Annotated in this window: 50 protein-coding genes, 3 pseudogenes and 1 riboswitch (1 of these 54 running past the window's edge); of the genes and pseudogenes, 41 read left to right on the top strand and 12 right to left on the bottom strand. The window is 50.3% G+C overall.

Annotated elements, in window-relative coordinates; genetic code table 11:
- Positions 1 to 165 precede the first annotated feature (165 nt).
- The 10 genes from hsdR to DI44_RS15160 all read left to right on the top strand — a co-directional run bounded on the left by hsdR (position 166) and on the right by DI44_RS15160 (position 12,498).
- Complete coding sequence (gene hsdR / locus DI44_RS15205; RefSeq protein ID WP_033024536.1) at positions 166 to 3,411, top strand: type I restriction-modification system endonuclease; 3,246 nt, start codon at positions 166 to 168, stop codon at positions 3,409 to 3,411.
- Positions 3,412 to 4,893, top strand: a complete 1,482-nt coding sequence (locus DI44_RS15200) for an N-6 DNA methylase (protein WP_033024503.1) — start codon at positions 3,412 to 3,414, stop codon at positions 4,891 to 4,893. It abuts the gene before it with no gap.
- Positions 4,890 to 6,356: a restriction endonuclease subunit S gene (locus DI44_RS15195; protein ID WP_033024504.1), complete on the top strand. Its 1,467-nt coding sequence runs from the start codon at positions 4,890 to 4,892 to the stop codon at positions 6,354 to 6,356. Before DI44_RS15200 ends, DI44_RS15195 begins: the two co-directional genes overlap by 4 nt.
- Positions 6,357 to 7,238: 882 nt before the next feature.
- On the top strand, positions 7,239 to 7,760 hold the full coding sequence (locus DI44_RS15190) for a hypothetical protein (protein ID WP_033024506.1): 522 nt from the start codon (positions 7,239 to 7,241) through the stop codon (positions 7,758 to 7,760).
- Positions 7,761 to 7,841: 81 nt separating this feature from the next.
- The gene (locus DI44_RS15185) at positions 7,842 to 8,723 is read left to right on the top strand and encodes an ABC transporter permease subunit (RefSeq protein ID WP_033024507.1); all 882 of its coding nucleotides are present in this window, start codon (positions 7,842 to 7,844) and stop codon (positions 8,721 to 8,723) included.
- Positions 8,723 to 9,736, top strand: a complete 1,014-nt coding sequence (locus tag DI44_RS15180) for an ABC transporter permease subunit (RefSeq protein ID WP_033024508.1) — start codon at positions 8,723 to 8,725, stop codon at positions 9,734 to 9,736. Before DI44_RS15185 ends, DI44_RS15180 begins: the two co-directional genes overlap by 1 nt.
- Positions 9,737 to 9,762: 26 nt before the next feature.
- Positions 9,763 to 10,368 carry a kinase gene (locus DI44_RS15175; RefSeq protein ID WP_081823154.1) on the top strand — a complete coding sequence of 202 codons (606 nt, stop codon included), beginning with the start codon at positions 9,763 to 9,765 and terminating at the stop codon, positions 10,366 to 10,368.
- Between the two features lie 520 nt (positions 10,369 to 10,888).
- Positions 10,889 to 11,368 carry a DUF2975 domain-containing protein gene (locus tag DI44_RS15170; protein WP_011229691.1) on the top strand — a complete coding sequence of 160 codons (480 nt, stop codon included), beginning with the start codon at positions 10,889 to 10,891 and terminating at the stop codon, positions 11,366 to 11,368.
- 10 nt (positions 11,369 to 11,378) lie between these two features.
- Positions 11,379 to 11,603: a helix-turn-helix transcriptional regulator gene (locus DI44_RS15165; RefSeq protein ID WP_013144000.1), complete on the top strand. Its 225-nt coding sequence runs from the start codon at positions 11,379 to 11,381 to the stop codon at positions 11,601 to 11,603.
- A 112-nt stretch (positions 11,604 to 11,715) separates the two neighbouring features.
- Complete coding sequence (locus DI44_RS15160) at positions 11,716 to 12,498, top strand: DUF817 domain-containing protein (RefSeq protein ID WP_033024539.1); 783 nt, start codon at positions 11,716 to 11,718, stop codon at positions 12,496 to 12,498.
- A gap of 129 nt (positions 12,499 to 12,627) precedes the next feature.
- Here DI44_RS15160 and DI44_RS15155 read toward each other — a convergent pair whose 3' ends face one another.
- The 3 genes from DI44_RS15155 to DI44_RS15145 are packed head-to-tail and all read right to left on the bottom strand — an operon-like array spanning position 12,628 to position 15,350.
- Positions 12,628 to 13,116 carry a DinB family protein gene (locus tag DI44_RS15155; protein ID WP_081823155.1) on the bottom strand — a complete coding sequence of 163 codons (489 nt, stop codon included), beginning with the start codon at positions 13,114 to 13,116 and terminating at the stop codon, positions 12,628 to 12,630.
- Between the two features lie 49 nt (positions 13,117 to 13,165).
- Positions 13,166 to 13,918: a TatD family hydrolase gene (locus DI44_RS15150; protein WP_033024510.1), complete on the bottom strand. Its 753-nt coding sequence runs from the start codon at positions 13,916 to 13,918 to the stop codon at positions 13,166 to 13,168.
- 58 nt (positions 13,919 to 13,976) lie between these two features.
- Positions 13,977 to 15,350 (bottom strand): sigma-54-dependent Fis family transcriptional regulator, encoded by a 1,374-nt coding sequence (locus DI44_RS15145; protein WP_033024511.1) that lies wholly within the window; start codon positions 15,348 to 15,350, stop codon positions 13,977 to 13,979.
- A gap of 235 nt (positions 15,351 to 15,585) precedes the next feature.
- Here DI44_RS15145 and DI44_RS15140 point away from each other — a divergent pair, with 235 nt between their 5' ends.
- From DI44_RS15140 to DI44_RS15120, 5 genes are all read left to right on the top strand, one after another.
- The gene (locus DI44_RS15140) at positions 15,586 to 16,998 is read left to right on the top strand and encodes an amino acid permease (protein WP_033024512.1); all 1,413 of its coding nucleotides are present in this window, start codon (positions 15,586 to 15,588) and stop codon (positions 16,996 to 16,998) included.
- A gap of 95 nt (positions 16,999 to 17,093) precedes the next feature.
- Positions 17,094 to 18,641 (top strand): L-glutamate gamma-semialdehyde dehydrogenase, encoded by a 1,548-nt coding sequence (gene pruA, locus DI44_RS15135; RefSeq protein WP_033024513.1) that lies wholly within the window; start codon positions 17,094 to 17,096, stop codon positions 18,639 to 18,641.
- A gap of 116 nt (positions 18,642 to 18,757) precedes the next feature.
- The gene (locus DI44_RS15130; RefSeq protein WP_033024514.1) at positions 18,758 to 19,957 is read left to right on the top strand and encodes an ornithine--oxo-acid transaminase; all 1,200 of its coding nucleotides are present in this window, start codon (positions 18,758 to 18,760) and stop codon (positions 19,955 to 19,957) included.
- A 26-nt stretch (positions 19,958 to 19,983) separates the two neighbouring features.
- The gene (locus DI44_RS15125) at positions 19,984 to 21,222 is read left to right on the top strand and encodes a Glu/Leu/Phe/Val dehydrogenase (protein ID WP_033024515.1); all 1,239 of its coding nucleotides are present in this window, start codon (positions 19,984 to 19,986) and stop codon (positions 21,220 to 21,222) included.
- 238 nt (positions 21,223 to 21,460) lie between these two features.
- On the top strand, positions 21,461 to 22,069 hold the full coding sequence (locus DI44_RS15120) for a DedA family protein (RefSeq protein ID WP_011229700.1): 609 nt from the start codon (positions 21,461 to 21,463) through the stop codon (positions 22,067 to 22,069).
- A gap of 198 nt (positions 22,070 to 22,267) precedes the next feature.
- On the opposite strand, the gene DI44_RS15115 is transcribed toward DI44_RS15120, so the two are convergent.
- The 4 genes from DI44_RS15115 to DI44_RS15100 form a co-directional block, all read right to left on the bottom strand.
- Complete coding sequence (locus DI44_RS15115; protein ID WP_011229701.1) at positions 22,268 to 23,257, bottom strand: iron ABC transporter permease; 990 nt, start codon at positions 23,255 to 23,257, stop codon at positions 22,268 to 22,270.
- A complete protein-coding gene (locus DI44_RS15110) occupies positions 23,254 to 24,261 on the bottom strand; it encodes an iron ABC transporter permease (protein ID WP_011229702.1) in 1,008 nt (335 codons plus the stop codon). The genes DI44_RS15115 and DI44_RS15110 overlap by 4 nt, the downstream gene beginning before the upstream one ends.
- Before the next feature lie 67 nt (positions 24,262 to 24,328).
- On the bottom strand, positions 24,329 to 25,255 hold the full coding sequence (locus DI44_RS15105) for an iron-hydroxamate ABC transporter substrate-binding protein (protein WP_021322045.1): 927 nt from the start codon (positions 25,253 to 25,255) through the stop codon (positions 24,329 to 24,331).
- A 6-nt stretch (positions 25,256 to 25,261) separates the two neighbouring features.
- Positions 25,262 to 26,053, bottom strand: a complete 792-nt coding sequence (locus DI44_RS15100; RefSeq protein ID WP_033024516.1) for an ABC transporter ATP-binding protein — start codon at positions 26,051 to 26,053, stop codon at positions 25,262 to 25,264.
- Positions 26,054 to 26,750: 697 nt separating this feature from the next.
- Between DI44_RS15100 and DI44_RS15095 the strand changes: the two genes are divergently transcribed.
- From DI44_RS15095 to DI44_RS15075, 5 genes are all read left to right on the top strand, one after another.
- Entirely contained in the window at positions 26,751 to 28,823 is a 2,073-nt protein-coding gene (locus tag DI44_RS15095) for a sigma-54-dependent Fis family transcriptional regulator (RefSeq protein WP_033024518.1), read from the top strand.
- On the top strand, positions 28,795 to 29,955 hold the full coding sequence (locus DI44_RS15090; RefSeq protein ID WP_011229707.1) for an acyl-CoA dehydrogenase family protein: 1,161 nt from the start codon (positions 28,795 to 28,797) through the stop codon (positions 29,953 to 29,955). Before DI44_RS15095 ends, DI44_RS15090 begins: the two co-directional genes overlap by 29 nt.
- Positions 29,956 to 30,342: 387 nt before the next feature.
- On the top strand, positions 30,343 to 30,597 hold the full coding sequence (locus DI44_RS15085) for a hypothetical protein (protein ID WP_011229708.1): 255 nt from the start codon (positions 30,343 to 30,345) through the stop codon (positions 30,595 to 30,597).
- Positions 30,598 to 30,634: 37 nt separating this feature from the next.
- Positions 30,635 to 32,176: an aldehyde dehydrogenase family protein gene (locus DI44_RS15080; protein WP_011229709.1), complete on the top strand. Its 1,542-nt coding sequence runs from the start codon at positions 30,635 to 30,637 to the stop codon at positions 32,174 to 32,176.
- A gap of 16 nt (positions 32,177 to 32,192) precedes the next feature.
- On the top strand, positions 32,193 to 33,404 hold the full coding sequence (locus DI44_RS15075; RefSeq protein WP_011229710.1) for an iron-containing alcohol dehydrogenase: 1,212 nt from the start codon (positions 32,193 to 32,195) through the stop codon (positions 33,402 to 33,404).
- Positions 33,405 to 33,508: 104 nt separating this feature from the next.
- On the opposite strand, the gene DI44_RS15070 is transcribed toward DI44_RS15075, so the two are convergent.
- Positions 33,509 to 33,910: a DoxX family protein gene (locus DI44_RS15070; RefSeq protein ID WP_011229711.1), complete on the bottom strand. Its 402-nt coding sequence runs from the start codon at positions 33,908 to 33,910 to the stop codon at positions 33,509 to 33,511.
- A gap of 141 nt (positions 33,911 to 34,051) precedes the next feature.
- Here DI44_RS15070 and DI44_RS15065 point away from each other — a divergent pair, with 141 nt between their 5' ends.
- The gene (locus tag DI44_RS15065) at positions 34,052 to 34,759 is read left to right on the top strand and encodes a DsbA family oxidoreductase (RefSeq protein WP_011229712.1); all 708 of its coding nucleotides are present in this window, start codon (positions 34,052 to 34,054) and stop codon (positions 34,757 to 34,759) included.
- Positions 34,760 to 34,869: 110 nt separating this feature from the next.
- On the opposite strand, the gene DI44_RS15060 is transcribed toward DI44_RS15065, so the two are convergent.
- Both DI44_RS15060 and DI44_RS15055 read right to left on the bottom strand, forming a co-directional pair.
- Positions 34,870 to 35,334 carry a DinB family protein gene (locus DI44_RS15060; protein ID WP_020278921.1) on the bottom strand — a complete coding sequence of 155 codons (465 nt, stop codon included), beginning with the start codon at positions 35,332 to 35,334 and terminating at the stop codon, positions 34,870 to 34,872.
- 64 nt (positions 35,335 to 35,398) lie between these two features.
- Positions 35,399 to 35,611 (bottom strand): annotated as a pseudogene (locus tag DI44_RS15055) (ATP-binding protein); the annotation flags it as partial.
- 131 nt (positions 35,612 to 35,742) lie between these two features.
- Here DI44_RS15055 and DI44_RS15050 point away from each other — a divergent pair.
- The 7 genes and pseudogenes from DI44_RS15050 to DI44_RS15025 all read left to right on the top strand — a co-directional run bounded on the left by DI44_RS15050 (position 35,743) and on the right by DI44_RS15025 (position 41,206).
- Positions 35,743 to 36,408, top strand: a complete 666-nt coding sequence (locus DI44_RS15050; protein ID WP_021322039.1) for a response regulator transcription factor — start codon at positions 35,743 to 35,745, stop codon at positions 36,406 to 36,408.
- Between the two features lie 450 nt (positions 36,409 to 36,858).
- On the top strand, positions 36,859 to 37,116 hold the full coding sequence (locus DI44_RS19340) for a histidine kinase (protein WP_223812679.1): 258 nt from the start codon (positions 36,859 to 36,861) through the stop codon (positions 37,114 to 37,116).
- A pseudogene (locus DI44_RS15040) lies at positions 37,110 to 37,520 on the top strand (export ABC transporter ATP-binding protein); the annotation flags it as partial. The gene DI44_RS19340 and the pseudogene DI44_RS15040, both read left to right, overlap by 7 nt.
- Positions 37,521 to 37,557: 37 nt before the next feature.
- Positions 37,558 to 37,689: pseudogene (locus DI44_RS18560) on the top strand (ABC transporter permease); the annotation flags it as partial.
- A 20-nt stretch (positions 37,690 to 37,709) separates the two neighbouring features.
- Positions 37,710 to 38,798 carry an ABC transporter permease gene (locus DI44_RS15035; RefSeq protein ID WP_278248260.1) on the top strand — a complete coding sequence of 363 codons (1,089 nt, stop codon included), beginning with the start codon at positions 37,710 to 37,712 and terminating at the stop codon, positions 38,796 to 38,798.
- Between the two features lie 210 nt (positions 38,799 to 39,008).
- Entirely contained in the window at positions 39,009 to 39,752 is a 744-nt protein-coding gene (locus DI44_RS15030) for an N-acetylmuramoyl-L-alanine amidase (protein ID WP_033024524.1), read from the top strand.
- Between the two features lie 125 nt (positions 39,753 to 39,877).
- The gene (locus DI44_RS15025) at positions 39,878 to 41,206 is read left to right on the top strand and encodes a S8 family serine peptidase (RefSeq protein ID WP_033024526.1); all 1,329 of its coding nucleotides are present in this window, start codon (positions 39,878 to 39,880) and stop codon (positions 41,204 to 41,206) included.
- A gap of 18 nt (positions 41,207 to 41,224) precedes the next feature.
- Here DI44_RS15025 and DI44_RS15020 read toward each other — a convergent pair whose 3' ends face one another.
- The gene (locus DI44_RS15020) at positions 41,225 to 43,180 is read right to left on the bottom strand and encodes an LTA synthase family protein (RefSeq protein ID WP_021322035.1); all 1,956 of its coding nucleotides are present in this window, start codon (positions 43,178 to 43,180) and stop codon (positions 41,225 to 41,227) included.
- Positions 43,181 to 43,630: 450 nt separating this feature from the next.
- On the opposite strand from DI44_RS15020, the gene DI44_RS15015 reads away from it, so the two are divergent.
- The 8 genes from DI44_RS15015 to DI44_RS14985 all read left to right on the top strand — a co-directional run bounded on the left by DI44_RS15015 (position 43,631) and on the right by DI44_RS14985 (position 51,714).
- On the top strand, positions 43,631 to 44,968 hold the full coding sequence (locus DI44_RS15015) for a TrkH family potassium uptake protein (RefSeq protein WP_033024527.1): 1,338 nt from the start codon (positions 43,631 to 43,633) through the stop codon (positions 44,966 to 44,968).
- Positions 44,969 to 45,118: 150 nt separating this feature from the next.
- Positions 45,119 to 45,258, top strand: a riboswitch (cyclic di-AMP (ydaO/yuaA leader).
- A 94-nt stretch (positions 45,259 to 45,352) separates the two neighbouring features.
- Complete coding sequence (locus tag DI44_RS15010) at positions 45,353 to 47,188, top strand: APC family permease (RefSeq protein ID WP_033024528.1); 1,836 nt, start codon at positions 45,353 to 45,355, stop codon at positions 47,186 to 47,188.
- 105 nt (positions 47,189 to 47,293) lie between these two features.
- Entirely contained in the window at positions 47,294 to 47,932 is a 639-nt protein-coding gene (gene ytaF, locus DI44_RS15005) for a sporulation membrane protein YtaF (protein WP_011229724.1), read from the top strand.
- Between the two features lie 67 nt (positions 47,933 to 47,999).
- Positions 48,000 to 48,983, top strand: coding sequence for a sporulation protein (locus tag DI44_RS15000; protein WP_023633373.1), 984 nt, complete (start codon positions 48,000 to 48,002; stop codon positions 48,981 to 48,983).
- A complete protein-coding gene (locus tag DI44_RS18960) occupies positions 48,946 to 49,122 on the top strand; it encodes a hypothetical protein (protein ID WP_156100176.1) in 177 nt (58 codons plus the stop codon). Before DI44_RS15000 ends, DI44_RS18960 begins: the two co-directional genes overlap by 38 nt.
- Positions 49,115 to 49,618 (top strand): spore coat protein, encoded by a 504-nt coding sequence (locus DI44_RS14995; protein WP_033024529.1) that lies wholly within the window; start codon positions 49,115 to 49,117, stop codon positions 49,616 to 49,618. The genes DI44_RS18960 and DI44_RS14995 overlap by 8 nt, the downstream gene beginning before the upstream one ends.
- A gap of 152 nt (positions 49,619 to 49,770) precedes the next feature.
- Positions 49,771 to 50,709, top strand: coding sequence for an ROK family protein (locus DI44_RS14990; RefSeq protein ID WP_011229727.1), 939 nt, complete (start codon positions 49,771 to 49,773; stop codon positions 50,707 to 50,709).
- A gap of 183 nt (positions 50,710 to 50,892) precedes the next feature.
- A complete protein-coding gene (locus DI44_RS14985) occupies positions 50,893 to 51,714 on the top strand; it encodes an undecaprenyl-diphosphate phosphatase (RefSeq protein ID WP_013144033.1) in 822 nt (273 codons plus the stop codon).
- Positions 51,715 to 52,014: 300 nt separating this feature from the next.
- Here the strand turns inward: DI44_RS14985 and DI44_RS14980 are convergent, their stop codons facing one another.
- Positions 52,015 to 53,088, bottom strand: coding sequence for an undecaprenyldiphospho-muramoylpentapeptide beta-N-acetylglucosaminyltransferase (locus tag DI44_RS14980; RefSeq protein ID WP_023633371.1), 1,074 nt, complete (start codon positions 53,086 to 53,088; stop codon positions 52,015 to 52,017).
- A 273-nt stretch (positions 53,089 to 53,361) separates the two neighbouring features.
- Between DI44_RS14980 and DI44_RS14975 the strand changes: the two genes are divergently transcribed.
- The 5 genes from DI44_RS14975 to murF all read left to right on the top strand — a co-directional run.
- Complete coding sequence (locus DI44_RS14975) at positions 53,362 to 54,090, top strand: polysaccharide deacetylase family protein (protein ID WP_014194676.1); 729 nt, start codon at positions 53,362 to 53,364, stop codon at positions 54,088 to 54,090.
- Between the two features lie 10 nt (positions 54,091 to 54,100).
- The gene (locus DI44_RS14970) at positions 54,101 to 54,697 is read left to right on the top strand and encodes a DedA family protein (RefSeq protein ID WP_013522795.1); all 597 of its coding nucleotides are present in this window, start codon (positions 54,101 to 54,103) and stop codon (positions 54,695 to 54,697) included.
- A 12-nt stretch (positions 54,698 to 54,709) separates the two neighbouring features.
- On the top strand, positions 54,710 to 55,852 hold the full coding sequence (locus DI44_RS14965; protein WP_014194677.1) for a galactosyldiacylglycerol synthase: 1,143 nt from the start codon (positions 54,710 to 54,712) through the stop codon (positions 55,850 to 55,852).
- A 253-nt stretch (positions 55,853 to 56,105) separates the two neighbouring features.
- On the top strand, positions 56,106 to 57,209 hold the full coding sequence (locus DI44_RS14960; RefSeq protein WP_033024531.1) for a D-alanine--D-alanine ligase: 1,104 nt from the start codon (positions 56,106 to 56,108) through the stop codon (positions 57,207 to 57,209).
- 6 nt (positions 57,210 to 57,215) lie between these two features.
- Positions 57,216 to 57,671, top strand: the beginning of a protein-coding gene (gene murF / locus DI44_RS14955) for a UDP-N-acetylmuramoyl-tripeptide--D-alanyl-D-alanine ligase (protein ID WP_021322023.1). It continues 921 nt past the right edge of the window; only the first 456 of its 1,377 coding nucleotides appear in the window; the start codon lies at positions 57,216 to 57,218; the stop codon falls past the right edge of the window.

The following is a 57,671-nucleotide window of genomic DNA, read 5'->3' on the forward strand; positions in this document are numbered from 1 at the left end:
TTTATGGAAGGCGTATGTATAATTTTGGATAATCAACACTCGTGATTTAATAACATTTAATTAGACTATTATTCATGTAATAAGGAATGATGTTTCTTAATAATGGGCTGGTAATTAGAGCGGTTATTTATTGGAGGAATTGAATCATAGTGGGGGATAAACATGATATCAAGCAACTTCGAATTCTTAAAAGATAAGTGGGAAGTTCTCGCCCGTGTTGGGGAAACGGCGGAACGAAATGTATATCAAAATCCAAACGTGACGATTAGTGAGTTAAGAAAATTTGCAGAAACGATTACAAAATATATTTTAGCTTTAGAAGAAATTAGGGAAGAACGTGGAACTGATCAGCAAGAACGTCTAAGAGTTCTGTTTTACGAGCAAATTATCCCGAAAGAAATATATGACTTATTTACGGTCATTCGGTTGAAAGGGAATGAAGCGGTACATAATCCGAGTTATGGAGAAGTAAACGAAGCAAAAGCTTTATTGCATATGGCGTTCCGAATTGCAGTTTGGTTTATGGAAGTGTATGGCGATTGGTCATTCCAAGCTCCAGAGTATATCGAACCGACACCACAAACATCTATATCAGCAGATGAGTTGGATCATGTAGTTAAGTCATACGAAGAAAAGCTTGCTCAATTGGAAATAGAGCTTGAAAAGATACGGAAAGAACAGCTATATATTAGCAGTGAAGAAAAGCAAAAACGACGTGAATTTTCTCAACGTGCCATCGCTAACTTTGAATTGACGGAGGCAGAAACCCGTATTCTTATTGACCAACAATTACGAGATGCTGGATGGGAGGCTGACTCTGAAAAGTTACGGTTCTCCAAAGGAGTTCGTCCGGAAAAGGGGCGAAACATGGCAATTGCGGAATGGCCTTTAAAACGCGGTTACGCTGATTACGCGCTATTTATTGGCCTTGAACTAGTGGGAATCATTGAGGCGAAACGCGCCAGCAAAGATATTCCATCCGACATTGAACAAGCAAAAGAATATGCAAAATTAGTCGTTCGACATGGTAATGAAGTGATCCATGAGCCGTGGGGAGATTACTTTGTTCCATTTCTCTTTGCGACAAATGGGAGACCATATCTAAAACAGTTAGAGCAAAAATCAGGCATTTGGTTTTTAGATGCCCGAAAATCGACGAACCATCCACGCCCGCTGCAAGGCTGGTACACTCCTCGCGGGTTAAAAAAATTGTTAGAGCAAGATGTCGAACGTTCGGAACAATTTTTGCGTGATGAAAAATTTGATTATCTGAAATTAAGACCTTACCAAGTGAAAGCCATTCAAGCTGTTGAAAAAGCACTGGAAGAGAAAAAACGCAGTATTTTAATCGCAATGGCAACCGGAACAGGGAAAACGAGAATGGCAATTGGTCTCATTTACCGATTGCTCAAAGCAAAGCGTTTTCATCGAATTTTATTCCTTGTCGACCGAAAAGCGCTAGCGGAACAAGCAGAAAGTGCTTTTAAAGAAAGCAAGATGGAAAGTTTTCATACGTTCACCGAAATTTATAGCTTACAATCGTTATACGATCAAAAACCAGATGACGAAACGAAAGTGCATATCGCTACCGTACAAGGAATGTTAAAACGAATTTTTTATAACGACCGCTCGGAAGACATCCCGCCTGTGGATCAGTATGACTGCATTATTGTGGACGAAGCCCATCGCGGTTATACGTTAGATAAAGAAATGGATGAGGTGGAACTGCAATTTAGAGATCATCAAGACTATGTCAGCAAATACCGCAAAGTGCTCGATTATTTTGATGCCGTCCGCATCGGATTGACGGCGACGCCGGCACTTCATACGACGGAGATCTTTGGTCCGCCTGTCTTCACGTATTCTTATCGGGAAGCGGTAGTGGATGGCTATTTAGTCGACCATGAACCCCCGTATCAATTTGAAACGGTGTTGAAAAAAGAAGGGATTACGTGGGCGAAAGGGGAAACGGTCGATGTGTATGACACGGTGACAGGAACGATTTCTCAAGAGTATTTAGAAGACGAAGTCAATATTGATGTGTCTCAGTTTAACACAAAAGTCATTACGGAAAGCTTTAATCGTGTCATCATTCGTGAATTGACGAAATATATTTCTCCGGATGATGAAGGAAAAACGTTAATTTTTGCTGCCACTGATGATCATGCTGACTTAGTCGTTCGCCTTTTAAAAGAAGAGTTCGAAAAACTATACGGTGAAGTCGAAGACAACGCGGTGATGAAAATTACCGGTTCGATTAAAGATCCTTCTGGTGCGATCCGCCGTTTTAAAAACGAAAAATATCCAACAATTGTCGTTACGGTTGATTTGCTGACGACGGGTGTGGACGTGCCGGCGATTACGAATCTTGTCTTCTTACGGCGTGTTCGCTCGCGCATTCTGTATGAACAAATGTTAGGACGCGCAACGAGAAGATGCGAAGAAATCCAAAAAGACCATTTTAAAATTTTTGATGCGGTTGGGATTTATGAATCTTTAAAACCATATACAAGCATGAAGCCGGTTGTAACGCGTCCGAATATTTCGCTGACTCAATTAGTCGAAGAATTAGAGGGACTAGAAAAAACGGAACATCTTCAATATCAAAAAGAACAAATTATTGCCAAAATCCAGCGGAAAAAGCGGAAATGGTCCGATAGGCAGCACCAAGACTTTAAAGTGCTGTCCGGGGGCAAAACGGTCGATGAGTTTATCGATTGGGTAAAAGCCTTGCAGCCGGATGAATTACCTGTACAATTAAAAGAGTACAAGTCGATGTTCCGCTATATGGATGAAAATCGCTACCGGGAAAATAAGCAATATATTTCTAAACATGAAGATAAGTTGATTGCGGTAAAACGCGGATACGGAAATGCGGAAAAGCCAGATGACTATTTGCAATCGTTCGGTGAATTTATTCGCAACAATATGAACAAAATCCCAGCTTTAATGATTGTTTGTCAACGTCCAACCGAATTAACGAGAGAAGAACTGAAAAAACTGCTGCTCGAATTGGACCAAAAAGGCTTTTCCGAGAAAAAACTGCAAGCGGCATGGCGGGAGGCGAAAAACGAAGACATCGCGGCGGACATCATCGCCTTCATTCGCCAGCAAGCATTAGGCGATCCGCTCATTAGCCATGAAGAACGAATTAAAAACGCCATGAAAAAAATTTACCAAATGAAAGCATGGCCGCCGGTGCAAAAGAAATGGCTCGAACGCATTGAAAAGCAATTACTGCAAGAATATGTTCTTCATCCAGATCCGGAAAAAGCGTTTGAATATGAGCCATTTAAAAGCCACGGAGGCTTTAAACAATTAAATAAAATTTTCGACGGACAATTAGCTCACATCGTTCGGGAAATTAATTACAACTTATACAACTATCATTCTAAGAAGGAGCAAGCGTAGATGAACAACAGAGAAATCGTCCAAAAGCTATGGAATTTATGTAACGTGCTTCGTGATGACGGCATTACCTATCACCAATATGTGACAGAGTTAACGTATTTGCTGTTCTTAAAAATGATGAAAGAAACTGGTCAAGAATATATCATTCCAGAAAAATATCGCTGGGATTCGTTAGTAGAAAAAGACGGGATTGAACTAAAAGAGCATTATCAACAGTTGTTACTTGATTTAGGAAAAGAGGAAAATGAATTATTAAAGCAAATTTATACGGACGCGACATCGAATATTAGAGAACCAAAGAACCTAGAAAAAATTATTCAATCCATCAATAACTTAGATTGGTATAACGCGAAACAAGAAGGTTTAGGTGATTTGTACGAAGGACTGTTAGAAAAGAACGCGAGTGAAGTCAAATCGGGAGCGGGGCAATATTTTACGCCTCGCGTCCTCATTGATGTCATTGTAAAACTGGTCAATCCGAAGCCGGGCGAGCGCTGCCATGACCCTGCTGCGGGGACATTCGGCTTTATGATCGCGGCGGACCGTCATGTTCGTGAGCAAACGGATGATTATTTTGATTTGTCACAAGAAGAAATAGAGTTCCAAAAATATAAAGCTTTCTCGGGAGTGGAGCTTGTAAGAGATACGCATCGCTTAGCGATCATGAATGCGTTGCTTCATGATATTCATGGAGAAATCCTGTTAGGTGATACCCTCTCATCACTTGGTGAAAGTTTGAAAAATTATGATGTGATTTTGACGAATCCGCCTTTTGGAACAAAAAAAGGCGGCGAGCAGGCAACACGAACTGACTTTACCTTTAAGACATCGAACAAACAGCTAAATTTCCTGCAGCATATTTATCGAGCGCTGAAACCAAACGGGAAAGCCCGTGCTGCGGTTATTTTGCCTGATAACGTATTGTTTGAAGGTGGAGTTGGTGCTGACATTCGTCGTGACTTAATGGACAAATGTAATTTGCATACCATTTTACGCTTGCCGACAGGGATTTTTTATGCCCAAGGAGTGAAAACGAACGTCTTATTCTTTACTCGCGGGAAAACAGATGTCGGCAATACGAAAGAAGTATGGGTGTACGATTTACGTACAAACATGCCTTCCTTCGGTAAGCGGAATCCGCTAACTAAAGAACATTTTGAAGGATTTATTAAAGCTTACACAGCAGAAGACCGCCGTAAAGTCAAAGATGAGCGCTGGAATGTCTTTACTCGTGAAGAAATTGCGAAAAATGGCGATAGCTTAGATATTGGTCTAATTGCTGATGAATCCCTGTCCGTCTACGAAAACTTGCCAGACCCAATTGACTCCGCAGAAGAAGCGGTGGAAAAATTAGAAATAGCTATCTCTTTATTAAACGAAGTCATTGCCGAATTAAAAGCTGTCGAACAACCTAATAGCTACCAAATGACTTCTAAAGAAATACTAAAAGTGGCAGAAACATCTGAGGTGCTTGAAAAATGAGCAAAAAGAAACAAAAGTCTATCGAAGAACTACTCGAAGAAGCGTTAGTACCTGAAGAAGAACAGCCGTATCCAGTGCCGGAGAATTGGGTATGGGTGAGACTAGGTAGTATTACTAGGTTTATTGACTATCGAGGTAAGACACCTAAAAAAACTGAATCAGGTATAAGACTAATCACCGCTAAAAACGTCAGGATGGGTTATATTCAAGACGAACCTAAAGAATTTATTAGTGAAAAAGATTATGATTCATGGATGACTAGAGGGATTCCAAATGTGGGTGATATATTATTTACAACCGAAGCACCTCTAGGGAATGTGGCTCAATTAGATATTAATGAGAAAATTGCGCTCGCTCAAAGGATTATCACAATCTCCCCTTATCAGCCACTTGAAAAGACTTTCTTTAAATATTGTTTAATGAGTCCACAAATGCAAGCTCTAATTAAAAGTAACGCTACTGGAACTACTGTTTCTGGGATAAAAGCGAGTAGGCTAAAGGAAATAGAGGTGCCTTTAGCTCCCTTAAACGAACAAAAACGCATTGCTGAGAAGGTCGAGCGGCTTTTTGCTAAGCTTGATGAAGCAAAGCGGTTGATTGAAGAAGTAAAAGGGTCGTTTGAACTTCGCTGGGAAAGCATTTTAGACAAGGCATTTCGAGGAGAGCTAACTAAAAAATGGCGATCTAAGAACTCAATGACTGAAAAAGCTGATGATATTTTTAAAGAAATTCAAAAGGTCTATAAAAAAAGCAACAAAAAAGATGAACACGAAATTAATCCACCTTATCAAATCCCTCAAAATTGGAGATGGGTTAGATTAGGTGATATTGTCGATATTAACCCACCTAAGAAGAAGTTAGCGGATATAGAAGATGATCAAATTTGCACATTTATTCCTATGACTTCTATAAGTGATAAAACTGGTGAAATAGAAAATCCAGAAATTAGGGAATATGCTAAAGTAAAGAAAGGTTATACATTTTTCCTTGAGAATGACATTCTTTTTGCCAAAATAACTCCATGTATGGAAAATGGAAAAACAGCTATTGCGCAAAATTTAATAAATGGGTTTGGATTTGGATCAACAGAGTTTCATGTAATTAGAACAAACTCTTATATTAACATCAAGTTAATATATTATTTACTTCGATCTAAAAAATTTAGGATGGAAGCTAAAAAAGAAATGACAGGCGCAGTAGGTCAACAACGTGTACCAAAATCATTTTTAGAAAATTATTTATTTCCATTACCCCCAAAAAGAGAACAAGACAAAATTGTTGAGTTATTGGATAAGTTGTATGTTAAAGAAGTCGAAATTAGTAAAATAGAGACATTAGAAGGGGAAATAGATTCACTACGCCAATCTATCCTTAACAAAGCCTTCCATGGAGAACTTGGAACAAATGATCCAACTGAAGAAAGTGCAATAGAGCTTTTGAAGGAAGTTTTAAAATCCAGATAAAGGAAATTGAGTATACAACAATTTTGTCACTTTTTAATCGGCTGATTCAAAAAATTGTAAAATGAGTATACAACTTTTTTGTTACACCGTTCATGTCTCTGAACGGTGTTTTGCTTTTTCAATGGACTTTTCAGTATACAACTTTTTTGTCACTTAACAAGACTGTTGTTGAATGACAAAAAAAGCCTTATACTCGCGATCGTATCGAAGCGAAACAAATTCAATTCAGTTTGATTGGCAACGAGGATGGGATTCCAATTAGGGAGAAGGAAATAGGATTGAAGGGAATCGAGAAAGGTACCTAAAGGTGCTTTTCTCGATTTTTTATTTGGAACTAAAAGAGGAGACCTTCATGTCGCCAAACTAGTCATAGAAGAAGGAATCTGCTAAAGCCGGATAAAATCCAAATATAGCGGGAATAAAATTCCCCCTTCAAGATAAGCCCTACTGCAGCTAATTGAGTTTCTAAACTTATTTAGTCATATAAAAACTGCGCCTCCATTGGTTAGTGGTGTCTAACAATTGGAGTGCAGTTCATGATAGGTCATCATTTACCAGAAAAAAGTAGGAACCCTATACAGTTGATAAAGCAAGGCTTCGCAAAGGGATAAATTGGAATAGTAACAAAAATTTCATAATATAAGGAGTTTATCAAGATAAAAATATGGTATGATTTATAGAAAATGGATCTCCACCACAAAATGTACTTGACAAAAAAGTTTTTCATGATGAAGATGTAAAAAAAGATAGGTTTCCATTTTTGGTTATTTTTGTTAAGTTGGAAGGGACACTACCATGCTTCTTCCTAAAAGTCAAGTACATCTTTCGGTGATGAACCTCTTTATTGAAAGATGCTTATACATACATATAAGGAGGGTTTTTATGAAGGATATCCGAATGACGGTGGTCCTTACGTTGTTGTTGCTATTGGTGCTAGTTGGCTGTGCCAAACCGAAAGTGGAGCAAACGGTAAAATTAGGTGGTGCGGTCAAAACAATCGGTGACCTAGTGGTGCTAAGCGGAAACAGCAATCTGTCAAAAGGCGCCGTCGTTCAAATTGTTATGAAAGAAATCGAGGGGGGCAAACAGGTACTCGAGGAAAAAGTAAAAGTTGGGGAAGACGGAAGTTATTCATGGAGCGCGAAAAGACCGGAGCGAGCTAAGGAATATGAGCTGGACGTGATGTTTTTGCCAGAATTGCAGCCGAAGCAAGTAAAAGAAAAGTATGGTGAAAAGGGAGAGCTTATCAAAAAAGACTCGTCGGGCAGAGTAGAATATCAAACAGACGGACAAACATATGTAGGAATTAAAATGTATGACCGCATCTTGAAAATAGGCGATGGAATGGGAGGACAGCAATCCATGTTAGCAGAAACATTGCCTCCTCCGGCACCATCTTATTAAACGGTAAGCACTGGCAGCTTACAGCTGAAAGGAACATCAAGCAATCGGTTGCCCATGCTCCGAAGGAGGGGGATCAGCCTTATGAAGAAATGGAAACTCGCCTTGACGGTGCTGGCGGATTTGTTCCTTACCATTTTCACGATTATGGCGATTATCGCGTTTGCGCAAAGCTATTCCTTGTTTCCGAGCCCGCAAATGGTCACGGTATTTTGGCAGCAATTTCAGCAGCTGTTTTGGAGCTTTTTTTCTATTCGTGATATAACGGTTTCGCTCTCGCAATGGCACAATGCTCCCCTGCTCTCAACGATGATGGAGCCGTATGCCTATTCCCTTATTATTTTATGGGGGGCGCTGGCTGTTTCCTTCCTTATAGCCGTTACGGGAGCCTACATCTGCTTTTTGCTTCCGCGTCCGCTGCAAAAAATGGTTAAAGGAATCGCGTTTTTTCTTGAGTCGATCCCCGATGTTATTTTTATTTTTTCTACGCAACTGTTTGTCATCTGGGTGTTTAAAAAGACAGATTTGCTTATTGTCAATCCTGTTGCCGGTTTTGACAATGTATACGTGCTGCCGATTGTCATGATTTCCATTTTGCCTTCCATTCTGCTGTTCCAAATGACATTTCTTGCGTTTACGGAGGAAAAAGACAAGCCATACGTCGAATATGCGCTAGCGAAAGGATTGTCAAAAACGGCAGTGCTATGGCGCCATATGTTCCGCAACGCGCTGATCACCGTGTTTTCTAACGTGCAATATTTATTTTGGTTTATGCTGTCGAACTTGTTAGTGGCGGAATATTTGTTTAATATGCACGGATTTTTCCGGTTTTTGTATGAGCAGCTCCATACGCCGGAAGTAGTGGCTATCGGTCTTGCCATGCTGTTTTTGCCGTTTTACATCATTGATGTGGCCGGGAAACGAGTGATTGCTTATTTGACGGGAATCGAGAGGGGGGTAGCGTGATGCGCGCATTCCGCAACGTTTATTTTACGACAGGGTTTATCATCGCGGCCGGTCTATTGCTGGCCAGTTTTTTATATTCTTATTGGCTGAAAGACATCATTCCACAGCCGCCGGAGCGGATCTACAATGAGGCTGGGCGGCTCGTTGACGTTCCTCCGTACCCGCCGAGCTGGGTCCATCCATTTGGCGTCGATCGCCAAGGCGAAGATGTGTTTTGGAAGGTCATCGATGGGGCGAAATATACGATTTTCACCGCATTGGCGGTCAGTTTGCTGCGGCTGGCGTTCGGGACGGTCGGCGGAATCATGTATGCTTTTTATTTACAGAAATTTCGGTTTATTGCCGAGTCCATCGTCCGCGCCTTTCGGTTTGTGCCGGCGATCTTTTTAACGATGCTCTTTTTTGCTTTCATTCCATTGGAGGAGCAAGGAGCTGGAATGGGAGTGTTGATAAAACAACTATTGGTGCTTGCGGCTGTTGCGCTTCCGCCGTTAATGCTGGTCATCGGCAATGATATCGCTGTCTTTTTGCAAAATGAATTTGTCGTTTCTTCCCGGCTGATGGGAGCTGATAACGTTTGGCTCATCCGCAAGCACGTTCTCCCGTATATGCGGCCGCGTCTGTTTTTGCTGTTTACCCAGCAGACTGTGCAGTCGCTCTTGCTGCTTGTGCATCTCGGGGCGTTTCAAATATTGCTAGGAGGCGTAAAAGTTATATACGATTCCGATGGGTTGGGCCCTCCCGAGAAGGTGGCGTTCTCCCTTTCGAACGAATGGTCCGGCTTGATCGGTCTTTCCTATCGGGAAATGATGCTTGACCAATGGATTGTTGTCGGGCCGTGTGTTGCCTTTATCGTTGCAATTTTTGCCTTCAAATTAATGGGAAAAGGGTTAGAGCAAGTGATCGCTGGAAAAGGAAAACGGAAGCAGCGGAAAAAACAGCGGAGTTCATCGGGAAAAACCGCTTGTTTTCCGCCGCAGCAGAGCGATTTTGAATTTGTACTTTATAAATAGGCTATCCTAAAAATACATGAGGGGGGATGGGGTTGCGTGATCGCATCGACTTCTTATGCAAGACCATTTTGGCGATAAAAACAGCGGGCCGATTGGTCCTCGGGATTGATGGGCTAAGCCGATCGGGCAAAACGACATTAGCCAATCAGCTGAGTCAAACGTTGCGGGAGCAAGGCATCTCCGTGTGCGTTTTTCACATGGATGATCATATTGTCGAGCGCGCCAAACGTTATCATACGGGAAACGAGGAATGGTTTGAATATTATTATTTACAGTGGGATGTGGAGTGGCTAACGCATCAGTTGTTCCGTCAACTCAAAGCATCCCACCAGCTGACCCTCCCGTTTTATGATCATGAGACCGATACGCACTCCAAGCGAACAGTTTACCTCTCTGATTCGGACATGATCATGATTGAAGATGTTTTTCTGCAAAGGAAAGAATGGAGGCCGTTTTTTGACTTCGTCGTCTATTTGGATTGTCCGCGAGAGATTCGCTTTGCCCGTGAAAACGATCAAGTGAAACAAAACATCCAAAAGTTCATCAACCGGTATTGGAAAGCAGAAGACTATTATTTGGAAACCGAAGAGCCGATTAAACGGGCGGATGTTGTTTTCGATATGACCTCATGATCGGGAATCTTTGGTAGGGTTTGTTCCTTTGCGAGGATGACGATGTTGGAAAAGAAAACATCGAATCGATCATCGATAATTTCATACAATTTGTTGAATAATCAACGAATTGTCTTGATCTAACCATTGAAAGTGCCCTCTTTCTTTTATAATGATAGACAGGTGTTGATTAAATTTATGGATTGAAGGAGGGTATCCTATTATGATTTCCGCGAAAGCACGCGCTGTCGATGAAAAACGAGTAATTGGGGGGAGTGCGGTTAAATAGCAGAATCGGGTCTGACGGGCCGAACGGCGGCTTTTTCCGGGATGGAAAGCGAATCGATTGGTAATGGGCGGCGTGGAAGTGAATACGGTGTGCCTGTCGTCTCAATAGGTATGGTCGGGCGTTCCCGTGTGGGGACGTCTTTTCTTTTTGTTGTTTTGCAGAAAAAATTTAATTTAAATCAATAATTATTTATTGATAAACGATAAGACATTCATTACAATAAAGTCGAAAACGAGTCAGTGAGGTGTTTCGATGAAACGGGAAACGTTGTTTTTGAAGGCGTCTTTAGTGTTGATCGGCCTTCCGGTTTTGGCATTGTGCCTATTTTTGGTGCCTGCGCTTGCGAAGGTGGCTGTCAAGCTGGTGCCAACGTTCCCTTGGATCAAGTATTTTGTTTATCTTGTGTTTGAGGCGTCCGCGCTGCCGTTCTACTTCGCTTTGTATCAGGCGTTCCGGTTGTTAGTGTATATTGACCGAAACGACGCGTTTTCCGAGGCGTCGGTGAAAGCGTTAAAGACGATCAAACATTGCGCCGTCGCCATCAGCGGGCTGCATTTGCTTGTCTTGCCGCTGTTTTACTTGTTCGCCGAGAAAGACGACGCTCCGGGTGTCATTTTCGTCGGTCTGATTGTGCCGTTTGCGTCGCTTGTCATCGCTGTGTTCGCCGCGGTTTTGCAAAAGCTGCTGCAGCAGGCGATTGAAATCAAACAAGAAAATGAGTTGACCATTTGAGGTGGATGACATGCCGATTATCGTGAATCTTGATGTCATGTTGGCGAAGCGGAAGATGAGCGTCACCGAGCTGTCTGAGAGAGTCGGGATCACGATGGCGAATTTGTCGATCTTGAAAAACGGGAAGGCGAAGGCGATCCGTTTCTCGACGCTCGAAGCCATTTGCAAGGCGCTCGACTGCCAGCCCGGGGACATTTTGGAGTATCGAAGTGATGAAGGGGAGTCAAATCCGTGAGTAGGGAGGAGACGGCTTGAAAGGGGAGAAACACGAGGTAGCGGTGAACGAATACCCACCGCTTTGCCTCATGATAGTCCGGGTGCGCCAGTTTTGCAGAAAGTCGCGGCTGATCAAAGCGTTTGTGCAGCTTGTTCGCTTCGGTTGGGCGCAGGCGTTGTCTTGCGTGTTTCCGGTTGTCATTTTTGCCTCATTGGCGCTGACGAAGATCGCGCCGCTTCCGCTATTGCCGCGGTATGATTGGCTGCTTGTTATTTGCCTTCTCATGCAATGGTGGATGGTGCGGTCACGGCTGGAAACGCGGGATGAACTCAAAGTGATCACCTTGTTCCACGTCATTGGACTTGCGCTCGAGCTGTTTAAAGTGCGCATGGGTTCGTGGTCGTATCCGGAAGAGGGGTATACGAAAATCTTTGGCGTGCCCTTGTACAGCGGGTTTATGTATGCGAGCGTCGCCAGCTATCTTTGCCAGGCGTGGCGAAGGCTGAAGGTGGAGTTGGTGCAATGGCCGCCGTTTTGGATGGTCGTTCCTCTCGCTTCGGCGATTTACTTGAATTTTTTCACCCACCATTATTGGGTGGACGTTCGTTGGTGGCTCTCGAGCCTCGTCATGCTTGTCTTTTGGCGGTCATGGGTGACGTATGAGGTTGGGGGAATCCGCTACCGGATGCCGCTTGTTTTGTCCTTTTTGCTGATCGGGTTTTTCATCTGGATCGCTGAAAACATCGCCACCTTTTTTGGCGCTTGGCAATATCCAAACCAGGCGAAGGCGTGGAGCCTCGTTCACGTAGGAAAAGTGAGCTCCTGGTGTTTGTTGGTCATTGTCAGTTTTCTCATCGTGGCGACGTTAAAGCAAGTGAAGGGGAGATACCTCCATAACGAACAATCCCTGTGACAGGAGCGATGGAGCGTTTACTTGAAGATGGAAAATCATTGTAAGCCGAGCAGGGCGGGGATTTGGCTGGTCGTTGCTCGGCTTTTGGCATTCATGAGGATCGTGGATGAAGCAGATGAAGGCTGCTCCTTATGGAAGCTGTGCTTTGATTTCTTCCATTTGCGCGAGGTGGCGCTGTTCATGATAGCCGACAAATTCCACCCATTGCTTCAAATTCAACGGCCCAAAAACCGGATGCGGAAACGATTTGGCTTCCAAATCGGCCGGATTGGCTTGCTCCGTGATTTGGCGCAACCGCTGCCGCGATTGGCGTAATTTTTCTTCCAGTTCGTGTCGAGTGAAAAAGCGGTTGTCCGGGCGGGCGAAATCAGGCGCCTCCACTTTTTTCGAACGATCAACGGTCAAGTGGATCGGTTTCTCCTCGACCGGTTGGCTCTCGCCATGCGTCAATGTATAGGCGATCATGGCTGCGATCGATGTTTCGATTAAGTACAGGTGTTCGAGCACTTGGGCGATCGTCCAACTTCCGTCCGCCACTCGAGTGTTCAGCTGTTCGTCCGACAGCCCGGAAACGCTTTTGATCAGCTGTTGGCGCACTCGCTCATTATGATCCATCATGTTTCCCTCATTTCGATGTAGATTTGGTTTCATCGTACGATAAGGAAGATCAACCGTAAAGCCGTTTTGTGTTCGCCGTGATCATGGTTTTGACTTGTTCGATATCTCGGCCATAGTGTGCCGCCACGGCTCGCGCGGAGTCCAATAGCCATAACGGCGTCGTCAGTTTTCCGGCAAACGGGCCTGCAAACGGCCATGGGCCATCGGTTTCAAGGAGCAGCTGCTCGATGGGAACGAGGGATAACAGCTGCTTGTCGCGCTCGCGGTAGCACACTTCCGGCGTGACGGAGATGTAGTAGCCGCATTGGACGATTTGTTTGACCACGGCAGGCTCGGCCTTCAGCCAGTGGAAATGGGCTTGTCGGACGCCAGCTTGCTGCAAGATGGCCAAGGTGGTTTCGGCGCGGTCGTAGACGGCGTGAAGGGCGAGCGGCAAGGAGGCATCCGCGGCGATGGCCGCAATTTCAGTTAATCGTTCTTGATACGCGGGCAGCTTGGCGCATGCTTCCGCTGAATAGTATGGCAGCCCGACTTCGCCGATGGCGGCGAGCAGCGGCCGCTCTTGCTTGACAAGTTCTGTCCATTCGTTCCAATCGGCTTCGCTTGGCAGCGGTTGCTCGGGATGAAAGCCGATGGCGGCGTAGACGAAGGAAGGGAACCGCTGTTTCAACTCAAGCGTTCGGCAGCTGGAGCGCAAATCGGTGGATACGGCGACGACGCCGGTGATGCCCGCTTCTTGCCAACGGTTGATTTGTTCATCGATGTCCGTGTACTGGTCGAGATGAATATGAGCGTCGATCATCCACAGCGACCTCCCCCTGTTCCTTTTGCCGTCCCGCTGGCTGAGGCTTTCCGCCTTTTCATCCCCACTCCTTATCAATCTGGTACTTGCGGATGCGGTATTGCAAGTTTTGTCGGCTCAAACCAAGCGCTTTAGCCGTTTTGGTGATGTTGAAGCCGTGATGCTGCAGCGCCTTGCGGATGTAGTAAATTTCGACTTCTTCCATGTATTTGTCAAGCGGCAAAATGTCTTCCGTATCAAATAAAAAGTCCGTTTTCGTTTCGTCGGGCGCCAGCTTGGCTCGAAAAGGGGCAGGCAGATGGGCGAGGGTGATGGTTTGTTCTTGTTCCATCGTCGCCATCGTTTCCAAAATGACGGCCTCAAGCTCGCGCACGTTGCCGGGCCAGCTGTAAGCGAGAAACGCCTCTTGCACGTCATCGCCGAGTCCTTCGACATGTAGGCCATAGCGCTCGTTGCCTTGACGGATGAAATGGATAGCGAGCGGCAAAATGTCCTCTTTCCGTTCGCGCAACGGCGGCAGGACGATGCAGTGGACGGCAATTTGGTAGTAAAGCGATTTGAGCAATTCTCCGTTTTGGACCGCGTCAATCGGGTCGCCGCTTGTCGAGGCGATGAGGCGAACGTCCGCACGAACCGGTTCTTGGCCATGGGCGCGGACAAACTGTTTTTCTTGCAGGAAACGGGCAAGTTTTTGTTGAAGCGGCAGGCTTAACGAGTCAATATCGTCAAGCAGGACGGTGCCGCCGTCCGCTTGTTCAAACAAGCCGGGCTGGATCTCGCCGTCTTCTTCGTTGCCAAACAGCATCGTTTCCATCCAATCGTCCGGAAGCGACAAACACGTTTGCGCAAAAAACGGCTTGGCTCGCCGTTCGCTTTCGTGGTGAATGCAGGAAGCGAGCAAGTCTTTTCCTGTCCCTTTCTCCCCAATGAGCAGCACAGACGCCTCGGAGCGGGCGGCATGACGAGCAAGGCGGATGGCCTTTTGCATGGCTTCGCTTTGGCCGATGATGTCCGCAAACGTGCGACCGGCTTCACCGCGTTGGTGGTGCTCTTGGATCAGCTTGCGGAATTTGGTGATGTCTTTGGCGATTTCCACTGCACCGATGATGCGCCCGTCTTTTTGCAGCGGGTGTGTTTGATTGACCGTTGTCACGGCTTGTCCTTTGTTATTGAAATAAGTTTGCTGCTTGTTCAGAATGCTTTCACCGGTGCGCAGCGCTTCAAGCAATGTGCTCGGCTGCTCCGGGTTGAAGCGGAAGACGTCCAAAATATTTTTATCGAGCACGTCCTCGATGTTCATACCCTCGATGTCCCGCATTTTCCGGTTGTAAATGACGGTTTTCCCATGTTGATCGACCGCATGGACGCCAAGGTCGATCATTTCGAGAATTTGCTCATACATTGATAAAAGCGTTTCCATATCCCGGTTCACGATCAGCACCTCTCTTTTTTGTATTATAGCATAAGGTGGACGGGAGACAGGAAGGGAAAGAAAGATGTGAAAAAATTTTTTGCTAAATATATTGAAAATAGAAAAAAATCATTTCATAATAAAGTTGTAATACATTAGAAATTGAAAAATAATTTTGCATAAAAGGAGGTTGCTGTTCGTTTGATAAAAATGTAAGCGGTTGCGGAATCTATCATAGAGAGGGGAGAGTTTTCGGATGCAACCAGTGCAAGAACTGAAACGAGAGCTAAAAAGCAGGCATTTATTTATGATCGCGCTAGGCGGAGTGATCGGCACCGGTTTGTTTTTAGGATCGGGTTATACGATTCATGAGGCGGGGCCAGGAGGGGCCGTCGTTGCTTATCTTTTTGGCGGATTGGTCATGTATTTGACAATGCTTTCGTTAGGAGAATTGGCCGTGAGAATTCCTGATGCCGGGTCGTATCAGACGTATGCGACGAAGTTCATCTCGCCGGCAGTGGGGTATTGCATCGGTTGGCTGTCATGGCTGAACTGGTCGGTGACGGTCGGCATCGAGCTTCTCACTGTCAGCATCCTCATGAAACGATGGTTTCCCGATGTGCCGACATGGGTGTTTTGCGCCGTCTTTGCTTTATTGTTGTTTTTGATCAATGCGTTGTCTGTCAAAGGATTTGGCGAGGTGGAGTTTTGGTTTTCGAGCATCAAGGTGCTGACGGTCATCGCCTTTATTGTTCTTGGTCTGGCGGCGATGTTCGGAGTCATCCATATGAAAAATGGACAACCCGCTCCGTTTTTCTCGAATTTTACTGATCATGGCGGATTGTTTCCAAACGGGTTTTGGGCCATCTTTACGACCATGATCCTTGTGAACTTTTCGTTCCAAGGGACGGAATTGGTCGGCGTGGCCGCGGGGGAAAGCCGCGAGCCGGAAAAAACGGTGCCGGTTGCGTTGCGCAACACCGTATGGCGCATTTTGATCTTCTTTATTTTGGCCATTTTTGTGCTGGCTGGTTTGTTTCCGTGGGAGAAAGCCGGCGTCGTTGAGAGTCCGTTTGTGGTGGTGTTTGACAATATCGGCATTCCGTATGCGGCCGATATTATGAACTTTGTGATTATTACCGCGGTGTTGTCGGTGGCCAACTCGGGCTTATATGCGACATCGCGCGTCCTCTGGTCGATGTCGCGCCAAGGCATGGTCACTCCGTTTTTCAGCAAGCTATCGAAACGCGGCGTGCCCATCAATGCGCTTATTGCCAGCATTGCCATCGGCTGCTTGTCTCTGTTGTGCAGCGTGTATGCGGAAGATACGGTGTACGTCTGGCTGACGGCGATCGCCGGGTTTGGCGCCGTCACGGTGTGGGCTTCCATCGCGCTGTCAAGCTATTTCGGCCGGAAAGCGTTTTTGCGCGAAGGCGGCGATGTGCGCGATCTGAAATACCGGACGCCGTTGTATCCGTTCGTGCCGCTGGCCGCGTTTGCGTTGAATATGGCGACGATCATCGGACTGGCCTTTATCCCAGATCAACGGATCGCTCTTTACTGCGGCATTCCGTTTTTGCTCGCTTGCTACGGGTACTACCACCTTGTGGCGAAAAAACGGCTTCAGCCTCTAAATGCGGAAAAGGGGGAGCTCAAGGCCGCCAAGTAAAAACAATTGAAAAAAGCCATAATCATTTGCATAATATAACTATGAAATCGTTTTATAACGAAAAATTTTTTTGCCTTTAAAAGGAGGATGACGAAATGGTGCAGCCGTACAGACACGAACCGCTCACCGACTTTACCGTGGAAGCGAACCGTGAAGCGTTTTTAGCGGCGCTCAAAAAAGTGGAATCGGAGCTTGGGCGCGATTATCCGCTTGTGATCGGCGGCGAGCGGGTGATGACGGAAGACAAAATCACTTCGATCAATCCGGCGAACAAAACGGAAGTGGTCGGCCGGGTGGCGAAAGCGAACAAAGAGCTGGCGGAGCGGGCGATGAAAACCGCTGATGAGGCGTTCCGCACATGGAGCCGGATGAGCCCGGAAGCGCGGGCCGATATTTTGTTCCGGGCGGCGGCGATCGTACGCCGGCGCAAGCACGAGTTTTCCGCTTGGCTGGTGAAAGAAGCAGGCAAACCGTGGCGCGAAGCGGATGCCGATACCGCGGAAGCGATTGACTTTATGGAATATTACGGCCGGCAAATGTTGAAGTTGAAAGACGGCATTCCGGTCGAAAGCCGTCCGGGGGAAACGAACCGGTTTTTCTATATCCCGCTTGGCGTCGGGGTTGTCATTTCGCCGTGGAACTTCCCGTTTGCCATTATGGCGGGAACAACGGTCGCTTCGCTTGTCACGGGCAATACGGTGCTGTTGAAACCGGCGAGCGCAACGCCGGTGGTGGCGTATAAATTTGTGGAAGTGTTGGAAGAAGCGGGGCTTCCGGCTGGTGTATTGAACTATATCCCGGGCAGCGGCGCGGAAGTCGGCGACTATTTGGTTGACCATCCGCGCACAAGATTTATCAGCTTCACCGGATCGCGGGATGTCGGCATCCGCATTTATGAGCGGGCAGCGAAAGTGCACCCAGGGCAAATTTGGCTGAAACGCGTCATCGCGGAAATGGGTGGCAAAGACGCCATCGTCGTCGATAAAGAAGCCGATCTCGAACTGGCGGCGCAATCGATCGTCGCGTCAGCGTTTGGCTTCTCGGGACAAAAATGCTCGGCGTGCTCGCGCGCGATTGTTGTTCAAGATGTCTACGACCAAGTGTTGAACCGCGTCGTCGAGCTGACGAAACAGCTCAACGTCGGCGACCCGGCAGAGCAAGCGACGTTTATGGGCCCGGTCATCGACCAAGGGGCGTACAACAAAATTATGGAGTATATCGAAATCGGCAAACAAGAAGGCCGTCTCATGACGGGCGGAGAAGGAGACGACTCGAAAGGATTCTTCATCCAGCCGACCGTGTTTGCTGATGTCGACCCGAACGCGCGCATCATGCAGGAGGAAATTTTCGGACCGGTCGTGGCGTTTGCGAAAGCGCGCGACTTTGACCATGCGCTTGAGATCGCGAACAATACGGAATACGGATTGACAGGCGCCGTCATTTCGCGCAATCGGGCGAATCTCGAAAAAGCGCGGCACGAGTTCCATGTCGGCAACTTGTACTTCAACCGCGGCTGCACGGGGGCCATTGTCGGCTATCAGCCGTTTGGCGGCTTTAACATGTCAGGCACCGACTCGAAAGCTGGCGGCCCGGACTATTTGATTCTCCATATGCAAGCGAAAACCGTATCGGAAATGTTTTAATGGCGGGGCGGCCGCAGCCGCCCTTTTCCTGTAATGGAACGTTGGTCCGTCAATCGTCGGATGAAGGCAAACGTTGTCCGTGAAGGTGGAGAGTGAGGAAAAAAAGGGGGATTTTGATGACGACAAAATCGCAACAGCTCATCGAACAAACGGAACGATATGGAGCACGAAATTATCATCCATTGCCGATTGTCATTTCGGAAGCGGAAGGGGTATGGGTGAAAGACCCAGAGGGCAACCGCTATATGGACATGTTAAGCGCTTATTCCGCTGTCAACCAAGGCCATCGCCATCCGAAGATTATTGAAGCGTTGAAAAAGCAAGCCGATCGGGTGACGCTCACATCGCGCGCGTTCCATAACGACCAGCTCGGCCCGTGGTACGAAAAAGTGTGCCGGTTGACGAAAAAAGAGATGGTGCTGCCGATGAACACGGGCGCCGAGGCGGTGGAAACGGCGCTCAAGGCGGCGCGCCGCTGGGCGTATGACGTCAAAGGCGTCCCGGACAACCAAGCCGAAATCATCGTTTGTGAAGGAAACTTCCACGGCCGGACGCTCGCCGCGGTGTCCTTGTCGTCCGAACCGGCCTATAAACGCGGTTTTGGGCCGCTTTTGCCCGGAGTGAAAATCATCCCGTACGGCGACATCGAAGCGTTGAAAGCGGCGATTACATCGAATACGGCGGCGTTTCTTGTCGAACCGATCCAAGGGGAAGCCGGCATCCGCATTCCACCGCAAGGCTTTTTAAAAGCCGCGTATGACGTGTGCAAGGAAAACAACGTGTTGTTCATCGCTGATGAAATTCAAACGGGGTTGGGGCGAACAGGAAAGTTATTTGCCTGCGACTGGGAAGATGTCGTGCCTGATATGTATATTTTAGGGAAAGCGTTGGGCGGCGGGGTGTTCCCGATTTCCTGCGTCGTCGCCAACCGCGACATTTTGTCGGTGTTTGAACCCGGCTCGCACGGATCGACGTTTGGCGGCAATCCGCTTGCATGTGCGGTGTCGATCGCGGCGCTCGAAGTGATTGAAGAAGAGCGTCTAGCGGAGCGTTCGCTTGAGCTTGGCGAATACTTCCTTTCGAAACTAAAACAAATCCGAAACGACGATATTAAAGAGATCCGCGGCCGCGGCTTATTTATCGGCGTTGAGCTGCATGTGCCGGCGCGTCCGTACTGTGAGGCGCTGAAAGAGCAAGGATTGCTTTGCAAGGAAACGCATGAGACGGTCATTCGCTTCGCACCGCCGCTCATCATTACGAAAGAGGAATTGGATTGGGCGTTCGAACGGATTGCGAATGTCTTGTCCCGTCCATAAATCGAGTCAAAGAGGCGAATGAGACGATGGAAGAAAATATGTTTCTCTCCACCCAGCGCGTGATCAAAGAGGCGCTGGCCAAACTCGGCTACGGCGAGGAGATGTATGAGCTGCTCAAAGAACCATTGCGCGTCCTTACCGTACGCATTCCCGTCCGTATGGATGACGGAACGGTGAAAGTGTTTACCGGCTACCGCGCCCAGCATAGCGATGCCGTAGGGCCGACCAAGGGAGGCATTCGTTTTCATCCAGATGTCACCGAGGAAGAAGTCAAGGCGCTGTCGATGTGGATGACGATCAAAGCCGGAATTGTCGGTTTGCCGTATGGCGGCGGCAAAGGTGGCATCGTCTGCGACCCGCGGAACATGTCGATGGGTGAGCTGGAGCGGCTCAGCCGCGGCTATGTGCGGGCGATCAGTCAGATCGTGGGGCCATCCAAAGATATCCCTGCGCCGGACGTGTTTACCAACTCGCAAATTATGGCGTGGATGATGGATGAATATAGCCGCATCCGCGAATTTGATTCCCCTGGCTTTATCACCGGCAAGCCGCTTGTGCTCGGCGGCTCCCAAGGTCGGGAAAAAGCGACGGCGCTCGGTGTCACGATTTGCATCGAAGAAGCAGCGAAAAAAGCGGGAATCGAGTTGCAGGGGGCGCGGGTCATTATTCAAGGATTCGGCAATGCAGGCAGCTTTTTGGCCAAGTTTTTGCATGAAGCTGGAGCTCGCGTCATTGGCATTTCCGATGCGTATGGCGCGTTGTATGACCCGAACGGACTGGATATTCCGTATTTGTTGGATCGCCGCGACAGTTTTGGCACGGTGACAACGCTGTTTGAGAATGTCATCACCAATCAAGAGCTGCTGGAAAAAGAGTGTGATATTTTAGTTCCGGCCGCGGTAGCGAATCAAATTACGCGTGACAATGCCGCGAATATTCGCGCTAAAATTGTGGTCGAGGCGGCCAACGGCCCGACGACGCTGGAAGCGACCAAAATCTTGACGGAGCGGGGTGTGCTATTGGTGCCTGATGTGCTGGCGAGCGCTGGCGGGGTGACTGTTTCCTATTTTGAATGGGTGCAAAACAACCAAGGCTATTATTGGACGGAAGAGGAAATTGTCGAGAAGTTGAAAGAGAAATTGACGAGCGCGTTTCATCGCGTCTATGAATTGGCGGAATCGCGCCGTGTGGATATGCGCATGGCGGCGTACATGATCGGGCTGCGTCAAACAGCAGAAGCAGCTCGCTACCGCGGTTGGGTATAATCACGGAAAAAGTTGTTGCTAGGGGGGGCGTGCCGTCCATCCTCATCTGCTTGGGGGTGGGCGGCCTTTCGTTTGCGAGACGCCGATGAAGCCGGTGATATCGAAGGGAGAGCGAAAGCAAGCTGCTTTTCTTTTTTGCAAAGGATCTTTTTTTGTACTACCATATCATATACATACATTATGAGGAAAGAGACATGCGTACATACAATGAGCCGTGCGGAAGGGAGAGAATGGCGCCATGCAGGCGTGGATCACTGATTTTATGGAGCAATTTGGCTATATCGGCATTTTTTTTATGATCGCGCTGGAAAATATCTTTCCGCCGATTCCGTCGGAAGTCATTTTGCCGTTTGGCGGGTTTATGACGACGTACACGTCTTTGACGGTGCCTGGCGTTATTGCGGCGGCGACCGCCGGTTCGGTTGCCGGGGCATTGGTGCTGTACGGCATCGGCCGGCTGTTGTCGGTTGAGCGGCTCGAGCGGATCGTTGACCGTTGGGGCGGATGGCTGCGGGTGAAGCCGGAAGACATCGCCAAGGCGAACCTGACGTTTCACCGCTATGGGGTGTGGGCCGTTTTTTTCGGGCGCATGGTTCCGCTTGTACGCAGCTTGATTTCCATCCCGGCGGGCATGGCGAAGATGAATATAGGGCTGTTTGTCTGGCTGTCGGTGCTGGGCACGCTCATTTGGAATACGATTTTAATCTCGATCGGGGCGGCGCTCGGTGAGTCGTGGGGGAAAGTATCCGAAGTGATTGGGATGTACGCCGAAGTGGTGTATGTCATTATTGCTGCGATCATTTTGATTGGAGCTGTCCGCTTTTGGAAGCGGCGCCGGGCTTCTTAATTCCGGCATTTTAAGGAATGGTTTTGCCAAAAAGGGCTGCGCGCCCAAGGCTGTTTTTCGGTCTTGGAGCCAGCCCTTTTCGCATCGCAAACGGAAAAATTCCCGTTTCAAAGTGAAACGGGAGTAGAGAGATGAAGATGAAGGCAGTTGAACGAGCTTATCCGCCATCCTTGATCCGTCTCATGGCCATCAAAAGGTTCAACGCTTCAATAACAAATAAATGAAGTATGGTGCACCGATGAATGACACAACAACTCCGGCCGGAAGCGGTTCGGCGAGAACGTTTCGCCCGATCGTGTCAGCGGCAAGCAGCAGCCAGCCGCCGATGAGCATCGCTGCCGGAATGGCCCGCTCATGGCGCGGGCCGATGATCATTTTGGCGATGTGCGGCGCCATTAAGCCGATAAAAGAGATGCCCCCGGTTACAGCGACGGCCGCTGCAGCGACGGCGACCGCTGTCGCCATCAGTACGAGCCGCTCGCGGCGAACATGAACGCCGACGCCGATGGCGACCGGATCGCCTAAATGCAAAAGGTTTAGCCGTTTCGCCCGATATAGACCGATCAATGCACCGATGACAAGCCACGGCAGCATCGCCCAAACAAACGGCCAATCATCGCCCCAAATGTTTCCGGAAAGCCATCTGGCGATAAAGTCGACTTTCGTTCGGTCCGCGGCGGAAATGAGGATGATCATGAGCCCGGAGAGCGCCATCGAAAACCCGATCCCGGTCAGGACGAACGATACCGGCTGCAGCCCGGTTGTTTGATGGTAGGAAACGGCGTACATGGCCGCCGCCGTCAACAGTGCTCCCACTAAGGCGACGAGCGGCAGAGCATAAAGGAACGTCCCGGCTTCAATCGGGAAAAATAAAAAGAATATAGCGACGCCTGCGCCGGCACCGGCGTTGATGCCCAATATGCCCGGATCGGCGAGCTCATTTCGGGTGGTGCCTTGCAGCATCGCTCCCGACAAGGCGAGCGCCATCCCGGCGAGCAACGTAATCACGATGCGCGGCAGGCGGAGAGAAAACAAAATAAACGCTTCTTGCATCGAACCGTAGCCGAACAGTGTCGGCGCGATGCGTCCGTACGAGAGCGGCGCTTCGCCGGTGCCCAACGCGATGGCGGCTGTTGCGGCAATAAGCAACAAAAGCATGCCTAACACTGCTGTGATGCGCATTCTCATTCAAAGCCCCTCCCTTTTTTCCGCACGACAAACAGGAAAAACGGCAAGCCGATCACCGCAACGATGGCTGCCACTGGCGTTTCAAATGGGGCATTGACCGTGCGGGCCGCCGTATCAGCGACGATCATGCCGGTCGCGCCGACCGTGGCCGACAGCGGGATGATAAATCGGTAATCGGCGCCGGCGATTGCGCGCACAAGATGAGGGATCATCAAGCCGATGAAGGTGATGTTGCCGGCGATGGCGACCGATGCTCCTGTTAATAAAAACACAGCGGAAAACAGCCACGTTTTGACGGCTGTTGTTTTTTGTCCGACGCCAACGGCGACGTCTTCGCTCAAGCTAAGAATCGTCAGCTGCCGCGAATACCATACGGCAATGGCGAGCCCGATCACGATGAGCGGAATGATGACTGACAGCTGTTTCCACGACGTTCCGGCTACCCCGCCCGATGTCCACATCGAAACGTCTTTGGAAATATGAAAATAAAGGCCAACTCCTTCAGCGACGGCAAACAAAAGCGCTGAGACCGCCGAGCCGGCTAGGACGATGCGCAATGGAGAAAAGCCGCCTTTGCGGGCGGCGCCGATGCCAAAGACCGTCCCTGCTCCCACAGCCGCCCCAAGCAAACAGGCGATGGTGATTGCGAGATAATGGGCGGAAGGAAAAAAGGCCATCGTTATGGCCAACGCTGCGTTCGCTCCAGCGGTTAAGCCGAGCAGTCCTGGGTCAGCAAGCGGGTTGCGTGTCATTCCTTGCATGATCGCCCCAGCGACGGCGAGTCCGGCGCCGACAAAGGCCGCCGCGGTTTCCCGAGGCAAACGGAGCTCGCGAATCAAGTCCAGTTGTTTACCTTGTTCATCGGAAAAGAGCGCGCGCCATACGTCACTCCATGTCGTATCAGCGACGCCGATGGCCATGGATCCGAACCAGATGGCCATCAGCAGGATAAGAGAGAAGAGAAACGTATAACGAAACGGCCATAGCCGGCGGTTTGCTTCCATCGGCGGTTTCCTCCTTTTCACAAGAAAGGACGGGACATTCACTGTCCGTGAACGCCCCGTCTCGTCATTATTGGCCTAAAAAATGCTTTTTAAAGAAATCGAGCTGGTAGTCTAACGTAATCGGGTCATTGAAATAAAACGCCTTGGCATCAGCGACGAACATACGGCCGTTTTTGACAGCAGGGATGTTTTTAAACGTGTTCGTTTCCATAAACGATGTATCGCCGTCGCCGTTTTTGCTTAAGATGAGGTAATCGCCGACAAACTGCGGCAGCGCTTCAAGGGAAACGGCATAGTAGCCCGGTTTGAGCGCCTGCTCTTCGACCGCTTTTGGCATTTTCAGCTTCATTTCTTGATACAAAATTTCTGTGCCGCGCGCCCAATTGTTGCCGAACACATACAGCTGCTTATCAAAGTTTTCGGCTACGGTGACCGTTGCGTTTTCGCCAATTTTCGCCCGGATTTCTTCCCCGGCTTGTTGCGCCCGTTGTTTGAAGTCGTCAATCCATGCTTTCGCTTCTTTTTCTTTATTTAACAGTTTACCAATCTCTAGAAACTGTGTTAAATAATCGACCTTTCCGTATGTAAACGTGACGGTCGGGGCGATTTTGCTTAATTTATCGACGTTTTTCGTATTGGATAATCCGATAATTAAGTCCGGTTTTAACGCCATAATTTTTTCAATGTCTTCATCGGTCACGACTTCGGCATCTTTCAGTTTTTCTTGAAAAAGCGGGCTCATTTTCGACCACGAATCCACGCCAACAATGGGGACGTCCAAGGCCAGCACATGCCCAGCAAACGTCGATAAGACGACGACGCGTTTTGGATCAGCCGGTACTTCCACCGGTCCGTTTTCCGATTGGTATGTAATCGTTTCCGGCTTTTTTTCTTTTGGTGAAGCGCTGCTGTTCTTGTTGTCGTCCGCCGCGTTGCCGCAGGCGCTTAGCACAAGCGCCAAAAGAAGCAACAAGGAAAGCCATGTTTTCCTCATGACGAATCAAGCCTCCCTAAGCAGTTGATAAGTGAAGCAAATCGGTTTGTTCGTCCGCGGGTCGCGGCCGATGTCAGCGTCAATGCCAAACACGTCGCGAAGCACATCGCGGCAAATGACGTCTTCGCTCGGCCCGGCTTTGACGATCGTGCCCGCCTTCATGGCGATCACATAGTCGGAAAACCGCGCCGCTTGGTTAATGTCATGGAGCACCATCACAATTGTCCGCCCTTCTTCTTTGTTCAGCCGTTCAAGCAGCTCGAGCACCTCGAGCTGGTGGGCGATGTCCAAATACGTCGTCGGTTCGTCCAAAAAGATGATGTCCGTCTCTTGAGCGAGCGACATGGCGATCCAGACGCGCTGCCGCTGTCCGCCGGAGAGGGCGTCAACCGGCCGGTGTTTCAAATCGGCTGTTTTCGTTACGGCAAGCGCCCAGTCGATTGCTTCGTAATCTTGTTTCGTTAGGCGGCCCCATCCTCTTTGATAAGGGAAGCGGCCGTACGAGACGAGCTCAGCGACGGTCAATCCGCTTGTCGCTTCCGGCGTCTGCGGCAAAATAGCTATTTTTTTCGCCAGTTCTTTCGTTGGCTGTTGCGAAATGGCCCGGCCGTCCAAAATGACGGCGCCGGACTGCGGGGAAATGATGCGCGTCAACGTCTTGAGCAGCGTCGATTTTCCGCATCCGTTTGGTCCAATAATGGCTGTGATTTGTCGGTCGGGAATGCGGACGGACAAGCGTTCGAAAATCGTCCGGTCATCGTAGCGGACGGTCAACTCCTCGGCGTATAGGCGGACCATGAGGCCACCTCCTTCCGGATCAAAAAATGATAATCAATATCAATATTATTATAGCGCATCCAATGAAAAAAACAATGATTTTTTGAAAATGGGAATCAATTTTATATAGATGCAATTTAAAGCTTTAACATTTTTCGTCTTTGCCGGTCATTGCATCCGACTGTCGAGTGACCGAACAACGCCGCTTCCAGACCCATGAATGGGTCTGTGAAGCGAGTCGTTGTTCGGTCTTCCGTCACGCTAAGGCGTGACGGAGGCAAGCCACACGCTTGCCTTCGACAGTCGAAAATGGGCAAACCACTTTTCTGTCAAGGATATGTTAAACTTCTTTGTTGCATCTATATAGTTGCAAAGAAGTGACTAATGAGTGTTGCGAAATAACAACATTTTTTAGCTGAATAACGGCAGAACTGTTGTTGCGAGATTGCAACAATATGTTGTTGTTTGGCAACAAGCGATCAAGTAAGATGAATTTTAGAAGGTTGGTGATTTAAGGGGAAATGCTGCTCTCCAACAGTGTTTCTCAAATTGAAAAACCTTGCAACACCATAACCTCCTTCCTTACGATTTCTCACAAACCGAGCGAATTCGTTGTTTTTCACCAGCCTTCTAGGGGTTTGTTTTTTCTGAATAGCGGGAACTTTTTTGGCACAAAAATTGCTTGAGTAGAAAATAAGGCGGAACGGTGGGAGAGGAAATGGCAATGATGGTCGGAGACATCATGGTGAAGGCAAAGGCAGTAATTTTTGAAAGCGATTCCCTTGATGAAGCGGCTCGGACATTCGTTGAATATGGACTTGATGGGATGGTCGTATGCCGTTGCAGTGAGGAAATCGTCGGCGTGGTGGCGGTCAAAGACGTGTTGTTCGGTCTTGTCCAAGGGAAAACAACTGTGCGTGAGGTGATGCGCCCGTCGCTGCCGCCGCTTTCCATTCACGACCGTGTGGAAGTGATCGAGTTTGGCGGCGGTCCGCTCCGGCCCGTTGTCGATGAGAGCGGACGCCTTGTCGGTGTGTTGACGAAAGAGCAGCATTTGACGGCATATGCGAAGGTGGCACAACTCCGCTTAAAACATTTGGATGCCATTTTCAACGCCGCCCATAACGGCATTTTATCGATCGATGCAAAAGGACGGATTACATCGATCAATCCACCGGCTGAGAAAATGGCGCGGACGACGAAAGAAGAAGCCATCGGCAAGTTTTTGACCGATGTCGTGATCCCGTCTGGCTTGCTCGAGGTCGTGCGCACCGGCAAAGGGCATACGGAAAAATACCGCGTCGGCAAGCGCGTCTATATTACAAACCGCTCGCCAATTATCGACGAGGGGAAGGTCGTTGGGGCGGTCGGGGTGTTTCAAGACATTTCCGAGATTGAATTTATCTCCAACGAACTTGAGACCGTCAAGCGCATCGTCAATGAATTGCAAACGGTGATGGAGGCATCCAGCGACGGCATCGCTATCACGGACCGCAGTGGAATGATCACGCGGCGAAACAAAAAATGGGATGCGCTGTTTCTAGGAACGGAGCAAGAGCGGGTGACCGCTCCGCTTGACCGGGTCGTTCGACAGGCGCTTGATGGACGTCAGCCCTGTTCGATGCTTCATCAGGGGACGGAAACAGGAAATATTTGGATCGTTTCCGCGGTGCCGATCATCGAGGAAGATGGGCGGGCAGAGCGGGTTGTTCTCTACGTCAAAGATATGACTGAGATGGAACAGCTGCGCTCGGAACTGGAGGAGACGAAACGGCTCCTTCATATGTTGGGCCGTCAGGAAGAAGATCATCTCATTTATCGCGCTCCAGCGATGGCGCATGTTGTCAATATCGCCCGCCAAGCGGCGGCTGTCGATGTGACGTTGTTGTTGACCGGAGAGTCGGGCACCGGGAAAGAGGAATTGGCGAACTACATTTGGAAACAAAGCGCCCGCCGCGCCCGACCGTTTGTGAAAGTGAATTGCGGGGCGATCCCCGAGACGTTGATGGAGTCTGAACTGTTCGGCTACGAGCCGGGGGCGTTCACCGGAGCGGCGAAGAAAGGGAAAAAAGGCTATTTCGAGCAGGCGGATGGCGGGACGATTTTTCTCGATGAAATCAGTGAAATTCCGCTTCACCTGCAAGTGAAGCTCCTTCGCGTGTTGCAGTCGATGGAAATCATGAGGTTGGGGGCGGAGGCGCCGAAGCGGATCGATGTGCGTGTCATCGCCGCGACGAACAAGCCGCTTGAGGAGCTTGTTGCCGCTGGGCGGTTTCGCGCTGATTTGTTTTACCGGCTGAACGTGATGCCGATTGCCATTCCGCCGCTGCGCGACCGGAAAGAAGATATTCCGCTCTTGGTTGACCATTACCGAAAGCGGTTTGCTAAAAAGTATCAAAAACAGCTCGTGTTCACCGACAGGGCGCTTGCGATGATGATGGACTACCATTGGCCTGGCAACGTCCGCGAGCTCGTCAACGCCATTGAGCGCATGTTTGTAACGTCTGCCGCGCCCGTCGTCGACGAAGATCACGTGGCGAAATGGCTTCATCTTGAGCCGCCGACGGCTGCCGATCCGGTGTCAGTCAGCGAGGTCGTTCCGCTCAAACAAGCGGTGGCGGACGTCGAGCGCCAGCTGATCATCAAGGCGCTTCACAAGGCGAAGACGTATCGGCGGGCTGCGAAACTGCTTGGTGTCGATGCGTCGACACTCGTGCGCAAGGCGCAAAAATATGGAATTCAATCATGGGGAGGGGAAGAAGATGGATTTCACGCTGCCAGCCGAGATTGAATTTTTAAAAGAAAACGTCCGCAAATTTGTGAGAGAAGTTGTCGAACCGGTGGCGATGGATATTGAGGAAAATGACCAGATTCCGCAAGATATCATTGAAAAGTCGAAAGAAATGGGGCTGTTTGGATTAAGCATTCCGGAAGAGTACGGAGGCCTCGGTTTGTCAATGGTCGGCAAATGCGCCATTTACGAAGAGCTCGGCAAAACGCATAACGGCTATACGACGTTAATCGGCGCCCATACCGGCATCGGCACCGTCGGCATCGTTGAGCTCGGCACGGAAGAACAAAAGCAGCGCTATTTGCCAAAGATGGCGACGGGCGAATGGATCGGCGCTTTTGCTCTCACTGAGCCCAGCGCCGGATCAAACGCCGCTGCGATCAAAACGACCGCCGTCCGCAAAGGCGACCGCTACATCATTAACGGCTCGAAACATTATATTACGAACGCTGTCGACGCCCATGTGTTTACCGTCATGGCAGTCACCGATCCGTCGAAAGGCCCGAAAGGCATCACGTCCTTTATCGTAGAAAAAGATTTTCCCGGCTTTATCGTCGGAAAAGTCGAGCGGAAAATGGGGCTGCGCGGATCGCATTCGGCTGAGCTGTTTTTTGACAACTTGGAAGTGCCGGCCGAAAACGTGCTCGGGAGAGAAGGCGAAGGGTATGTCAACGCCTTGAAGATTTTAGCGAACGGCCGTGCTGGTCTTGCCGCGCGCAACCTCGGCTCGTGCATCCGCCTCTTGGAATACTGCATGGAATACGCCGAACAGCGTGAACAGTTCGGCAAGCCGATTATCGAGCAGCAAGCGATCCAGCATATGCTGGCGGAAATGAGCATGTTGATCGAAGTGCTGCGTTCGACCGTCTACCGCGTCGCCTGGATGGTCGACCAAAAGATGCGCGTCGTCAAAGAAGCGGCCATCGCCAAGCTGTTCGGTTCGGAAGTGTACAACAAAATCGCTGACATGGCCGTGCAAATCCACGGCGGCCTCGGCTACATGAAAGACTACCCGATCGAACGTTACTTCCGCGATGCCCGCATTACGAAAATTTACGAAGGTACCTCGGAAATCCAGCGCAACATCATTGCGAGCGAACTGCGGAAAGAATACGGAAAAGTGCGGGCATGACCGGAGTAGGTGCTGTCCTAACGAGGTGCTGGCTTTCAAGAGGAGTGCGAGAGATTGAATAACAAATCAGCTCGATGCGGATATACGGCCGTGGCAGAGGAGGTCTCGATGCTGTTGTGACCCCCTCTGTTTTTTTAGCGTTATTGTCGGAAAATGTCATTCGCTTTTTGTTGACGAAAGAAAGGGAAGGTTGCTAGAATGAGGGAAATGATTGACTATTCATAACATTTTGGTCATTTTTACAACCTGCCTTTTTGCCAGCAACCCGCCTATTGTCGCAACAGCCTATTTGTAAGCCTTTACATTGATTGGTTGTCCCCGCGTTCATCTATCCAGAAGTACAACACCAGCCGACATTTCAAGAAAAATGGAAAAGGAGTGGTGAGCGTGCGTCGTGCCGAGCCGTTGGTCACAACAGGCAGCCGCGGGCTGCAGGAGGATTCGTTCCCGTTTCGGCTTTACCAAAAGGCAAAGCGGTTGGAAGCAGCGGCCCACGATTCGATTTTCGGACCCGACCACCATGCCGATATCATGAATTTCACCGCTCGCCAACTGGCAACGAGGATGGAAGTGTTGAAAAAAGCGCAGGAGAAACCGTTTGACGAGCTGTTCGGTCTTGAGGAAAGCGAAAACGTTGGCTAGAGGTTGAGAGTCGAAAACAAGGAAGGGAGAAATCGTCATGACCACTCATGTGCAAGTGCATCATTTTCCACTCTTCATTGACGGCCAATGGCAGCCGGCAACGAGCGGGGAAACGTTTCACGTATACAATCCGGCGACCGGAGAGGTGGTGGCGACTGTCGCGAAGGCGACAGCGGATGATGTTGACCGGGCGGTGAAGGCGGCGCGCAAGGCGTTTGACGAGACCGATTGGAAGGCGATGAAACCGAAAGAACGGGCGCGCGTGCTGAATGCGATCGCCCAAGCCATTGCCGCCAACGCTCAAGAGCTCGCCTATTTGGAAGCAATCTCAAGCGGAGGGACGATCCGGCGCATCAGCTCGATCGATATTTTGCAGACGGTCGATCTATTCCAAACGATGGCAAACATCGTCCAAGAGTACCCGTTTTCGGAAACACTGCCGATTCCGCCGTTTCCCGGACCGGCGCATAACTTTGTTTGGCGCGAGCCGATCGGGGTTTGCGCGGCGATCACACCATGGAACTTGCCGCTCATGATCGCGTCGTGGAAAATCGCCCCGGCGCTGGCAGCGGGCAATACGATCGTCGTGAAACCGGCGAGCTATACACCGCTGTCGACACTGAAGCTGGCGGAAATCATTTCGTCCTTCGTGCCGCCGGGGGTCATCAACGTGGTGGCTGGTCCCGGCGCCGATGTCGGGGAGGCGCTTGTCCGCCATCCGCAAGTGGACAAGGTGGCGTTCACCGGTTCGACGGAAGTCGGCCGCCGCATTATGGCGTTGGCGGCGGAAACGGTGAAAAACGTTACGCTTGAGCTTGGCGGCAAGTCGCCGAACATTTTGCTCGAAGATGCCGATTTGGACCTTGCCGTTCCCGGCAGTTTGTTTGGCGTCTTTTTGCACTCTGGTCAGTTGTGCGAATCGGGAACAAGGCTGTTTGTGCCTGACCGGCTCCATGATGAAGTGGTCGAGCGGCTTGTCGCCCTGACGAAGACGCTGCAAATCGGCCATCCGCTCGATCCGGCGACCGACGTCGGGCCGGTTATCTCCAAGCGGCAAAAAGAGACAGTGCTCTCCTATATTGAAGCCGGCAAGCAAGAAGGTGCGACCATTGTATGCGGAGGTCATGAAGTCGAAGTGCCCGGCTGTGAAGGCGGCCATTTTGTCGCGCCGACGATTTTTTCGAATGTCACGAATGACATGAAAATCGCTCAAGAAGAGATTTTCGGTCCAGTGTTGTCGATCATCCGCTATCATGACGTGGAAGAAGCGGTGACGATGGCCAACGACACGATCTACGGGCTTGCGGCCGGCGTCTGGACGCGAGACGTCAACAAGGCGTACGCCATCGCCGGGCGCCTGCAGGCTGGCGTCGTCTGGATCAATGACTGGCATATGCTTCGCAATGACGCGCCGTTTGGCGGCTACAAACAAAGCGGCATCGGGCGCGAGATGGGCAAATATTCACTTGATGCTTACACGCAGCTGAAGCATGTGCACACATCAATGGTGCCGGAGCTTGGGAAACGGAAATGGTATCAAGTGCTGTTTTCTCGCCTGCACACCATGATGAAAAAGTAAAGGGGGATGAAGGAACATGACGACGTTAGCGAACTTTTGGCTGCGCACGGCAATTTACACCGGGTCGAACACCCGAGCGCTCGTGCCGGATTTGTTTCGCGGGCTGGGCGCTAAACGGGTGCTATTGCTTTCTGACCGTGGGCTCGAGCAAGCTGGGGTTGTCGAAAAAGTAGCGAGCCTCTTTGACTTGACGACGCATGGAGTCGGACCAGAGCTTGTCGGCATCTTTTTGGATATCCGCCAGGATGCGGAAAGTGAATGCGTCAATGAAGCGGTGCGCTATGCGCGCGCTGTCGGAGCTGACGCCTTGTTGGCGGTCGGCGGCGGCAGTGTGCTCGATACGGCCAAAGGGGTGAAATACGCCCTGTTTAAAGGGTTGCGTGATATTAAAGAGGCGATTCCAGGCGGGCTGCGGTACGAGTCGTTCCCGCAAGCGCAATTCATGCCGATCCCGCACATCGCCATCCCGACGACGGCCGGCACGGGGTCGGAAGTATCGCCGATCGCAGTCATTTATAATGAAGAGCTGCGCTTGAAAACGAACATCATCAATCCGTTTATCAATGCTGATGTGGCCGTTTTGGATCCTGATTTAACGGTAGGGCTTCCCCCGAAGGTGACGGCGTTTACCGGCATGGACGCGCTCACCCATGCCATTGAAGCGCTCGCCTCGCCGATGGCGACCGCGCTCACCGATGCATGCGCCTTGCAGGCGATCCGTTTGATTCGTGACTACTTGCCGGAGGCGGTTCGTGACGGCGGGGACATCCGCGCCCGCTTGGAGATGCTGCATGCGAGCTTGCTTGGCATCACCGCGTTCAGCTTTGCGTTAAACGCCATTCCGGTGCACAATTTCGCCCATGCGTACGGAGCGATGTTTCGCATTCCACATGGCTTGGCGAACGCCGTCTTTTTGCCAGTCGTGATGGAAGCGATTCCGGAATTGTATTTGCCGAAAGCGAAGCTGTTGGCTCAAGCGCTTGGCATTTATGATCACGGTCAAGGCAATGAAGCGCTGTTGGTAAAGTCCATTGAGCGAATTCGCCAATTGCGCGATGACATCGGGCTGCCGGCTGATTTTGCCGACTATCCGATGACGGAAGAACAATTCGCGGCGACGATTCCAGCGGTGGCATCTGACCCGGCTGCGATCAGTTTCCCGATGCCGCCGGAGTTGATTCGGGCCATCGGCGAGCGCGTCGTCAAGCTGACAGTGGAAAAAGGATGAAGCAGCGTACCGACAAGCAAGGACAAGATTTGTCCAGTCTTATTCAGCCTTATTAAGCAAGAAAAAGGTGTCCCGCTGTGAGGGACACCCGTTTTTGTGCCTACTTAGCCCCGCGGCCGCCCGATAACCGTGTCTAACGACCAAAGCCGGCTGCCGTTCAGCCACAAATATACGGACATAGCGAGCAAGGCGAGATTGAATTCATAGCCCGTTTCCCGGCCGTTGCCGAGCAAGCCGGCGTCGACTTTCGCCGTGGCGATGGCCCCGACCATGATGACGGCAAATGCCGCGGCGATCGGGCGTGTGCCAAGGCCAAGCATCATCGCCCAGCCCCCAGCAAGCTCTATGATCGTCACGATGTAGGCGAGCCAGCCGGGAAGGCCCATAGCAACAAACGAATCCGCTGCCGCCTCAAGCCCCCGTTGCCATTTCACCCACCCATGGGCGAAAAAGATGAATCCGGTGACAATCCGCAATAGAAAGGCGCCTAGTTCGTGAGAATGCATCGGTTTTTGTCCTCCTTGTCCCAACAGCATGGTAGTACAATGTATGCGGGCGGGTCCGTCCCCATGCCTTTCGTTAGCCATTCGACCGGCAATGGGCTACAATGGAGGGGAAGCGCGTCAAAAGTAGAGGAGGATATGGCCGTGAAAATTGAAGTATGGTCCGATTTTGTCTGCCCGTTTTGCTATATCGGCAAACGTCGCTTGGAACAGGCGCTTGAACAGTTTCCGCACCGAGAAGATGTTGAGGTTGTATTTCGCAGCTTTGAATTGGATCCGAATGCGAAAAAAGAAACGCCATTGACGATTCACGAAATCATTGCTAACAAATACGGCATTTCAATCGAGGAAGCGAAGCGGGCCAATGCCGATGTCGGCAGGCAGGCGGAAGCGGTCGGATTGACATTCCGCTTTGAGACGATGAAGCCGACGAATACGTTTGACGCCCACCGTTTGGCTCATTATGCCAAGGAAAAAGGGAAGCTGAATGAAATGGTGGAACGGCTGTTTTATGCGTATTTCACGGAGTCAAAGCGAATCAGCGACCGCGATGTGCTGCTTGCGATCGCCGAAGCAACCGGGCTTGACCGGGCGGAAGCCGAGGAGGTGTTGGCAAGTGGTCGTTATACGGAAGAGGTGCGCCGCGACGAGGAAGAAGCAGCGGCGTTGGGCGTCCGCGGCGTACCGTTTTTCGTGCTGAATGGGAAGTATGCGATTTCGGGGGCCCAGCCGGTTGACGTGTTCCGGCGGGCGCTAGAGAAAGTATGGGAGGAAGAACAACAAGCTTCCCCGTTGCGGTCGTTGGCGGGTGAAGGCGGAATGTGCGCAGACGGAAGCTGCTCGATTGACTAGATCGCCTCAACCAAAAAGGAAAAGCCGGCTAGGGGTTTCTTAGCCGGCTTTTTTTGTTATTTTCACGGAGAAGCTTCTCGTTTAGTTAGATGAAACAAAAATGGGGAAGATTAACCGCGTTTCACAAACAGCGGCAAGTCCGTATGCCCCATGCCGCGGACGTAGACGAACAGCTGGCCTTTATGGTGGATTTCATGGTCCATTGCCAATTGCAGGAACTGAACTGTGGACATTTGCGTGCCAAAGATGGCAGTTAAATCAAGCGTCCGGTCGAAGTCGTCATCGCTCATCGATTCGATGAGCTGCCTCGTCTTTTCCGTATACGTTTCCGCCAGCTTGGCCAAATTCGTCTCCGGTTCCTCGATTTTTTGCCGGAACAGCGATAGATCGCCGTGTTTTGCCGTGTTAGCGAAATTGTAGAAGCTGAACAGCATATGCGTCGCCAGCTGCTTCGCTGTCATCGAGGTCGGCGTCGGTTTGTAATCATAATGCGCTTCGTCGATTTTGTGGATCAGTTCCATCGTGACATGGCGGTGGGAAAGGAAATATTGCACCCATTTTTTTGCGCGGGACATGGCTCTTCCTCCTTCTAGTTATGGAATTCTGTTTTCCATTTTACCATAAACATCTTCTCTATCGTCAGCGGGGAAGCTTGACCCGAAAGGTGGTCCCTTGGCCAGGGGTGCTATGGACATCGATTGTTCCGCCGTGAGCCGATACGAATTCTTTGGCAATGGCAAGACCCAATCCGGTTCCCCCGCGATTTCGCGTTCTGGCTTCATCTGTGCGGTAAAATCGATCGAACAAAAAAGGCAAATGCTCCGGCGCGATGCCGATGCCTGTATCTGAAACCTCTTGCTTTGGCTCATTTCCCTTAATGGCAATGGAAGAAATCCCCCTTATTCATTACAATGAAAGTAAATCATGAAAATCATGCACGCGAGGTAGTGGACAGGCGTCATGATGAAAAGGGGTGGGTAAAGATGGAACATCACTCTTCGTCCCATGTTCCGCGCATAAAAGTGCTCATCGCCGATGACAATCCCTTTGTCCGCGAAGGGCTGCGGATCATCTTAAGCACGTATGACGAGTTTGATGTCGCCGCGACTGTAGGCGATGGGAAAGAGGCAGTGGACTATTGTCGACATCATGAAGTTGATGTCGCGTTATTGGATGTGCGCATGCCGAACATGAATGGAGTGGAAGCGACAAAGCTTCTATGCGAGCAGACGAAGACAAAGCCGCTCATCTTGACGACGTTTGATGATGATGAATACATTCTAGACGCCATTCAATACGGTGCAAAAGGATATTTTTTGAAAAATACCGATCCGGAACGAATCCGCGAAGCGATCAAAGCGGTTTATCACGGCCAAGTGGTGATGCAGGAGATTGTGATGGACAAAATTAAGTCCAACTTAAAAGAAGAAACAGAAGCAGCCCCGAAAATCGATAAAAGCCTGTTTACGGAACGAGAGTTGGACATTATGGCGCTCATTGCGAAGGGGCTTTCGAATAAAGAGATTGCCAAACAGCTATTTCTCTCCGAGGGAACGGTGGCCAATTACATCACATCGATTTTGGACAAAACCGGACTGCAACATCGAACGCAAATTGCCGTTTATTATCTGACGGGAAAAGTCGGCTGAGGGGATGTTATGGAATCGCTGCTGATCATTTACAAGCTGATTGTATGGGGCTATGCGGCATTCGATTACATTTCATCGAAACAGAGAACGGGAGCGGGCTTTGTTCTAGTCTCTCTGATCTATTTTTGTCTTCAGCTGTTTGCCCTGATCGTTCGCCATATGAGTTGGAAAAGGGGAGCGGCGTTTGGTTCCGTTGTTCTTCTCGTTCTAGCCGCCGCCTTTGTGGAGCCGCTGTGGGCGTTGTTGCTGCCTCTCAATGGGTATGAGCTGGCCTCCGTGTATATCCACCGAGTTTGGGGGATCGGGGCGGTGTTGTTGACGCCGATGATTTGGCTTGATCCATCGGCGGGGAAATTATACGGCTTTGTGGCATTGTTCAGTTTTGTCAGCGTGACGGCAGTCAAGCGGCACATCGAGCGGATGGAACAACAAGAAGATCGTTTGGATCAAATGCGCAACGATTTGCATCGGCTGACAAGAAGGATCAGCGAATATCATCAATACATCAAGCAGTCGGAATATACGTTGCAGTTGGAAGAACGGAACCGTCTGTCGCAGCGCATCCATGACCAAATCGGCCACTCGCTCGCTGGAGCGCTCATTCAGATGGAGGCGGCCAAACGGTTGATGGATGGGGACCGCGACAAGGCGAAACAACTGTTGGAAAACGCCATCCATATTTCCAAAGAAGGCATGGAACATCGGTGAAAAAGCTCAATGAGATGGGATGCACGATCATTTATACAAGCCACTATATGGAGGAAGTGGAGGAGATTTGCACACGGATCGCCATCATTGATCATGGAAAGATCATCGCAGAGGGGACAAAGGAGCAGCTGGAAGCGATTATCACCGATACAAAAGATATTTGGCTGGAAATCAGGGGAATGGATCGGCTCAACAAGCAGCATCTTCAAGACATTCCCGGGGTCAAGGCGGTGCAATGTGAAGAAAATATGATCAAAATCAGTTCGGATATCAGTGTCAATAATTTAAACGAAATTGTGCAATGCCTGATCAATGACGGTGTCGAAATCCGTTCGCTTGAAGACAAATCACCGAACTTGGAAACGGTCTTTCTGGCGCTGACGGGGAGAAATTTGCGGGATTAGCTGTTTGGAGTGCCATCATGCGAGGGAGGTGCTTCTTTTGAATATTTTTCGCATTGCAGCCAAGGAAATCAAAAGCGATTTTCGTGATGTCCGGACGCTATTTTTTATGCTGCTGTTTCCGATCGTACTGATGTTCATCTTAGGAACAGCCCTTTCCAACACGTTTCACTGGACGATTTCCGTCGGAAAATCAATTTTTTGTTATATTTTGGAACTCCGTTGGCGGCGATCCTTTTGTCTTTGTTTGCGGCCGGGGGCAACCCTGTCAAGGAAGTTCGCATTGGAATCGTCAATGAGGATCAAGGACGGATTACCGATGATACGATCCGTTTTCTGAAAAGCCTTGATCATCTCTCCGTGAAAAGCGTGAAGTTATCAGCGGTCGATGAGCAAATCACCTCGCAAAAGATGGATGGCGTGCTGATTTTTCGCCAAGGGTTTTCCGAAAGCGTCCAGCACGGCCAGCCCCGGCCGATCGAACTTGTCTCGCTCAAGGGAGCGGAAATCACGATGTTCATCAAGTCGTACTTGCATGAATACATCGATCATTTGGCGACATTGGGGCGATTGGCCAATGGGGATCGCGATCTCTTTTGGAAGATGTATGAACGGTATCAACAAGCGCCGTTCCGCCTGTCCGTTCACTCGCTGTCCGACACAGCCAAACAAAAAGGGGTCACGTATCAAACGATCGGTTATTTGGTCATGATTATGTTGATGTCAGCGGGAAATTTGACGGAGATCATCATCAAAGAAAAAGAAGAGCGCACCTATTCCCGCTTATTGACGACGCCGATTCAGGCGAGAACGTATGTGTTATCGAATATCGTGGTGAATTTGTTGATGATGGCGGCACAAATCATCGTGACAATCGCGGCCATGAAGAACATCTTTCATATTGATCCTAATATTCCGATGTGGCAAATGGCCCTGGTGCTCCTGCTTTTCTCTTTATCCGCGATCGGCTTGTCTTTGATTACCGTGATGTTTGCGAACAGCTCTGCTTCCGCCGGGGCGCTGCAGCCATTGATTACCGTGCCGACATGTATGCTGGCCGGCTGTTTTTGGCCGGTCGAGCTGATGCCGAAATTTTTGCAAAAAGCGGCGTATTTTATACCGCAGCGGTGGGCGCTCGATTGTTTGGTAAAGCTGCAGGAGGGGCGCTCTTTCGGAAGTTTGTATTGGCATCTGTTGATTCTTCTCGCCTTTGCGCTGACCTTTTTCCTTCTGGCTGTTTACAAGTTCAGTCGAAGCCAACAGAGTGGACAGTTTGTATAATGCCTAGCGGTCTATGTTTTCTTGTATGGCTGTGTGGGGGGCTTTCATCATATCGAACAAGTCGATCAGCGGGAATGTCAGGTGCAGTCGTTTTTTTGACTGCGCCTTATTTGTTGGCCTTGGGGAAGTATCTATGGCATTTTGGAGTGCCACGCTTATGCTAACAGTGCCATATTCCGAAACGACGAAGGATGTGAAAGGAGAAGAAAGATGGTTAAAATTTTTCTCGATCCAGGTCACGGTGGGAACGATGCCGGCGCGGTCGGCAACGGGTTGTTGGAAAAAGACATTACGTTGTTTATCGCTCTCGAAATCAATCGTCTGTTGCAAAATGAGTATGAAGGAGTTTCCGTGCAGCTAAGCCGAACAAAAGATGAAACGGTGTCACTTGATGAGCGGACGGACCGTGCCAATCAATGGGGGGCGGATGTATACGTCGCGATTCACGTGAATGCTGGCGGCGGCACGGGGTATGAAGATTATATTTATAATCGGCTCGATGACGATTCGGCAACAGCCCGCATTCGTGATGCCATTCATGAAGAAGTCGTCAAAGCTACGGGATTTCGCGATCGTGGGAAAAAGAAAGCGAATTTTCATGTGCTGCGGGAGACCGCGATGCCAGCCGTGCTCACGGAGAACGGGTTTATTGACCGGGAAGAGGATGCAGGAAAACTGAATGATACCCGTTTTTTGCGCATGGTCGCCCGCGGGCATGTGAACGGGTTGGAGCGGGCGCTTGGGCTGCGGAAGAAACCGAATGCTCCGAACGATCCTCCGCCAAGCAGGCCGGACGAAGGAGGGGGACAGGCGCCAAGTGGGAGTGATTTGACGCGCGTCATCGTGGATGGGACGCAAGTCGGGGCATTTGCGGAGAAGGAAAATGTGCTGCGCCAAGTGGAGCGTTATTTAGGAAAAGCAAAATACATTGTGTTGGAGCGGATTGGAATGTAAATAAGAAAGGCTTGCCTAGTTTTCGCTGGGCGAGCTTTTTGTTTGTTTGTCTTGGTGAGCTCGCCGCTTCTTTCGCGATCTTTCCCTCATATGAGTATAGCGAAACACGCAAGGAGGGGAAGAATGTGTTCACCTATTCGATCGTGCAGCTCGCTCGCCGCCATGCAGCGCGGCTTGACCGTCCGCTTCGTCATGCGCTTGTCAATATGTATAAGCCCATGATGCGCATGCCGTGCATTTTCCATCGTTGGGTGGAGCGATGGCTGAGGAAATGGCGGACGCTTTCCGTCTTGATTGAAGTCGAAAATGCTGAAGGGATGGAGGCAGTGGCCAAGGCGGAACGCGATCATTTCCGTATGAAAGTACGCCACCATTTTCGCCATGTTCCCTTCTACAGCGCACGGGTGACGCCGGCAGCGATTGAGCAGCTGCTCGAGCATCCGAAAGTGAAAAAAGTGTACCTCAATCGGCAGGTCAAGGCGCTGTTAAACAATGCAGTCCCATCGGCCAATGCCAAACATGTGGCTGTCAACGGAACGGAGTTAAGCGGAAAAGGAGTGACGATCGCCATTGTCGACACAGGCATTTACCCGCACCCGGACTTGGAGGGGAGGATTGCTGCCTTTGTAGATTTCGTCAATGGGCGTACGACGCCATATGATGACAACGGACACGGTACGCACTGCGCTGGTGATGCCGCTGGGAACGGGCGCATGTCCGATGGGCTGTATGCTGGACCGGCGTACGAGGCAAACCTTATCGGCGTTAAGGTGCTCGACCGTTCAGGAAGCGGGACGCTGGAAACGATCATGCGCGGCATTGAGTGGTGCATTGATTACAATAAGAAAAACTTGACCAAGCGAATCCATATTATTTCCTTATCGCTTGGAGGGGAACCGCAGCCGTTTCCGATAGAAAATGATGATCCGCTCGTGCAAGTCGCGGAGCAGGCGTGGGAGCAGGGTATTGTCGTCTGTGCGGCGGCAGGGAATGAAGGGCCGAATTATGGGACGATTTCAAGCCCCGGCATTAGCGACCGCATCATTACCGTCGGTGCTCTTGACGATCATGATACGGCGACAACGCGCGCCGACGATGATGTGGCGTCGTTTTCAAGCCGAGGGCCGACGGAGTACGGGGTGACAAAACCGGATCTCGTCGTCCCAGGGGTCAACATTATTTCGCTTCGCGCCCCGCGTTCATTTCTTGACAAGATGAATAAGCAAAGCCGGGTCGGTGACCATTATATATCGATGTCCGGCACGTCGATGGCGACGCCGATTTGCGCCGGCATTGTCGCGTTGATGCTTCAGGCCAAACCAAATGCAACGCCGGATGAAATCAAGCGGGCGTTAAAAGACGGCGCCGATTTGTGGAAAGGGCGAGACCCGAACGTATATGGAGCAGGTTACGTGAATGGGAAACGGGCCATTGAGCAACTGCTGCAGCGCTAGAAAAAAAGAGGGAGGCGATCATTGATCGCTTCCCTCTTCACGGTTATTGTAATCATATTTTGACGGATCGACCGGCTTGAAGCCTTTCGGTGTATAGAACCGGAGCAAATCGCCATAGACGACTTTATCCGATAGGTCAAGCTTCGTACGGACGATTTGTTCGAGCCGCTGAATTTCCGGCGTGCTTTCAAGAGGTTCGCCTGTTTTCGTGTCATAGTACTTGCCGTTGACCGCTGTCACCTTCGGCGTGACAAAGTCGCCGTTGCGGAACGGAACGATTTCTTGATGTTCAGGTGACAGCAAATCCGTTCCAAAATGGACGTAATTTTTTGTATCAATGCCCAGCAGGTGCAAGACCGTCGGCAACAAATCGATTTGGCCGCCAAACTCGTGAATGACGCCGCCTTTTATGCCCGGCACGTGGATGAACAGCGGCACCCGTTGCAATTGCGCATGTTCATACGGCGTAATTTCTTTTCCTAAAATTTGCGCCATGGCTTTGTTATGATTTTCCGAAATGCCGTAATGGTCGCCGTACAAAATGATGACCGAGCGGTCGTACAGACCCGATTTTTTCAAGTAGTCAAAGAACTCTTTCACTGCTTCATCCAAATAGCGTGCCGTTTGGAAATAACGGTCGACCGAGCCGTCGCCTGTCGTCGCCGGCGGGATCGTCGCATCCTCCTCGCTGATCGGGTATGGGAAATGATTCGACAGCGTAATAAATTTCACATAGAACGGTTCTTTCAATGTTTCTAATAGCGGGATCGACTCCCGGAAGAACGGTTTATCTTTCAGACCGTAGTTCAAGACGTCCTCGTCGTTCATATCGTAGTAGCTGGCGTCAAAGAAATGGTCAAAGCCGAACGACTTGTAAATTTCATCGCGGTTCCAGAACGTTTTGTAGTTGCCGTGGAAGACGGCGCTTGTATAGCCGTATTGGTGCAAAATGGCCGGAGCCGCCTGATACGTGTTTTGTCCTTTCGTCGTAAAGACAGCGCCTTGCGGCAAGCCAAACAGCGAGTTTTCGAGCATAAACTCCGCATCCGACGTTTTCCCTTGTCCTGTTTGATGGAAGAAGTTATCGAAATAGAACGTGTTCGGATCGCGGGTGAGCGAGTTTAAGAACGGGGTGACTTCTTCACCGTTCAACTTATAGTTAATCACAAAGTTTTGCAGCGACTCTAAATGAATGTAAATGACGTTTTTCCCTTTCGCCACGCCGAAATATTTCGGGTTCGGTTTGGCATACGTCGCCTGCACATAGTTCAGCACAGTCGTGATGTCGCTTTTGTTTGCGAACGCCCGCTGCGTCGATGATTTCATGCTTTGGAACGCATCGTAAATCAAATAGTTGTACACGCCTAAATATTTGACGATATAGTTGCGGTCGAACGTTCTTGTCAAGAGCTGCGGGCGGTCGGTCTCAGCGAGCGCCAAGTTGATGCTGAACATCAGAATGGCCGAAGCGAAAATGGCGCCTTTTTTGAATCGGCCGGCCTGCACTTCCGGGAGCGAGAATCGCTTCGAGAAAACGATCACCGCCAAAATGATCGTATCCAAGAAATAGAACACGTCATACCAGCGGAGCAACTCCCAAATGCTTCTGCCGAGATCGCCGAAGTTTTTCGTTTGCGTCAACGTCGGGAATGTAATAAAATCGCTGAAAAAACGATAATAAACGATATTGGCGTATAGAATGAACGATAAAACGAAATTAATAATAATGAGCCATTTGTACACACGCGTTTCCTTGGCCAACAGCGCCAACCCAAGGAAGAATACCGCCGAGCTGATCGGGTTGATGAACAATAAAAACTCCTGCATGGAGTTGCTGATGCCAAGGTTAAATTCCGCTAAATAGGCGGCGTACGTCTTCAACCAAAATAAGAGCACGGCAAAAATAAAAAAGCCAATGTATTGGTTAGGGAGAGAACGACATTTTTTCAACCATTTTTCCCAAATTGCCTTCACGTCCTCTTCTCCTCCTTTGCCTCGTATTCTTAACGATGCTTCTATGTTTATATCAACAGCCGTTGCCCACAGCAACAAACGTTTTATTCTTACATGATTTTACATCGGAACGTCTCCATGTCAAGTAGCATAATACGTCTGTTGCCAAAAGTCAATGGAATGTTTTTATGGGACTGGTGCAAGCCCCCTTCCGCGCTTCAATGCCTGTGTGGTCCCAGTCGGACTGCCATTTGCCATTCATATAGACGAACGGAGACGGAAAAGGTTTCAATGCATCCACATTCTTGAAGTCGGTGGCCATGCCCTTTATCCATTTTATTATGCAGAAAGAATGTTATGATGAAAATGGTTTAGAGTACCCGAACAAGCTTGTTTTTGGTATATTTTTTCTATGCATCATCCACAACTATAAAGAGGCGATTATGTGAGCGAGGGGGAAGGGATGGGGCTTTGAATACGAACCGTAAATTTTTCGATCCGCCGAAAGTATTAGTGTCCGGCTTTGCCTTGATTATTTTGGTTGGAGCTTTCTTGTTGATGCTGCCGACGGCGACCGTTGACGGAAAAGGACTTCCGTTTTTAGACGCCTTGTTTACGGCGACATCTGCTACGTGCGTGACCGGACTTGTTGTGGTTGATACGGGGACGACGTTCACGTTGTTCGGCCAGCTGGTCATTTTAGCGCTGATCCAAGTGGGCGGGCTTGGATTTATGACATTTGCTACGTTGTTTGCCTTTTTGCTCGGCAAGCGGATTTCCTTGAAAGAGCGGTTGTTGCTGCAAGAGGCGCTCAATCAGCTGAGCATCGAAGGGATTGTTCGGCTCGTGAAACGCATTCTCGTTTTTACCGTCGTCATTGAGGGCATCGGCGGATTGCTGTTGGCGATTCGTTTCTCGTTCGATATGCCGTTTTGGAAAGCCGTGTACTTTGGGTTCTTTCATGCGATTTCCAACTTTAACAACGCCGGCTTTGACTTGATGGGCGAGTTTCGCAGTTTGACCGGCTATGTGGAAGATCCGGTCGTGAGCCTTGTCGTGCCGATTTTAATTATACTGGGCGGCATCGGATTTATTGTCATGAATGAAGTGTATGAGTACCGGCAAACACGGCGGCTGTCTCTTCATACGAAGGTGGTGGTCATCACGACGGCATGGCTGGTGTTTGCCAGCATGGCGCTGATATTGCTGCTGGAGTGGAACAATCCGAAGACGATGGGGCCGCTGTCGCTCTCAGGCAAGTTTTTGTCCGCGTTTTACCAAGCGGTCACTCCGAGAACGGCGGGCTCGAATACGCTTAACATCCCGGATTTGACGCAACCGACGCTGTTTTTGATCGTTTTTCTCATGTTTGTCGGCGCTTCCCCGGGTTCGACGGGCGGAGGAATCAAAACAACGACATTTACGACCTTGCTCGGCGCGGTTTGGTCGCAAATCCGCGGGAAGGAAGACGTCATTTTGTTCCGAAAACGAATCGTCTACGATACGGTATACAAGTCGCTGACCGTGACGATGAGCGGATTGTTTGTCGTCATGCTTGTGACGATGGTGTTGACGATCACCGAGAGCGGAAAAGACTTTCTCATGATTTTATTCGAAGCGACGTCGGCGTTTGGGACCGTCGGACTGTCGATGGGACTGACTCCAGAGTTGTCTCCGCTCGGAAAGGCGGTCATTATCTTGACGATGTTTGCCGGCCGCGTCGGTCCGCTGACGATCGCGTACGCGGTCACGCTGCGCCGTCAGCCTGATCCGTTCCGCTATCCGAAAGGGAAAATTATGATTGGATAGAGGCAAGACAGGAAAAAGAAAGAAAGCATAAAGATAAGGACGGTTTATGCGAAAAAGCGGCTCAAAGGCAGAGAAAATCGTTGTTTTTTCCGCTTTTTCACTGTTTACGGAGAAAAGGGGGAGGAGTAATATATGGAAGCAGAAACAACTGAATATTTAGCGCTGAATCCGTCATGGAGCGGGGGACCCACTTGTTGCAACGCTCGTTGCTAGGGGTGAATCCGAAAGGACGGGCATCTCTCCAAGCCCGAACCCGACAGCTAACCTCGCAAGCGCTTTGGGGAGGGACGAGTATGGTTTTGAACCAAACGTAGCCGTTGAGCGCGTCCTCAGCGGTTTTTTCTTTTTGAATCAACTCGAATATGCTTTGGGAGGAACGGAAGCATGGCTTCGTTAAAACGTTTGTTGATTGGGAAACCGATGGAGACAAAACGGCTCAAACATGAAAAATTGCCGAAATGGAAAGCGTTGGCCGTTTTTTCTTCCGATGCGCTGTCATCGGTGGCTTACGCGACGGAAGAAATTTTGCTTGTGCTTGCTTTATTAGGGACAAGCGTCTTTTTCTATTCGCTGCCGATCGCGGTGGCGATTTTAGTATTGCTTTTGTTAGTGACCTTGTCGTATCGGCAAATCATTTACGCGTTTCCGTCCGGCGGCGGGGCGTATGTCGTCGCCCGCGACCATTTGGGGACGAAAATTAGTTTAGTGGCCGGGGCGGCGCTGATGATCGATTATATTTTAACTGTCGCCGTCAGCATCAGCTCCGGCGTCGCCGCGCTGACATCGGCGTTTCCGGGGCTGCTGCCGTGGAAAGTGGAGCTCGCTGTCGCTCTTGTCTTGCTTTTAATGGTGCTCAATTTACGCGGCATTACCGAATCCGCAACGGTTTTCGCCTACCCGACGTATGTGTTCATTGGCTTCGTTCTTGTGATGATCGCTGTCGGCGGGTGGCAGTTGTGGCAGGAAGGATGGCATGGGTTTACGATGCATGAGCATGCTTCCACAGCTCACATGTTTGCGTCCGGTTACAGTTTGTTTATTTTGCTGCGCGCCTTTTCATCGGGATGTTCGGCGATGACTGGGGTCGAAGCGATCAGCAACGGCGTGCCGGCGTTCCGGCCAGACAGTTCAAAAAACGCCGCCATTACGATGGGATGGATGTCCACATTGCTTGGCGTGATGTTTTTAGGCATCACCGTGTTGGCGGCGGGATTCGGCGTTACTCCGACCGAGCATCAAACGGTCATTTCGCAAATCGGACGCCATGTGTTTGGGAATGGTCTTTTGTTTTACTTGTTTCAGCTGGCGACGATGGTCATTTTAGTGCTCGCGGCGAATACGAGTTTTGCCGGGTTTCCGCAGTTGACGTCGATTATGGCGAAGGACGGTTTTTTGCCGAGAAGCTTGGCGGCCCGGGGCGATCGCCTTGTGTTTTCCAATGGCATTATATTGTTGAGCGTGCTGGCGATCGCATTGATCATCGCGTTTCATGCCAAAACCCATTCGCTCATCCCGCTTTATGCGGTTGGCGTCTTTCTTTCCTTTACGATCGGCCAGAGTGGGTTGATTAAAAAATTATGGAATCGGGAAGAAGGACGGAAATTCGGCGTGCTGCTCACCGTCGGAACGGGAGCGGTGGTCACCGGGATCGTCACGCTCGTCACGATGATCGCTAAATTTACGCAGGGGGCCTGGATCGTCATCGTGGCGATTCCGTTGTTCGTCTGGATGTTCAGCCGAATTCACGAGCATTACAAAAAACTTGGCGAGCAATTGCGGCTTGACGAACGGGAGTGGCAACAGCGCGGGAAACTGTTGAAACCAAAAGTCATTATTCCCATTTCCGGCGTCAGCAAAGTGGTCGCCCAATCCGTTCAGTACGCTCGCAGCATTTCCGACGACATTACGGCACTGTCGATTATTTTCGACGAAAAAGACGAACAAAAGCTGCGGCAAAAGTGGGAGAAGTTTTATCCGGACATTCCGTTGGAAGTCATCTATTCACCGTACCGAACCATTTTGTCGCCATTATTAGAATACATCACGAAAGCGGAAAAAGAAGCAGACCGCGCGCCGGTGACAGTGCTCTTGCCGCAATTTATTGTGAAAAAATGGTGGCATACATTTTTGCATAACCAAACAGCCATCATCTTGCGCTTTTTCTTGATCATGAAAAAAGATGTTGTCATTGCGACATTGCCGTATCATTTGCGGGAATAATGTCGAGAAAAGGGGAAACATTTCCCCGGAAATCGATGCGTGTCGAATGGCAAGAAAGTCCCCTCTCCGTACGGAATTGCATATCGTACGGCAGGGGGGATTCCTATGTGGTTATGGGTGTCCATGATTTTGCTCGCTTTCAGCGTGAGCATGGACAGCTTGAGCGTAGGCATTACGTATGGAATGGGTGGTGTCCGTTTTTCCTGCTTTTCGTTGGCGCTTATTGCATGCATGTCTGGAATGATGGTGTTTGTGTCTATGAACATCGGCCGTCTGTTGGCGCTTGTTTTGCCATTGCAAGTTGAGAGAGGGCTTGCTTCGGTCATTCTCATGGCGCTTGGCGGTTGGGCGATTTATAACGTCTATAAGCCAAAGGGAGACGGAAGCGATTCCTCTATGGAATGTGATGGAACAGGGGAGGCTAACCGATTCAGCGGCGCTGTTCAAGTATTGAAACGGCCTGAACTTGGGGATCTTGATCGTTCAGGCACGATCAGCCAAAAAGAAGCGTTGTTGATCGGGATCGCTTTGTCGATGGATTCATTTGGCGCCGGGATCAGTTCGTCGCTTTTGCATTTCCCGCCGCTTTCGTTTTCCCTGTTGGTTGGCGTATTTACTCTCATGTTCATCCGAGTCGGCTTATCGTTGGGGTACATGGTGTCGAAAACGGGAATCATGAAAAAGGCGACAATGCTGCCTGGGGTTGTGTTGATTGTCCTAGGGTTGATCAAATTATTTCGGTGACACCATTTTGGCGGCTCGTTCGTAATTCAAATGTGAAAATAGGTTGATGAAAAAGGAGAGAGGTCCGATGTGGAAAAAGTTTTTATCGAAATTCGGCATTGGCGCTGCCAAAGTGGATCTCGTGCTGCATCGCCCTCATGTGCGCCTTGGTGAAACGTTGGAAGGGGAATTTTTGCTGGAAGGTGGTTCGGTCGCCCAACACATTCGGAACCTAGATGTCGTATTGCAATTGGAGGTGCACGCGGAAGGAAAGGCATATCGCCGAACCGCAGCGGTGATCCCGGTCGCTTCCTCGTTTACGATTCAGCCCGGTGAGCGGAAAGTGCTCCCGTTTTCGTACGCACTGCCGCTCCATTTGCCGATCAGCCGCCCAACGGTCCGTTATACGTTCGTCACCCGGCTCGATATTGCCGATGGGGCGGATGCATATGACCAAGACGCCATTCACATTTTGCCGCCGACGGCCTTGGAGCAAGTGTTTTCCGCTTTGGCCGCCCTGGGATTCCGGGAGAAAGCGACATCCGGAAGCATTACGCCGCATGGCCAGGAATTTGCGTTCTTCCCGACGAGCGAATTTCAAGGGATCGTCCAAGAAGTCGAGTTTTTTGCCCTTGTCGAGGGAGAAGGGGTGCGTTTGTATCTGGAGATCGACGTCCGCCACGGCTTTGGCGGGGAACGCGAAATGAAACGGGAGCTGTTGATCACTCATGAACAGCTTCGCGATTCGGCGACGGCAGCCCGTCTGCTTCGAGAAGCCATTGAAGAGGCGGTGCGGGCGGCCGGGGCGTTCGGCCAGCTGAGCGGGCATCCATTGGCAACGCCGCATTCGCCAATCTATAGCCATCCAGTAGGCCATTATCCACCCGTCCATCATTCGCATCATGGCGGACACGGGTGGGCTGGTGCCATTGGTGGGTTTGCGGCCGGGATGCTGGCGGGAATGGTGGCGGAAGAGTTGCTTGACGATGTGATCGATGATGTCGCTGACGGGTTGGACGTGGATGATTGGTTTGATGGCGGCGATGGATTTGATGGGGGAGATTGGCTGTAATGATGATATGGAAGGTGCTTCGCATTTCGCGAAGCGCTTTTTTGCTGATGCGGATGTCTTGTACAACGGTGACCGTTTCTCCTTAGTGGGCATATACAATAAATGGAAAAATAAAACAAGGAGGAAACAAAATGAATGATACGTACGGTCATCGCCATTTGGCTTGGCATGAAACGTTGGAGCTGCATGAATTGATCGCTTTTCAGGCCAACGCGTTAATGAAAATGAAAAGGGCTGTCGGCAAGATCGACTGTCCTGAGTTGAAAGGGCTTTATACGGAAACGATTCAAGGATTGGAAACGAACTTGCGCGAGCTGCTTGCCTTCATTCCGGCGGCACCTATGATGGAAGAAAGCCGCGACCATGATGATGGCGACCGCGCCTTGCACGCTGGCGATTTGCTTGGCTTTTCAAAAACGGCAGTGCGTAATTATGCTGCTGCCATTACCGAGGCGGCGACGCCGGTGCTGCGCAAAACGTTTGTCAAACATCTGCTCAAAGCCATTGACACGCACGAAAAAGCGTTCAACTATATGTATGAACGTGGTTACTATCCGGCGTACGACCTCGCCCAGCTTCTTTATCATGATGTCCGCAATGCGCAAAAGGCGTTGTCAATGGGATATGAACGATGATGGAAACGAGCCGCTCCCGCCAACGGAGCGGCTTCTTTCATTGCGGCGGGGAGGAGCGGATGGACCGACGGCGAATACATAAAAGCGGAGAAACAGCTAAGCCTAATGGAGCTAGAAGAGAGGAAAGATCATAAACGAAGGAGGCGTCATCGGTGCGTTACTATATCGTTTTTGATATTGGCGGCACATATGTCAAACATGCCGTCATGAACGAGCATGGCGACTTTTTCGAAAAGGGGCGTTACCGTTCGGAGCGGCATGACTTTCATCAATTTCGCGATGACTTGCTTAACGCCGTCCGCCAGGCGCAGGCGAACTATGAACTTTCCGGCATCGCGATCAGTTCCGCAGGAAGCGTTGACAGCGATCTTGGCATCATCGGCGGAAGCAGCGCATTGCCGTGCATTCACGGCCCAAACTTTAAAGAAGTATTCGGCGGAGCGACGGGCCTGCCGGTGGAACTGGAAAATGACGCGAACTGCGCAGCGCTCGGTGAATTATGGAAAGGAGCGGGGCGGCACTGCCGCGACATCGCCTTTGTCATTGTCGGCACCGGCATTGGCGGGGCGATCGTGAAAGACGGACGCATCCATAAAGGGGCGCATTTGCACGGCGGGGAATTTGGCTATATGTTGATGGATGTCCGCTATGGGAACGGAAGGATCGAATGCAAAACATGGAGCGAACTGGCGGCGACAAGTGCGCTGATCCGGATGGCGGCTGAGGAAAAGGGGATGCCGGAGAGGGAGCTGGACGGAGAAAAAGTATTTGCGTTGGCCGAGAGAGGCGATGAAGCCGCGCAAAAGGCCATTGACCGGTTTTATTTTTCATTGGCCCAAGGGATTTTTAACTTGCAGTACGCATACGACCCGGAAAAAATCATTTTGGGCGGGGCCATTAGCAGCCGCCCCGATTTCGTCGACGAAATCAACAAGCGGCTTTCGGTGTTATTGTCGCTCGTTCCAATTGCCAAAGTCCAGCCAGTGGTGGAGACGTGCCAATTCAAAAACGATGCGAACTTGCTCGGCGCTTTGTATCATTACTTAGAGCGGCGCGGGGAGTTAGGGGAAGCGTCCGGCCCGTCCCATTGACTAGCAACAGGAAGTCGATGATTCTGTCTCGAAAACAAGGTCGCTGCCTAGAAAAAGCGCGGGTAGTACAAGACAAAGATTTGTAGTACAATAGAGCAGGCGCGGCCAAAAGCGGAGTGTTATTCCACCCGCTTGGCCCATATGTATAGAAAGGACGACCCCGCGCAGAAAGGATGGAAGGACATGCACTGGATGGAATTATGGAAGGCGATCATTTTAGGGATGGTCGAAGGGCTGACCGAGTTCGCCCCTGTTTCCTCGACCGGCCATATGATTATTGTCGACGATCTTTGGCTGAAATCCACAGAGTTTTTAGGCAAGTACGCGGCGAATACATTTAAAGTCGTCATTCAGCTCGGCTCGATTTTAGCCGCTGTGGTCGTGTTTAAAGACCGATTTCTCGACTTGCTTGGCGTTCGCGGCCGCCATCCGGGCGGACATCCGCGCCTTAACCTCATTCACGTCATCATTGGCCTGCTGCCGGCTGGGGTGCTCGGCGTCTTGTTTGAAGATTACATCGATGAACATTTGTTTTCGACAAAAACGGTGCTGATCGGCCTTGTGCTCGGCGCGTTGTTGATGATCGCCGCCGACAAATTCGCCAAAAAAGCCGCGCGGACGCAGACGGTCGACCAAATTACGTACAAGCAGGCGTTTTTTGTTGGTTTGATGCAATGTTTATCCTTGTGGCCCGGCTTTTCCCGCTCCGGCTCGACGATCTCTGGCGGGGTGCTTGTCGGCATGAGCCATCGCGCCGCCGCCGATTTCACGTTCATTATGGCTGTTCCGATCATGGCTGGGGCGAGCGGGCTGTCGCTGTTGAAAAACTGGCAATATGTCACCGCCGCCGATATCCCGTTTTTCATCGCCGGTTTTTTTAGCGCCTTTGTCTTCGCCTTGCTCGCGATCCGCTTTTTCCTTGAGCTCATCAACCGCATCCGCCTCGTGCCGTTTGCGGTGTATCGGATCGTGCTGGCCGTTGTCATTTATTTCTTATACTTCTAGTCGTGCCGCCTGGCGGGGTTGTTCCGCCGGGCGGTTTTCTGGTTGGGGGAAGGAAATGGAAAGAGAAAAAATTTGAATAAAAATAACCCGTAGTGCTAGCTGAGTGCTAAGACTGAGCCAGCATCACAATTCCAGTACAACATCATGAAGATATCGATCTCTTGTGCGACCATGTGTTCCGTATCAACCGTTATCGGCTTGAGCCGGTGTAAAGGAGAAGGCTCGTTGTGTGGTGATGAAAACAAAACGAGGCGATGCCGAAAAACGGCCGTGGTTGGCCGCATCGGGCATCGCCTGTTTTTACAAACGGGCGGTGTCTTGAATGATTGCAAGCAGCGTTTGCAGCGGATCGCTCGCGCCGGCTTTCTCCATGTTTTTTTGGTAGCGGTCTTTGTTTTCATATAGGCGGTGAATGGCGGCTTGCAGCGATTCGTTCGTTAAATCCTCTTCCATCAGCACTTCCGCATAGCCTGCTTTTTCAAACGAACGAGCGTTTGCAATTTGGTCGCCGCGGCTTGCCGCTTTCGAGAGCGGGATGAGCAGCATCGGCTTGCGCAAGGAGAGCAGTTCGAAAATGGCGTTCGCCCCGGCGCGGGAGACGACGATGTCGGCCAAGGCGAGTAAGTGGGGCAGCTCTTCATTGACGTATTCGAACTGTTTGTATCCTTTTTGGCCTGCGAGGCTCGGGTCGATGTTTCCTTTGCCGCAAATGTGGATGATGTCAAATTCGGCAAGAAGCGTCGATAGGTTGGCGCGCAAGGCGTCGTTAATTTTTTTCGAGCCTAAGCTGCCGCCCATCGCCAGCAAGACCGGTTTTTTTCCGTCGAACTGGCACATCTTCCTCCCTTGTTCGGCGTTGCCATCCTTCAACTCTTCGCGGACGACGGCGCCGACGTAGACGGCTTTATCGGCATTGACGTATTGCTTCGTTTCCGGGAAGGTGAGGCAGATTTTTGTCGCAAACGGCATAGCGATTTTGTTCGCAAGCCCCGGGGTTAAGTCAGATTCATGGATCACCGACGGCACACCGTTCAGCCAAGCGCCGAGAATGACGGGAACGGAGACGAATCCGCCTTTTGAGAAGACGACGTCCGGTTTTTCTTTTTGGATCAGGCGGTACGCCTGCCAAACGCCTTTCAGCACGTTGAATGGATCTTTAAAGTTTTTCCAGTCAAAATAGCGGCGCAGTTTTCCGGTCGAAACCGAATAGTACGGGACGCCGTCGATGCGGCCGATAATCTCCCGTTCAATCCCTTGATGAGATCCGATGTAAACGATATCCCATCCCAGCTCTTTCAATTTCGGGATGAGGGCGACGTTGACCATCACGTGGCCGGCTGTGCCGCCGCCGGTTAAGATGATTTTTTTTCGCAATGCGGATCACCTGTCTTTTTTTAATCGCTCGTGTATCGTTATGTATTATAGCAGATTCCACCTAGCTTCGGGAGGAAACCAAGCGGTGGCGTTTTTCGTATAGTAAGAAAACTGGACGGTCTGCATGAAATTTTCATGATTTTCTTTTCGATTTCTCATTTGTTTGTTATATGATAAAACATCTGCAACGTGATGATCTCGAATACAGAAAGTTCATTTTTCTATTTTCAGAGAGAAGAAATATTGGTAAAGTACAATCAAGAGGTGAATGCCATGTGGGTTTGGCTGTTCGTTTGTTTCATTGTGGGAATTGCCATTTATGGCATTGTACCGACGATCATCATTCGCAAAAAGCGGGTGCGTTTGTTTCGGGAGGGGACGGCATCCGATTGTCTGGCGCTGACGTTTGATGACGGCCCCGACCCGTATTATACGCCAAAGTTGCTTGATTTATTAAAGAAATATGGCGTGAAGGCGACGTTTTTCGTTGTCGGCCGCAAAGTCGAGCGCTATCCGGATATTGTGCGGCGGATGGCCGAAGAAGGCCATGAAATTGGGATTCATAATTACCGCCACATCAGCAATTGGCTGTTGCCGCCGATTTGGTTGGATTGGGGGGTGCGCCGCGCCGCTGCGGCGATTGAGCGGGCGACGGGCCAACGCCCGGTGTATTACCGCCCGCCGTGGGGGCATTTTAACGCTTGGACGCCGATCGTGCAAAAGCGGTATACAACGGTGTTATGGTCGCATATTCTTGGCGATTGGAACGAAAAAATTGGTACAATGGAATTGTTCCGCCGCTTGCGTTCGTCCATACGCGGCGGGGCGGTGATTGTGCTTCATGACAATGGGGATGCGTTAGGTGCTGACAAACGCGCGCCAGAGCAAATGTTGTCAGCGCTCGAGCTGCTGTTTAAGGATGAAGCAGCGAAAAAGATGCGTTGGGTGACGATTACGGAACTGAGAAATGTGCAAACTAATACACAAATCTCGGCGATGTAGCGGGGGAGCTATGGATACAAGCGTATGGTTGCCGTATGTCCAGTCATATGGATATGTGATGCTGTTTTTATTTTTGTTTTGCGGCATTGTCGGCATTCCGGCGCCGGAGGAAAGCTTGCTCTTTTTGGTCGGCGTGATGGTTGCCAAGGAGCAGTTGCTGCTTGGACCGTCGCTCGCTTCATGCTGGGGCGGGGCGATGGCCGGCATGGTGACGGCATACGGCGCCGGCCGGTGGTGGGGGGCGCCGTTTGTGCAAAAGTACGGCAAGTGCGTCGGAATTACGGCTGAACGTTGGGAGCGGGCTCGCCGCTGGTTTGGCCGCTATGGCAAATGGGGGATTTTGTTCGGCTGCTATGCTCCCGGGGTGCGGCAAATTTGCCCGTATATGGCGGGAGTGAGCCGGTTTCCGTTCGGGCCGTTTTTGTTGCTGTCGGCGCTTGGAACGGCAGGTTGGGCAGTTCCGTTGACCGCGGCGGGGCTTTGGCTCGGCCAGCGCATCCATATCCCCCTGATTTCTTTTCCGCTTGCCGGTTTGGCGTTGTTTTTGCTTTTTTTGCTTGCGGCATGGGTTGGGCAGCGGAGGCGCAAAAAATCTTTCGAAAGCTAAAGGGTGCGATCGATGATGAAAGTATTGTTTTTGCCGCTGTTTCAAATGAATACGGGACACCATAAAGTAGCCGATACGTTGATGGATTTTTTGCGCCGCCAGTTTCCGGCGGTCGAAAGCAAAAAGATCGATTTTTTGAGCTATTGCAATGAACTGATGGAAAAAATGGTGTCAGAGGCCTACTTGCGCTGGATTCGCTCGCATCCTGCTTCGTACCACCGTGTGTACAAAACGCTGATGTACCAAGAGCCGCCCCGGTTTGAGTTCATTTCGTTTGAGCCATGGCTGCCTTATTTTGAAAGCAAAATGAAAAAGATGGTGGAAGAAGAACGGCCGGATTTAATCGTCTGCACCCATTCGTTTCCGTCGCGCATTTTGCAGCGGCTGAAGCGAAAACGGGTGCTGACGGTTCCAGTTGTCAATGTCTACACCGACTTTTTTATGAACAGCATCTGGGGGAAACGGTTTATTGACTATCATTTTGTTCCCCATCAAGAGGCGAAATGGGAGCTGATCACGAAGTACGGGGTTGACAAAGGACGCATCATCGTCACTGGCATCCCAGTGCACGATGTGTTTATGAATCGGTCGGAAGCGAGACGCAAGCGGCAGCCTGCTCATGTGCTTGTCGCCGGTGGAAACCAAGGGCTTGGCAATATGCTGGCGTTTTTGCGGGCGGCCCGCACGTCAACGTTGTTCCGCTATTCGGTGCTGTGCGGCGCCAATCGCCAGCTGTACGAGGAAATCGCCAGCTGGCAGCTGCCTCATATCCGGCCGCTTCCATACATCGCTGACCCGGAAGAGATGAATCGGCTGTATGAAGAGGCGGATGCCGTCATTACGAAACCAGGCGGGGTGACGGTCAGCGAGTTGCTTCATAAGCGCATTCCGATTTTTACGATCGATTGCTTGCCTGGGCAGGAGCGCATCAATTTGCAATATTTACAGCAAAATGGTCTCATTTATCATTTGGTCGGGCCAGAAAGCGGCGAGCAGCACATGCTTCGCCTGTTGATGGATGACGTGGAGAAAAACCGGCTTTTCCGCCGTGTGTCCGATTATTTTGCCGGCGTGGAAAAAACGGGGCAAGAAGCGCTCGCCGAAGTGGTAGCGGCCATGCCGCAACGCATGGCTTGGCGCGTGTTGCATCCGTAGCGACAGAAGGTGTCCCAAAACGGTCGGGGCACCTTTTCTTATTCCTGTATATACGTGTAAAACAAATGCTGGAAAACGATATGTTGTGCTTTGTTGAAAGAAGAATCACCTTTTTAGACACCCTCACTTTTTTGTTCCTAATCGCTTATGGGGGGTGGCGAAACAACCTGCATCGTACATATAAAATATCAGACCGTTGGGCGCGAAACGTGTTACAATAGGAACGATGGCCAAGGAAAGAGGAGGAACGATGATGAAAACGAAAGTTGGCGTGTTATACGGCGGCAAATCACCGGAGCACCAAGTATCGTTGTCGACGGCGATGGCGGTGATGAACGCCATTGATCCTCATAAATTCGATGTCATTCCGATTTATATTACACCGGAAGGTCAATGGATCAAGGGCGAACAGCTGACCGGACCGATCGAGGAAATCAAGCAGCTGCAATTCACTTCGGCGGCGACCGCCTTGATTCCGGTTTCCTTGAACCAAGTTCCGGCTGCCGATTCGGCTGCGGGAGGAAACGAGGAAACGATCGATGTCATTTTCCCGCTTTTGCATGGGCCGAACGGCGAAGACGGAACGGTGCAAGGGTTGCTTGAGATATTGAACATTCCGTATGTCGGCAACGGGGTGCTTGCTTCCGCGGTCGGCATGGATAAGGTGATGATGAAAAACTTGTTTGCGCAGGCCGGGTTGCGCCAAGCAAAATATATCGCCGTGACGAAGTACGATTGGCAAAAAAGAGGCGAGACGGTGTATGACCGGATCGAACGAGAGCTTGGCTACCCGTGCTTTGTCAAGCCAGCCAACGCCGGTTCGAGCGTCGGCATTTCCAAATGCAAGCAGCGCGGCGATTTAAAAGCCGCATTTATCGAGGCATTTCAGTATGACCGAAAAATTATTATTGAAGAGGCGATTGTCGGCCGCGAAATTGAAATCGGCGTGATCGGAAATGATGAGCCGATTTGTTCGGTCGTTGGCGAAATTGTTCCCAAAAAGGAATTTTACGACTATGAAGCGAAATACGAAGACGGGCAAACCGAATTGATCATCCCAGCGGACGTAACGAAAGAACAGTATGAGACGATCAAACAAATGGCCATTACGGCGTTTCAGGCGCTGGATTTGTCTGGACTTGCGCGCGTCGATTTTTTCCTCGCCGAAGATGGCGCTGTTTATATCAACGAAGTAAACACGATGCCAGGCTTTACGCCATACAGCATGTTCCCGCTTCTTTGGCAGCACAGCGGTGTGCCGTACCCGGAGCTGATTGAACGGCTTATCGCGCTCGCATTGGAACGACATCAAGAAAAGCAGACGATCACGTACACGTTCAAAAAAGAAAAGAGGTGAGAGCCGATGATCAAACGGACAGTGCGGCAAATCGCCGAAATGGCTGACGGACAGTGTTTAAAGCCGGAATGGGAGAATATGGTCGTAAGCGGTGTGTCAACCGACACAAGGACGATCCAAGCCGGCAACTTGTACGTTCCGTTGCGCGGTGCGACCTTTAACGGCCACGATTTCGTGCAAGAAGCGGTGCAAAAAGGAGCCGCCGCCGTACTGTGGGCGGAAAGGGAAGGAACGCCGCCGGAAGGTGTGCCAGTGGTCGTTGTGGATGATACGCTTTTGGCATTGCAGCGGCTCGCCGCCCGCTACCGCGAGCAGCTTGGAATGAAGGTGATCGGCGTCACTGGCAGCAACGGCAAAACGACGACGAAAGATATGATTGCCGCGCTGCTTTCAACCCACTATCGAGTGCAAAAGACCGAAGGGAACTTGAACAATCACATCGGCGTGCCGCTGACGCTTCTT

Origin of the sequence: Geobacillus sp. CAMR5420, assembly GCF_000691465.1 — a bacterium.
Taxonomy (GTDB): Bacteria; Bacillota; Bacilli; order Bacillales; family Anoxybacillaceae; genus Geobacillus; species Geobacillus thermoleovorans.

Coding starts and splice junctions, on each gene's coding strand:
- DI44_RS15105 (WP_021322045.1), bottom strand. CDS start 25,255: ATGAGGAAAACATGGCTTTCCTTGTTGCTTCTTTTGGCGCTTGTGCTA.
- DI44_RS15110 (WP_011229702.1), bottom strand. CDS start 24,261: ATGGAAGCAAACCGCCGGCTATGGCCGTTTCGTTATACGTTTCTCTTC.
- DI44_RS15165 (WP_013144000.1), top strand. CDS start 11,379: ATGCCGATTATCGTGAATCTTGATGTCATGTTGGCGAAGCGGAAGATG.
- DI44_RS15090 (WP_011229707.1), top strand. CDS start 28,795: ATGGATTTCACGCTGCCAGCCGAGATTGAATTTTTAAAAGAAAACGTC.
- DI44_RS15185 (WP_033024507.1), top strand. CDS start 7,842: ATGAAGAAATGGAAACTCGCCTTGACGGTGCTGGCGGATTTGTTCCTT.
- DI44_RS15115 (WP_011229701.1), bottom strand. CDS start 23,257: ATGAGAATGCGCATCACAGCAGTGTTAGGCATGCTTTTGTTGCTTATT.
- DI44_RS15060 (WP_020278921.1), bottom strand. CDS start 35,334: ATGTCCCGCGCAAAAAAATGGGTGCAATATTTCCTTTCCCACCGCCAT.
- DI44_RS15100 (WP_033024516.1), bottom strand. CDS start 26,053: ATGGTCCGCCTATACGCCGAGGAGTTGACCGTCCGCTACGATGACCGG.
- DI44_RS15195 (WP_033024504.1), top strand. CDS start 4,890: ATGAGCAAAAAGAAACAAAAGTCTATCGAAGAACTACTCGAAGAAGCG.
- DI44_RS15070 (WP_011229711.1), bottom strand. CDS start 33,910: ATGCATTCTCACGAACTAGGCGCCTTTCTATTGCGGATTGTCACCGGA.
- DI44_RS14975 (WP_014194676.1), top strand. CDS start 53,362: ATGTGGGTTTGGCTGTTCGTTTGTTTCATTGTGGGAATTGCCATTTAT.
- DI44_RS15050 (WP_021322039.1), top strand. CDS start 35,743: ATGGAACATCACTCTTCGTCCCATGTTCCGCGCATAAAAGTGCTCATC.
- DI44_RS15075 (WP_011229710.1), top strand. CDS start 32,193: ATGACGACGTTAGCGAACTTTTGGCTGCGCACGGCAATTTACACCGGG.
- DI44_RS15010 (WP_033024528.1), top strand. CDS start 45,353: ATGGCTTCGTTAAAACGTTTGTTGATTGGGAAACCGATGGAGACAAAA.
- DI44_RS14960 (WP_033024531.1), top strand. CDS start 56,106: ATGAAAACGAAAGTTGGCGTGTTATACGGCGGCAAATCACCGGAGCAC.
- DI44_RS14970 (WP_013522795.1), top strand. CDS start 54,101: ATGGATACAAGCGTATGGTTGCCGTATGTCCAGTCATATGGATATGTG.
- DI44_RS15080 (WP_011229709.1), top strand. CDS start 30,635: ATGACCACTCATGTGCAAGTGCATCATTTTCCACTCTTCATTGACGGC.
- DI44_RS15150 (WP_033024510.1), bottom strand. CDS start 13,918: ATGATCGACGCTCATATTCATCTCGACCAGTACACGGACATCGATGAA.
- DI44_RS14995 (WP_033024529.1), top strand. CDS start 49,115: ATGAATGATACGTACGGTCATCGCCATTTGGCTTGGCATGAAACGTTG.
- DI44_RS15200 (WP_033024503.1), top strand. CDS start 3,412: ATGAACAACAGAGAAATCGTCCAAAAGCTATGGAATTTATGTAACGTG.
- DI44_RS15030 (WP_033024524.1), top strand. CDS start 39,009: ATGGTTAAAATTTTTCTCGATCCAGGTCACGGTGGGAACGATGCCGGC.
- DI44_RS14985 (WP_013144033.1), top strand. CDS start 50,893: ATGCACTGGATGGAATTATGGAAGGCGATCATTTTAGGGATGGTCGAA.
- pruA (WP_033024513.1), top strand. CDS start 17,094: ATGGTGCAGCCGTACAGACACGAACCGCTCACCGACTTTACCGTGGAA.
- DI44_RS15130 (WP_033024514.1), top strand. CDS start 18,758: ATGACGACAAAATCGCAACAGCTCATCGAACAAACGGAACGATATGGA.
- DI44_RS15125 (WP_033024515.1), top strand. CDS start 19,984: ATGGAAGAAAATATGTTTCTCTCCACCCAGCGCGTGATCAAAGAGGCG.
- DI44_RS19340 (WP_223812679.1), top strand. CDS start 36,859: ATGCGCAACGATTTGCATCGGCTGACAAGAAGGATCAGCGAATATCAT.
- DI44_RS15095 (WP_033024518.1), top strand. CDS start 26,751: ATGGCAATGATGGTCGGAGACATCATGGTGAAGGCAAAGGCAGTAATT.
- DI44_RS15170 (WP_011229691.1), top strand. CDS start 10,889: ATGAAACGGGAAACGTTGTTTTTGAAGGCGTCTTTAGTGTTGATCGGC.
- DI44_RS15140 (WP_033024512.1), top strand. CDS start 15,586: ATGCAACCAGTGCAAGAACTGAAACGAGAGCTAAAAAGCAGGCATTTA.
- DI44_RS15000 (WP_023633373.1), top strand. CDS start 48,000: ATGTGGAAAAAGTTTTTATCGAAATTCGGCATTGGCGCTGCCAAAGTG.
- DI44_RS15120 (WP_011229700.1), top strand. CDS start 21,461: ATGCAGGCGTGGATCACTGATTTTATGGAGCAATTTGGCTATATCGGC.
- DI44_RS15175 (WP_081823154.1), top strand. CDS start 9,763: ATGGGGTTGCGTGATCGCATCGACTTCTTATGCAAGACCATTTTGGCG.
- DI44_RS15180 (WP_033024508.1), top strand. CDS start 8,723: ATGCGCGCATTCCGCAACGTTTATTTTACGACAGGGTTTATCATCGCG.
- ytaF (WP_011229724.1), top strand. CDS start 47,294: ATGTGGTTATGGGTGTCCATGATTTTGCTCGCTTTCAGCGTGAGCATG.
- DI44_RS15155 (WP_081823155.1), bottom strand. CDS start 13,116: ATGATGGATCATAATGAGCGAGTGCGCCAACAGCTGATCAAAAGCGTT.
- DI44_RS18960 (WP_156100176.1), top strand. CDS start 48,946: ATGGCGGCGATGGATTTGATGGGGGAGATTGGCTGTAATGATGATATG.
- DI44_RS15190 (WP_033024506.1), top strand. CDS start 7,239: ATGAAGGATATCCGAATGACGGTGGTCCTTACGTTGTTGTTGCTATTG.
- DI44_RS14965 (WP_014194677.1), top strand. CDS start 54,710: ATGATGAAAGTATTGTTTTTGCCGCTGTTTCAAATGAATACGGGACAC.